At 64.1% G+C, this 54172-nt stretch carries 57 protein-coding genes and 1 tRNA gene (2 of these 58 cut by a window edge); 31 read left to right on the top strand and 27 right to left on the bottom strand.

The features are described 5' to 3' along the window. A protein-coding gene (locus tag ACUXH0_RS13070) for a monovalent cation:proton antiporter family protein (RefSeq protein WP_004633374.1) crosses the window boundary here: on the bottom strand, positions 1 to 1476 show its 5' portion. 504 nt of this gene lie to the left of the window's left edge; only the first 1476 of its 1980 coding nucleotides appear in the window; the start codon lies at positions 1474 to 1476; its stop codon lies beyond the left edge, outside the window. A 310-nt stretch (positions 1477 to 1786) separates the two neighbouring features. Between ACUXH0_RS13070 and ACUXH0_RS13065 the strand changes: the two genes are divergently transcribed. From ACUXH0_RS13065 to ACUXH0_RS13010, 12 genes are all read left to right on the top strand, one after another. Beyond that, on the top strand, positions 1787 to 2770 hold the full coding sequence (locus ACUXH0_RS13065) for a KpsF/GutQ family sugar-phosphate isomerase (RefSeq protein ID WP_009239180.1): 984 nt from the start codon (positions 1787 to 1789) through the stop codon (positions 2768 to 2770). A gap of 16 nt (positions 2771 to 2786) precedes the next feature. Beyond that, entirely contained in the window at positions 2787 to 3383 is a 597-nt protein-coding gene (locus ACUXH0_RS13060; RefSeq protein ID WP_004633379.1) for a KdsC family phosphatase, read from the top strand. A gap of 4 nt (positions 3384 to 3387) precedes the next feature. After that, the gene (lptC, locus tag ACUXH0_RS13055; RefSeq protein WP_137910761.1) at positions 3388 to 4020 is read left to right on the top strand and encodes an LPS export ABC transporter periplasmic protein LptC; all 633 of its coding nucleotides are present in this window, start codon (positions 3388 to 3390) and stop codon (positions 4018 to 4020) included. Positions 4021 to 4079: 59 nt separating this feature from the next. Beyond that, entirely contained in the window at positions 4080 to 4667 is a 588-nt protein-coding gene (gene lptA, locus ACUXH0_RS13050) for a lipopolysaccharide transport periplasmic protein LptA (protein WP_004633383.1), read from the top strand. A gap of 30 nt (positions 4668 to 4697) precedes the next feature. After that, positions 4698 to 5486, top strand: coding sequence for an LPS export ABC transporter ATP-binding protein (gene lptB, locus ACUXH0_RS13045; RefSeq protein ID WP_004633384.1), 789 nt, complete (start codon positions 4698 to 4700; stop codon positions 5484 to 5486). 96 nt (positions 5487 to 5582) lie between these two features. Beyond that, a complete protein-coding gene (locus tag ACUXH0_RS13040; protein ID WP_137910760.1) occupies positions 5583 to 7094 on the top strand; it encodes an RNA polymerase factor sigma-54 in 1512 nt (503 codons plus the stop codon). A gap of 50 nt (positions 7095 to 7144) precedes the next feature. Beyond that, positions 7145 to 7498, top strand: a complete 354-nt coding sequence (hpf, locus tag ACUXH0_RS13035; RefSeq protein WP_004633388.1) for a ribosome hibernation-promoting factor, HPF/YfiA family — start codon at positions 7145 to 7147, stop codon at positions 7496 to 7498. 346 nt (positions 7499 to 7844) lie between these two features. Beyond that, positions 7845 to 8300, top strand: coding sequence for a PTS IIA-like nitrogen regulatory protein PtsN (ptsN, locus tag ACUXH0_RS13030; protein ID WP_004633390.1), 456 nt, complete (start codon positions 7845 to 7847; stop codon positions 8298 to 8300). Positions 8301 to 8373: 73 nt separating this feature from the next. Then, positions 8374 to 9348 (top strand): HPr(Ser) kinase/phosphatase, encoded by a 975-nt coding sequence (gene hprK, locus ACUXH0_RS13025; RefSeq protein WP_004633393.1) that lies wholly within the window; start codon positions 8374 to 8376, stop codon positions 9346 to 9348. Positions 9349 to 9535: 187 nt separating this feature from the next. Further along, positions 9536 to 9877 carry a PsiF family protein gene (locus tag ACUXH0_RS13020; RefSeq protein WP_004633396.1) on the top strand — a complete coding sequence of 114 codons (342 nt, stop codon included), beginning with the start codon at positions 9536 to 9538 and terminating at the stop codon, positions 9875 to 9877. A gap of 93 nt (positions 9878 to 9970) precedes the next feature. Next, positions 9971 to 10864, top strand: a complete 894-nt coding sequence (gene rapZ / locus ACUXH0_RS13015) for an RNase adapter RapZ (protein WP_004633398.1) — start codon at positions 9971 to 9973, stop codon at positions 10862 to 10864. A gap of 102 nt (positions 10865 to 10966) precedes the next feature. After that, the gene (locus ACUXH0_RS13010; RefSeq protein WP_004633400.1) at positions 10967 to 11620 is read left to right on the top strand and encodes an LON peptidase substrate-binding domain-containing protein; all 654 of its coding nucleotides are present in this window, start codon (positions 10967 to 10969) and stop codon (positions 11618 to 11620) included. Between the two features lie 30 nt (positions 11621 to 11650). Here the strand turns inward: ACUXH0_RS13010 and mutY are convergent, their stop codons facing one another. The 3 genes from mutY to mutM all read right to left on the bottom strand — a co-directional run bounded on the left by mutY (position 11651) and on the right by mutM (position 16010). Further along, complete coding sequence (gene mutY / locus ACUXH0_RS13005; protein ID WP_137910759.1) at positions 11651 to 12799, bottom strand: A/G-specific adenine glycosylase; 1149 nt, start codon at positions 12797 to 12799, stop codon at positions 11651 to 11653. Between the two features lie 104 nt (positions 12800 to 12903). Continuing rightward, complete coding sequence (locus ACUXH0_RS13000; protein WP_004633404.1) at positions 12904 to 14847, bottom strand: dynamin-like GTPase family protein; 1944 nt, start codon at positions 14845 to 14847, stop codon at positions 12904 to 12906. A gap of 287 nt (positions 14848 to 15134) precedes the next feature. Further along, the gene (mutM, locus tag ACUXH0_RS12995; protein WP_004633406.1) at positions 15135 to 16010 is read right to left on the bottom strand and encodes a bifunctional DNA-formamidopyrimidine glycosylase/DNA-(apurinic or apyrimidinic site) lyase; all 876 of its coding nucleotides are present in this window, start codon (positions 16008 to 16010) and stop codon (positions 15135 to 15137) included. 101 nt (positions 16011 to 16111) lie between these two features. On the opposite strand from mutM, the gene ACUXH0_RS12990 reads away from it, so the two are divergent. The 8 genes from ACUXH0_RS12990 (at position 16112) to ACUXH0_RS12955 (ending at position 22925) form a co-directional block, all read left to right on the top strand. Continuing rightward, the gene (locus ACUXH0_RS12990) at positions 16112 to 18049 is read left to right on the top strand and encodes a tetratricopeptide repeat protein (RefSeq protein ID WP_024973689.1); all 1938 of its coding nucleotides are present in this window, start codon (positions 16112 to 16114) and stop codon (positions 18047 to 18049) included. Next, entirely contained in the window at positions 18049 to 18672 is a 624-nt protein-coding gene (gene lolB / locus ACUXH0_RS12985) for a lipoprotein insertase outer membrane protein LolB (RefSeq protein ID WP_004633409.1), read from the top strand. Before ACUXH0_RS12990 ends, lolB begins: the two co-directional genes overlap by 1 nt. Before the next feature lie 14 nt (positions 18673 to 18686). After that, positions 18687 to 19556, top strand: coding sequence for a 4-(cytidine 5'-diphospho)-2-C-methyl-D-erythritol kinase (gene ispE / locus ACUXH0_RS12980; protein WP_009239186.1), 870 nt, complete (start codon positions 18687 to 18689; stop codon positions 19554 to 19556). Positions 19557 to 19606: 50 nt separating this feature from the next. Then, positions 19607 to 19683 (top strand) — tRNA-Gln (locus ACUXH0_RS12975). Positions 19684 to 19763: 80 nt separating this feature from the next. Continuing rightward, positions 19764 to 20714, top strand: a complete 951-nt coding sequence (locus tag ACUXH0_RS12970; protein ID WP_004633415.1) for a ribose-phosphate pyrophosphokinase — start codon at positions 19764 to 19766, stop codon at positions 20712 to 20714. Between the two features lie 152 nt (positions 20715 to 20866). Further along, positions 20867 to 21493 (top strand): 50S ribosomal protein L25/general stress protein Ctc, encoded by a 627-nt coding sequence (locus ACUXH0_RS12965; protein WP_004633417.1) that lies wholly within the window; start codon positions 20867 to 20869, stop codon positions 21491 to 21493. Between the two features lie 169 nt (positions 21494 to 21662). Continuing rightward, positions 21663 to 22265 (top strand): aminoacyl-tRNA hydrolase, encoded by a 603-nt coding sequence (pth, locus tag ACUXH0_RS12960; RefSeq protein WP_137910757.1) that lies wholly within the window; start codon positions 21663 to 21665, stop codon positions 22263 to 22265. A gap of 24 nt (positions 22266 to 22289) precedes the next feature. Continuing rightward, positions 22290 to 22925 carry a DUF4124 domain-containing protein gene (locus ACUXH0_RS12955; protein ID WP_137910756.1) on the top strand — a complete coding sequence of 212 codons (636 nt, stop codon included), beginning with the start codon at positions 22290 to 22292 and terminating at the stop codon, positions 22923 to 22925. 68 nt (positions 22926 to 22993) lie between these two features. Here ACUXH0_RS12955 and ACUXH0_RS12950 read toward each other — a convergent pair whose 3' ends face one another. From ACUXH0_RS12950 to ACUXH0_RS12930, 5 genes are all read right to left on the bottom strand, one after another. Further along, positions 22994 to 23257 (bottom strand): YfhL family 4Fe-4S dicluster ferredoxin, encoded by a 264-nt coding sequence (locus ACUXH0_RS12950; protein ID WP_009239188.1) that lies wholly within the window; start codon positions 23255 to 23257, stop codon positions 22994 to 22996. Between the two features lie 50 nt (positions 23258 to 23307). Further along, entirely contained in the window at positions 23308 to 23811 is a 504-nt protein-coding gene (gene coaD / locus ACUXH0_RS12945; protein ID WP_004633426.1) for a pantetheine-phosphate adenylyltransferase, read from the bottom strand. A 197-nt stretch (positions 23812 to 24008) separates the two neighbouring features. Further along, entirely contained in the window at positions 24009 to 24665 is a 657-nt protein-coding gene (rsmD, locus tag ACUXH0_RS12940) for a 16S rRNA (guanine(966)-N(2))-methyltransferase RsmD (RefSeq protein ID WP_009239189.1), read from the bottom strand. A gap of 93 nt (positions 24666 to 24758) precedes the next feature. Then, positions 24759 to 26111, bottom strand: coding sequence for a M16 family metallopeptidase (locus tag ACUXH0_RS12935; protein WP_004633430.1), 1353 nt, complete (start codon positions 26109 to 26111; stop codon positions 24759 to 24761). Next, positions 26111 to 27607, bottom strand: a complete 1497-nt coding sequence (locus ACUXH0_RS12930; protein WP_171013290.1) for a M16 family metallopeptidase — start codon at positions 27605 to 27607, stop codon at positions 26111 to 26113. Before ACUXH0_RS12930 ends, ACUXH0_RS12935 begins: the two co-directional genes overlap by 1 nt. Before the next feature lie 60 nt (positions 27608 to 27667). Between ACUXH0_RS12930 and ftsY the strand changes: the two genes are divergently transcribed. Further along, a complete protein-coding gene (gene ftsY / locus ACUXH0_RS12925) occupies positions 27668 to 28852 on the top strand; it encodes a signal recognition particle-docking protein FtsY (protein WP_182594055.1) in 1185 nt (394 codons plus the stop codon). 80 nt (positions 28853 to 28932) lie between these two features. On the opposite strand, the gene maiA is transcribed toward ftsY, so the two are convergent. Next, the gene (maiA, locus tag ACUXH0_RS12920) at positions 28933 to 29583 is read right to left on the bottom strand and encodes a maleylacetoacetate isomerase (RefSeq protein ID WP_137911027.1); all 651 of its coding nucleotides are present in this window, start codon (positions 29581 to 29583) and stop codon (positions 28933 to 28935) included. A 26-nt stretch (positions 29584 to 29609) separates the two neighbouring features. Beyond that, the gene (locus ACUXH0_RS12915) at positions 29610 to 30311 is read right to left on the bottom strand and encodes a fumarylacetoacetate hydrolase family protein (RefSeq protein WP_009239193.1); all 702 of its coding nucleotides are present in this window, start codon (positions 30309 to 30311) and stop codon (positions 29610 to 29612) included. A 147-nt stretch (positions 30312 to 30458) separates the two neighbouring features. Here ACUXH0_RS12915 and ACUXH0_RS12910 point away from each other — a divergent pair, with 147 nt between their 5' ends. The 5 genes from ACUXH0_RS12910 (at position 30459) to ybiB (ending at position 35905) form a co-directional block, all read left to right on the top strand. Next, complete coding sequence (locus ACUXH0_RS12910; protein ID WP_009239194.1) at positions 30459 to 31097, top strand: ANTAR domain-containing response regulator; 639 nt, start codon at positions 30459 to 30461, stop codon at positions 31095 to 31097. Positions 31098 to 31710: 613 nt separating this feature from the next. Then, positions 31711 to 32991, top strand: a complete 1281-nt coding sequence (locus ACUXH0_RS12905) for a CmpA/NrtA family ABC transporter substrate-binding protein (RefSeq protein ID WP_009239195.1) — start codon at positions 31711 to 31713, stop codon at positions 32989 to 32991. A 55-nt stretch (positions 32992 to 33046) separates the two neighbouring features. Continuing rightward, positions 33047 to 33898: a nitrate ABC transporter permease gene (gene ntrB / locus ACUXH0_RS12900; RefSeq protein WP_024973697.1), complete on the top strand. Its 852-nt coding sequence runs from the start codon at positions 33047 to 33049 to the stop codon at positions 33896 to 33898. Between the two features lie 17 nt (positions 33899 to 33915). Next, positions 33916 to 34719 carry an ABC transporter ATP-binding protein gene (locus ACUXH0_RS12895; protein ID WP_137911028.1) on the top strand — a complete coding sequence of 268 codons (804 nt, stop codon included), beginning with the start codon at positions 33916 to 33918 and terminating at the stop codon, positions 34717 to 34719. Positions 34720 to 34894: 175 nt separating this feature from the next. Further along, positions 34895 to 35905: a DNA-binding protein YbiB gene (gene ybiB / locus ACUXH0_RS12890; protein WP_137911029.1), complete on the top strand. Its 1011-nt coding sequence runs from the start codon at positions 34895 to 34897 to the stop codon at positions 35903 to 35905. A gap of 14 nt (positions 35906 to 35919) precedes the next feature. Here ybiB and ACUXH0_RS12885 read toward each other — a convergent pair whose 3' ends face one another. Both ACUXH0_RS12885 and ACUXH0_RS12880 read right to left on the bottom strand, forming a co-directional pair. Beyond that, entirely contained in the window at positions 35920 to 36789 is an 870-nt protein-coding gene (locus ACUXH0_RS12885) for a pirin family protein (RefSeq protein ID WP_004633450.1), read from the bottom strand. Positions 36790 to 36802: 13 nt separating this feature from the next. Further along, positions 36803 to 37207 (bottom strand): OsmC family protein, encoded by a 405-nt coding sequence (locus ACUXH0_RS12880; protein WP_004633452.1) that lies wholly within the window; start codon positions 37205 to 37207, stop codon positions 36803 to 36805. Positions 37208 to 37448: 241 nt separating this feature from the next. On the opposite strand from ACUXH0_RS12880, the gene ACUXH0_RS12875 reads away from it, so the two are divergent. Together ACUXH0_RS12875 and rpoH are read left to right on the top strand one after the other, a co-directional pair. Further along, the gene (locus ACUXH0_RS12875; RefSeq protein ID WP_137911030.1) at positions 37449 to 40367 is read left to right on the top strand and encodes a diguanylate cyclase domain-containing protein; all 2919 of its coding nucleotides are present in this window, start codon (positions 37449 to 37451) and stop codon (positions 40365 to 40367) included. A 234-nt stretch (positions 40368 to 40601) separates the two neighbouring features. Beyond that, positions 40602 to 41495 (top strand): RNA polymerase sigma factor RpoH, encoded by an 894-nt coding sequence (gene rpoH / locus ACUXH0_RS12870; protein ID WP_374220491.1) that lies wholly within the window; start codon positions 40602 to 40604, stop codon positions 41493 to 41495. A gap of 66 nt (positions 41496 to 41561) precedes the next feature. On the opposite strand, the gene ACUXH0_RS12865 is transcribed toward rpoH, so the two are convergent. The 5 genes from ACUXH0_RS12865 to ACUXH0_RS12845 form a co-directional block, all read right to left on the bottom strand. Beyond that, positions 41562 to 42167, bottom strand: coding sequence for an SCO family protein (locus ACUXH0_RS12865; RefSeq protein ID WP_004633458.1), 606 nt, complete (start codon positions 42165 to 42167; stop codon positions 41562 to 41564). 69 nt (positions 42168 to 42236) lie between these two features. Beyond that, positions 42237 to 43178, bottom strand: coding sequence for a heme o synthase (gene cyoE, locus ACUXH0_RS12860; protein WP_009239200.1), 942 nt, complete (start codon positions 43176 to 43178; stop codon positions 42237 to 42239). A gap of 20 nt (positions 43179 to 43198) precedes the next feature. Continuing rightward, positions 43199 to 44290, bottom strand: coding sequence for a COX15/CtaA family protein (locus ACUXH0_RS12855; RefSeq protein WP_182594056.1), 1092 nt, complete (start codon positions 44288 to 44290; stop codon positions 43199 to 43201). 3 nt (positions 44291 to 44293) lie between these two features. Beyond that, positions 44294 to 44950 (bottom strand): SCO family protein, encoded by a 657-nt coding sequence (locus ACUXH0_RS12850; RefSeq protein ID WP_182594057.1) that lies wholly within the window; start codon positions 44948 to 44950, stop codon positions 44294 to 44296. Positions 44951 to 45002: 52 nt separating this feature from the next. Continuing rightward, the gene (locus tag ACUXH0_RS12845) at positions 45003 to 45773 is read right to left on the bottom strand and encodes an SURF1 family protein (protein WP_024973706.1); all 771 of its coding nucleotides are present in this window, start codon (positions 45771 to 45773) and stop codon (positions 45003 to 45005) included. A gap of 69 nt (positions 45774 to 45842) precedes the next feature. Here ACUXH0_RS12845 and ACUXH0_RS12840 point away from each other — a divergent pair, with 69 nt between their 5' ends. Continuing rightward, entirely contained in the window at positions 45843 to 46052 is a 210-nt protein-coding gene (locus ACUXH0_RS12840; protein ID WP_004633471.1) for a twin transmembrane helix small protein, read from the top strand. Between the two features lie 125 nt (positions 46053 to 46177). On the opposite strand, the gene ACUXH0_RS12835 is transcribed toward ACUXH0_RS12840, so the two are convergent. The 8 genes from ACUXH0_RS12835 to ACUXH0_RS12800 form a co-directional block, all read right to left on the bottom strand. Then, positions 46178 to 47038 (bottom strand): cytochrome c oxidase subunit 3, encoded by an 861-nt coding sequence (locus tag ACUXH0_RS12835; protein ID WP_004633473.1) that lies wholly within the window; start codon positions 47036 to 47038, stop codon positions 46178 to 46180. Positions 47039 to 47126: 88 nt separating this feature from the next. Further along, on the bottom strand, positions 47127 to 47339 hold the full coding sequence (locus ACUXH0_RS12830) for a DUF2970 domain-containing protein (RefSeq protein ID WP_004633475.1): 213 nt from the start codon (positions 47337 to 47339) through the stop codon (positions 47127 to 47129). Positions 47340 to 47343: 4 nt separating this feature from the next. After that, positions 47344 to 47952, bottom strand: coding sequence for a cytochrome c oxidase assembly protein (locus ACUXH0_RS12825; protein ID WP_004633477.1), 609 nt, complete (start codon positions 47950 to 47952; stop codon positions 47344 to 47346). Between the two features lie 49 nt (positions 47953 to 48001). Beyond that, complete coding sequence (locus ACUXH0_RS12820) at positions 48002 to 48133, bottom strand: cytochrome oxidase small assembly protein (RefSeq protein WP_009277177.1); 132 nt, start codon at positions 48131 to 48133, stop codon at positions 48002 to 48004. 53 nt (positions 48134 to 48186) lie between these two features. After that, entirely contained in the window at positions 48187 to 49791 is a 1605-nt protein-coding gene (gene ctaD, locus ACUXH0_RS12815) for a cytochrome c oxidase subunit I (RefSeq protein ID WP_004633481.1), read from the bottom strand. A gap of 40 nt (positions 49792 to 49831) precedes the next feature. Then, entirely contained in the window at positions 49832 to 51088 is a 1257-nt protein-coding gene (coxB, locus tag ACUXH0_RS12810) for a cytochrome c oxidase subunit II (RefSeq protein ID WP_182594058.1), read from the bottom strand. 248 nt (positions 51089 to 51336) lie between these two features. After that, complete coding sequence (locus tag ACUXH0_RS12805; protein WP_137911034.1) at positions 51337 to 51522, bottom strand: hypothetical protein; 186 nt, start codon at positions 51520 to 51522, stop codon at positions 51337 to 51339. A gap of 192 nt (positions 51523 to 51714) precedes the next feature. After that, positions 51715 to 52656 (bottom strand): methyltransferase domain-containing protein, encoded by a 942-nt coding sequence (locus tag ACUXH0_RS12800; protein ID WP_137911035.1) that lies wholly within the window; start codon positions 52654 to 52656, stop codon positions 51715 to 51717. A 108-nt stretch (positions 52657 to 52764) separates the two neighbouring features. Between ACUXH0_RS12800 and ACUXH0_RS12795 the strand changes: the two genes are divergently transcribed. After that, positions 52765 to 53487, top strand: a complete 723-nt coding sequence (locus ACUXH0_RS12795; RefSeq protein WP_009239207.1) for a ComF family protein — start codon at positions 52765 to 52767, stop codon at positions 53485 to 53487. Positions 53488 to 53598: 111 nt separating this feature from the next. Continuing rightward, positions 53599 to 54069 carry a tRNA (uridine(34)/cytosine(34)/5-carboxymethylaminomethyluridine(34)-2'-O)-methyltransferase TrmL gene (gene trmL, locus ACUXH0_RS12790; protein ID WP_137911036.1) on the top strand — a complete coding sequence of 157 codons (471 nt, stop codon included), beginning with the start codon at positions 53599 to 53601 and terminating at the stop codon, positions 54067 to 54069. Positions 54070 to 54098: 29 nt separating this feature from the next. Here trmL and ACUXH0_RS12785 read toward each other — a convergent pair whose 3' ends face one another. Continuing rightward, positions 54099 to 54172, bottom strand: the end of a protein-coding gene (locus ACUXH0_RS12785) for an NAD(P)H-dependent glycerol-3-phosphate dehydrogenase (protein ID WP_024973709.1). 943 nt of this gene lie beyond the right edge of the window; 74 of the gene's 1017 nt are visible here — the last part of the coding sequence; its start codon lies beyond the right edge, outside the window — the gene reads right to left on this strand; it ends in the stop codon at positions 54099 to 54101.

The following is a 54172-nucleotide window of genomic DNA, read 5'->3' as shown; positions in this document are numbered from 1 at the left end:
TAGCACCTTCAGCGCTGACGCCGTGTCGGCATAGGTAATGGCGACCGCCGCTGCGCGATGGATGCCGGCCGCCACCAGCGACTCGCGCCGCGCCGCGTCGCCATAGACGACATGCTCGCCGGCGGCCGCGGCGTCGCGCACGCGGTCGGGGTCCAGATCCAGCGCGACATAGCCGATGCCTTCCTGCTCCACCATGTGCGCCAGGTTCTGGCCACTGCGCCCGTAGCCGCAGATGATGACGTGGCGCTCGGTGGCAATGCTCTGCGCGGCGATCTTGGTCATTGCCAGCGATTGCATCAGCCAGTCCGTGCGCGACAGGCGCATGGCGATCACATCGCTGTACTGGATCAGGAACGGCGCCAGCAGCATCGACAGCAGCATGGCCGCCAGGATTGCCTGGCCGAGCAGCGGGTCGATCAGCCGCATGCCGTCAATCTGGTTGAGCAGCACAAAGCCGAACTCACCGGCCTGCGCCAGGCCCAGCGCCGTACGGATCGCCGCGCCGCCACCGGAACCGAAGACCCGCGCCAGCAGCGCAATCAGCACAAACTTGAACAGCACCGGCGCCATCACCAGCCCCAGGACGAGCGCCCAGTGCTCGAAGACCACGCGCGGGTCCAGCAGCATGCCGACCGTCACGAAGAACAGGCCCAGCAGCACGTCGCGAAACGGCTTGATGTCTTCTTCCACCTGCAGCTTGTAAGGCGTTTCCGACACCAGCATGCCGGCCAGGAAGGCGCCCAGCGCCATCGACAAGCCCAGCCGCTCCGTCAGCGCCGCCATGCCCAGCGTAACCAGCAGCAGGTTCAGCATGAACAGCTCCTGCGAGCGCCGCGCCGCCACCAGGTGGAACCAGCGCGACAGCAGCTTCTGCCCCAGAAACAGGATCAGCACCAGCGCAACGGTGATCTTGAGCGCGGCAATGGACAGCGCGAGCACGAGGTCGGTCGGGTTCTTGCCCAATGACGGCACCACGATCAGCAGCAGCACGACCGCCAGATCCTGGAACAGCAACACGCTGATGATGTTGCGGCCGTGCTCGGTCTCCAACTGCAGACGCTCGGCCAGCATTTTTGAGACGATGGCCGTGGACGACATGGCCAACGCGCCACCCAGCGCCAGTCCTGCTTGCCACGATAGCGGGTACCAGTGGGACAGCACCATCGAAACTGGAATCGTGAGCAGGATGGTCAGCCCCACCTGCGACGCCCCGAGCCCCAGCACCAGCCGCCGCATCGAACGCAGCTTGGAGAGGTTGAACTCCAGCCCGATCGAGAACATCAGGAACACCACCCCGAACTCGGCCAGATAGCGCGTCTGGGCCGAATCGGACTCCAGCCCCGTCGCCTTCGGCCCGATCAGCACGCCCACCACCAGGTAGGCCAGCATCGGCGGCAATTGCAGCATGCGGAACAGCACCACGCCGATCACGGCGGCGGCCAGCAACACGAGGGTGAGTTCCAGCGGCGAATGCATGCGACGCGAAAAAACCAATCGAAAGGGGTTGGACAGGAGGGCCGGCAACTACGCATCAAGACGGTGCGTGCGCAAACGAGCACGCAGGCGCTGCAAGACCGATGCCAAGGTATAAACGAAGAGCGCGATACGCGAGACGCCGCAGAGCAAAAAATGACGGCGTGGCGACGGGAAGAAAGAGATTTGGAAGCCGAATGCCGCGGCGCAGCAAAACGGAGCGCCCGCACGCTCCGCCCACTCCCCGCAAGTCAAGTCCCAACGCGCCGCCAGCGGCCGAGGACTGTGTCAATCGTTGTTATACTTCGCCGCCATGATAGCGAATTTCAATCCGGACCGAGCGCTTGCGCTGGCGCAGCAAACCTTCGACATCGAAGCGCGAGCCGTACTCGGTCTCAAGACCCAGGTGTCCGCCGACTTTGCGCGCGCGGTCGAAATGGTGCTCGGCTGCACCGGCCGCGTCGTCGTGTCCGGCATGGGCAAATCGGGCCACGTGGCGCGCAAGATTGCCGCCACGCTGGCCTCGACCGGCACGCCGGCCTTCTTCGTGCACCCGGCCGAGGCCAGCCATGGCGATCTCGGCATGGTCACCCGCGACGACGTTTTCATCGGCTTTTCCAATTCCGGCGAAGTGTCGGAGCTGAACGTCATCCTGCCGCTGGTCAAGCGGATGGGCGCCAAGCTGATCGCCGTCACGGGCAACCCGGGGTCCTCGCTCGGCAAGCATGCCGACGTGGTGCTCAACTCGCACGTCGACGTCGAAGCCTGTCCGCTGAACCTTGCCCCCACCGCCAGCACTACCGCGCAGATCGCGCTGGGCGATGCGCTGGCCGTGGCCGTGCTCGACGCACGCGGCTTCGGTGCAGAAGACTTCGCACGCTCGCATCCGGGCGGATCGCTCGGCCGCAAGCTGCTGACGCACGTGCGCGACGTCATGCGCGCCGGCGACGCCATCCCCCGCGTGGACCAAGACACGCCGCTGTCGCAGGCGCTGATGGAAATCACCCGCAAGGGCATGGCGATGACCGCCGTGGTCGATGCCCAAGGCCACGCCGTGGGCGTGTTCACCGACGGCGACCTGCGCCGCCTGCTCGAGACCCCGCGCGACTGGCGCACCGTGCCAATCAACGAGGTCATGCATCGCAACCCGCGCTCGATCGGCCCCGACCAGCTCGCCGTTGAAGCCGTCGAAGTCATGGAAACGCACCGCATCAACCAGTTGCTGGTGGTCGATGCCGCCGGCCTGCTGGTGGGCGCGCTGCACATCCACGACCTGACGCGGGCCAAGGTCATCTGACCAGCCCACGCCGCTGATGATCACCCTGGCCCCATTTCCCACCGACAGCGTCCACAGCAACATCGACGCGCGCTTTCCGCAAGCAATGGAACGCGCCGCGCGCGTGCGCCTGATGGTGTTCGATGTGGATGGCGTGCTGACCGACGGCCGCTTGCTCGTTGGACCGGAGGGTGAGATCAGCAAGGCGTTCGACACCCTCGACGGCCACGGCATCAAACTGCTGGCACAGGCCGGCGTCACGCCGGCCATCATTACCGGACGGCAATCCGAAATCGTGGCCTGGCGCGCCGGGGAACTCGGCATCGAACATCTGTACCAAGGCGTAGCCGACAAGCGCGAGGCGTTTGGCCACCTGCTGGCGGCAACGCAACTGCAAGCCGCCGACGCCGGCTACATGGGCGACGACTGGCCCGACCTGCCGGTGATGACGATGGCGGGCTTTACCGCCTGCCCTGCCCAGGCCCATGCCGAACTGCGCAGCCGTGCCCACTACGTCGCCCAGGCCACGGGCGGGCGCGGCGCGGTGCGCGAAGTGGCCGACCTGATCCTCAAGGCCCAAGGCGCCTACGACGCCCTGCTCGCGCAACTGCTGCAGGCCCCGCAACCTTTCTGACTCCATGGCCAGCGAACGCTCCCAACGCCTCGTCTCCTCCGTGCTGCAGATCATGCTGCGCGGGCTGCCGATCCTGCTGATGGCAATCGTCTGCGGCGTCACGTTCCTGCTCGTGCAGGTCAACACGCCGCAGACCGACGAAGCCGCCACGCAGCCCAAGCGCCACACCGCCGACTACACCATGGACGGCATCTCGGCCACCGCACTGGACGAGACCGGCACGACCAAATACCGCTTCACCGGCGTCCACATGAATCACTATGAGGACGACCTGACCTACGACGTCACGTATCCCGCACTGCGCGTTTATGCGCCCGATCGCCCGCAGGTCACCGCCCGTGCAGACCTCGGCAAGATGAACAGCGACGGCACCGTCGTCGATCTGTACAACAACGCCAAGGTCATCCGCGCGCAGGGCTCCGACGCCCGTCAGGACCCGCTGATGACGGCCGATTCGACCTACTTCCAGGTGCTGCTCAACGACGACATCGTGCGCACCGACAAGCCGGTCGAGCTGCATCGCGGGCCGTCGATCATGAACGCCAACGGCCTCACCTTCAACAACGTGACGCGCCAAGTACAATTGCTGGGCAATGTGCGGGGCCGAATCGAAGGGCTGGGGGCGCCGAAGCAGTAAACTCTGCCCCCGACACCTGACTACGCCCACCGACCGCGCCCATCTCCGACGTGATCCCCATGACTCTTTCCCTCCGTGCTGCCGGCCTCGCCATCGTCGCTGCGCTGCTGCTCCCGGCCCTGCCCGCGCATGCCGAGCGCGCCGACCGAGACAAGCCGCTCGTGCTCGAAGCCGACAACGCCAGCTACGACGATCTGAAGCAGGTCTATCACTTGACCGGCAACGTGGTGCTGACCAAGGGCACCATGGTGCTGCGCTCCGACCAGGCCGATCTGCGTACCGACCCCGAGGGCTACAACTACGCCGTCGCCACGTCCAAGCCCGGCAACCTCGCCTTCATTCGCCAGAAGCGCGACAACGTCGACGAATACATCCAGGGTTGGGGCGAGCGCATCGAATACGACGGCAAGCAAGAGATTTCCAAGCTGATCACCCGCGCACGCATGGAACGCCTCCAAGGCGCGACGCAGCTCGACGAGATCCGCGGCGCAGTAATCACGTACGACGGCCAGAAAGAGTTCTACACGGCCTCGGGCGGCGCAGAGAACGCCACTGCAGCCAACCCGTCGGGCCGCGTGCGCGCCGTTCTGGCACCGCGCACGAGCGCGCCTGCCGCGCCGGCATCTGCCCCGGCTGCCAAGCCCTGATCCGTACCGCCTGCCTTTTCAGCTTCGCTTATGTCCGCCACCACCCTCGCCCCCAAGACTGCAGCGCCGCAGGCCACGACTTCCAGCACGCTGGTCGTCCGCCATCTGAAGAAGCGCTACGGTACGCGCACGGTGGTCAAGGACGTGTCGCTTGACGTGAAAAGCGGCGAGGTGGTCGGCCTGCTCGGCCCCAACGGCGCGGGCAAGACGACCTCGTTCTACATGATCGTCGGCCTGGTGGCGCTGGACGCCGGCGACATCGTGCTCGACGGCGAGCACATCAGCCGCCTGCCGATCCACCAGCGTGCGCGCATGGGCCTGTCGTATTTGCCGCAGGAGGCCTCGGTGTTCCGCAAGCTCAATGTGCAGGAAAACATCCGCGCGGTGCTCGAATTGCAAGAGCAGAACGGCAAGAAGCTCTCGCAAGACGAAGTCAATCGCCGCCTCGACGGCCTGCTCGACGACTTGCAGATCGCTCACCTGCGCGACAACCCTGCGCTGTCCCTATCGGGTGGTGAACGCCGCCGCGTGGAGATTGCCCGCGCGCTGGCCTCATCGCCGCGCTTCATCCTGCTCGATGAACCGTTTGCCGGCGTCGATCCGATCGCGGTGGGCGAGATTCAACGCATCGTCAGCTTCCTGAAAGACCGCAATATCGGCGTGCTGATCACCGATCACAACGTGCGCGAAACGCTGGGCATCTGCGATCACGCCTACATCATCAGCGAAGGCACCGTGCTGGCTGCAGGCATGCCGGAGCAGATCATCGAAAACGAGGATGTACGCAAGGTCTATCTGGGCGATAACTTCCGGATGTAAGCCGCGCTGCACGCTTACGCCTTAAGGACGTGGCAAAGGCGCACCTTAAAGCAAAATCCGTTCCATCGGCGAAGTGTTGGGCATAGAATAGCCCGCATGAAACAGTCGCTCCAGCTCCGTCTCTCTCAGCATCTCGCGCTCACGCCGCAGTTGCAGCAATCGATCCGACTGCTGCAGTTGTCGACCATCGAACTGCAGCAGGAAGTTGAACAGGCCCTGACCGAAAACCCGCTGCTGGAGCGGGAAAACGAGTGGCTCGACACCTCCGCCCGCATTGGAGCGGACGGCTCCTTGAACGCGCTGCAAAGCAACAGCGCGACGCCCCTGCCCACCGAATCGCCTCCGCCCGCACCCAACGGCGGCGACAGCAGCGACAGCTCGGACAGCAGCTACGAAAACGGCCACGACAACGGTGCCGATTTCGACAGCGATTACGGCTCCGACCGCTCCGACTGGAGCCTCGACGACTTCGCCCGCAAGCCGCAATCCGACGAAGACGATCGCGCGCCACTGCAGTTGCGCGAAGCCGAGCAAAGCCTGCGCGAATTCCTCATGGAACAACTCGCGCCGCTCAAGCTCTCGATGCGCGACAAGGGCCTCGTCATCTTCCTGATCGAATCGCTCGACGACGAAGGTTATCTGTCGGGCACGCTCGACGAAATCCTCGCAGATCTGCCGGCCGAACTCGAAGTCGAACTCGACGAACTGCAAGCCGCGCTGCGCATGCTGCAGAGCTTTGATCCGCCCGGCATTGGCGCGCGCTCAGCGGCCGAATGCCTGTCGTTGCAATTGCATCGGCTCGATTCGCCAGCGAAAGGGCTGGCGCTCATCATCGTTAATCAGCATCTCGAACTGCTGGCCGCGCGCGACTACACGCGCTTGAAGAAGGCATTGTGCGTCGACGAACCCACACTGAAAGCTGCGCATGAGCTGATTCGTTCACTGGCACCGTTTCCGGGTCATGCATTCGGCCGCGCCGAAGCGGATTTCGTGGTGCCCGACGTGATTGTGCGCAAGACAAGCGCAGGCTGGATGGCGCAACTGAACCCCGACGTCATGCCGCGGCTGCGCATCAACGACATGTACGCGCAGATCCTGCGCAGCAGCCGCGGTGAATCGGGCGCTGCCAATCTGCAGCAGAAGCTGCAGGAAGCACGTTGGCTGATCAAGAACATCCAGCAGCGCTTCGATACGATCCTGCGTGTCTCGCAAGCGATTGTCGAGCGTCAAAAGAGCTTCTTCACGCACGGCGAAATCGCCATGCGCCCCTTGGTTTTGCGGGAAATAGCCGATACACTGGGTCTACACGAGTCCACGATCTCCCGTGTGACAACGAACAAATACATGGCGACCCCGATGGGGACGTTCGAGTTGAAGTACTTCTTCGGCAGCCATGTATCGACGGAAACCGGCGGGGCCGCGTCGTCCACTGCGATACGCGCGCTCATCAAGCAACTTGTAGGAGCCGAAGACCCGAAGAATCCTCTGTCCGATAGCAGAATTGCCGAGCTGTTAGGCGAACAAGGATTCGTGGTGGCCCGTCGGACGGTGGCCAAATACCGCGAAGCCCTCAAGATCCCTGCAGTGAATTTGCGCAAGTCTTTATAGCCGCATCGCGGGCAGTTCCGGTGCGGCCCATCTTGAGAAGGAGAACCGCTATGAACTTCAAACTCAGTGGACACCACCTGGACATCACGCCTGCTTTGCGTGAGTACGTGGAAACGAAACTGGAGCGTGTGATCAGGCACTTCGATCAGGTGATTGGCGTCAGCGTGTTGCTATCGGTCGATAACCACAAGGAGAAGGATCGGCGTCAGTACGCGGAAATCAACCTGCACCTCAAGGGTAAGGACGTCTTCGTCGAATCACACCATGAAGATCTTTATGCGGCCATCGACCTACTCGTCGATAAGCTCGACCGGCAAGTGATCAAATACAAGGACCGCGTGCAAGGGCACGATCGTGACAGCATGAAGCACCAGGCCTTTCAAGCCGTGCAGATGCAGCAATAGCAAGACCGCACCACAGAAACCGCGCCCCGAGGTGGCGCGGTTTTTTTATGCCGTGGTGCATTCGTGACGAATCCGATTGCAACGGATTTAAGTCGGGCTAAAATCTGACGAAAGTATGAACGCTGGCGTGGCGCGGCTTTTGGCGCGATGCTGGCAAAAACAGGGTCGATGCCGCGCGCACATTGCCGGCACCGGCTGATCGCAGCCCCGGGGGATTCGCTTCTCTGCCCTGCGCGGTGCACCACTGGTGCGCCGCACAAAGCCGCGCGACACGTGGTCTATAATGACCCCATTGTCCGCGCGCCATCTTGGTGCAGAAAGACGCCGCTCATTTCACGCATTGCACATGAATCGCTTGGCCAAACTGCTGCCGCCCGGGAACATTGCCCTCGACGTCAGCGTAACCAGCAAAAAGCGGGTATTTGAACAGGCCGGCCTGCTGTTCGAGAACAACCACGGCGTGGCCCGCGCAGTGGTCACCGACAACCTCTTTGCACGCGAGTCGCTGGGCTCCACGGGCTTGGGCGCTGGCGTGGCCATCCCGCACGGCCGGATCAAGGGGCTCAAGCAACCGCTGGCTGCATTCATGCGCCTCTCTGAACCGGTGCCTTTTGAGTCACCCGACGGCAAACCTGTCTCGCTGCTGATCTTTCTGCTGGTGCCTGAGCAGGCCACCCAGCAGCATCTGGAAATCCTCTCTGAAATCGCCCAACTGCTGTCCGACCGGGACATGCGCGAAGGCCTCGCCACCCTGCCGTCGCCCGAGGCGATTCACCAGCTACTGACCGACTGGCGGCCCTGATCGCGGCGCAATCGGGGGCAAGCGCAACCGATTGCGAACGCGCTATGCCCCGTCGGCATCACTGTGCCCTGCTATGGAACTGACCGGCGTCATCGCCCAATCGATCTTTGACGACAACGCAGCTGATCTGAAGCTCTCGTGGGTCGCCGGCCTGGAGGGCGCGGACCGCGCGTTCGACGTGGACTTCGCCAAGGAGGCGACGTCTGCAGCCGACCTGGTCGGGCACTTGAACCTCATCCACCCGAACCGCATCCAGGTGCTCGGCAAGCCCGAGATCACCTACTACCAACGCTTGTCGGAAGAAAACCGCAAGCGCCAGATGGGCGAGTTGATCCTGCTGGAGCCGCCCTTCCTGGTGGTGGCCGATGGCGTCGATCCGCCGCCCGATCTGGAACTGCGCTGCACGCGCTCGTCCACACCGCTGTTCACGTCACCGATTTCCTCGGCTGCCGTCATTGATCATCTGCGCCTGTATCTGTCGCGCATCTCGGCGCCGCGCGTGACGATGCACGGGGTGTTTCTCGACATCCTCGGCATGGGCGTGCTGATCATGGGCGATTCGGGTCTGGGCAAGAGCGAGTTGGGCCTGGAACTGATCTCGCGCGGCCACGGCCTTGTTGCCGACGACGCAGTCGACTTCGTGCGGTTGGGGCCGGACTTTATCGAAGGCCGCTGCCCGCCGCTGCTGCAGAATCTGCTGGAAGTGCGCGGCCTGGGCCTGCTCGACATCAAGACGATCTTCGGTGAAACGGCGGTGCGCCGGAAGATGAAGATCAAGCTGATCGTGCAACTCGTGCGCCGCAACGATGGCGAATTCGAGCGCCTGCCGCTCGATTCGCAGTACCTCGATGTGCTCGGTCTGCCAATCCACATGGTGAAGATTCAGGTGGCTGCTGGCCGCAACTTGGCCGTGCTGGTCGAAGCCGCCGTGCGCAACACCATCCTGCGCCTGCGCGGCATTGATACGTTGCGCGACTTCATGGACCGCCAGCGAGCCGCCATGCAGGCTGAAGCCGCTTCCCACTCGCCCCAGGGCCGTCTGCTTTAACAAAGCCGCTACAAAGTTTCGTCTCCAGGTCGGTTTTACCCTAGTTTTCGCTGCGAAACGTCAACCCGACATGCTGCCTCTCCGTTGTGGGAGGGAATGCGCCGAGCACGCACGCGGCGGCGTTCATCGCGAGCGTGGCGGTTTGTCTCCGCCCGCTCTTCTGTCGGTACCCAAGGAGAACACGACGATGAAACAACTGATTGCCGCTTGCGCCCTGGCGCTCCCGTTCCTGGCTGGCCAGGCATTCGCCCAAGGCAGCGCACCCGCAGCCGCGCCGGCCGCACCTGCTGCCGCCCCGGCAGCCAAGAATTCGCAGCAAGACAAGATGAAGCAATGCAACATGGACGCCGCCGGCAAGAAAGGCGACGAGCGCAAGGCTTTCATGAAAGGCTGCCTGTCGGACAAGCCGGCAGCTGCCGCCAAGCCGATGACGCAGCAGGAAAAGATGGCAGCCTGCTCCAAAGCCAACAAGGGCAAGAAGGGCGACGAGTACAAGAACGCCCAGAAAGCGTGCCTCTCGAACGGCTGAGCGCCCGTTAGCCTCGCTTCAAAAAGGCGGCCGCATCGGTCGCCTTTTTTTGTTGGCCGCTGCTTTGCAACACAGGGATGCTATCCTCGCGGCATGCGGATCATTCTCATCACCGGTATGTCGGGTTCAGGGAAATCGGTCGCCCTGAACGTGCTCGAAGACGCAGGTTACTACTGCGTCGACAACCTGCCCGCGCAGTTCATCCCCGAACTGGCGCGCTACCTGGCGGACCAGGGTTATACGCATCTGGGCGTGGCCACTGACATCCGCAGCCGTGAATCGCTGCGCAAGGTGCCCGAGACGGTCACCGTGCTGCGCAAGGAACACGACGTTCGCATGCTGTTTTTGACGGCGAGCACGACCGCGCTGGTGCAGCGCTATTCCGAGACGCGCCGCCGGCATCCGCTATCGATCCGTAACGGCCGCCCGGATACCGCGGCCAATGTGCAGGCGGCTGCCAAGGGCCTCGACACCTCGCTCATCGAAGCGATCGAGATGGAGCGCGAGCTGCTCAGCCCGCTGGCCGATCCAGCGCACCGCATCGACACCAGCACGCTGCGCACGAACGCCCTGCGCGCGTACATCAAAGAATTCATCAGCGACGAGCCGCACGACATCACGTTGATGTTCGAATCGTTCGGCTTCAAGCATGGCGTGCCGACCGACGCCGATCTTGTCTTCGACGTGCGTTCACTGCCCAACCCGTACTACGACACGCAATTGCGCCCACTCACAGGGCGCGACCAGCCTGTCATCGACTTCCTGCAAAGTCAGCCGATGGTGCTTGCGATGGCAGAAGACATTCGCGCCTACGTGGAAAAGTGGCTGCCGAGCTTCATCGCCGACAACCGCAGCTACCTGACCGTCGCGATCGGCTGCACCGGTGGCCAGCATCGTTCCGTGTACATCGCGGAACGGCTTGCCACGTACTTCCGCGCGCATGGTAATGTGTTGGTCCGCCACCGCGAATTGGCCGTAGACGGCTGAACTGCGCCCGACATACCCCGCGCGCGGACCAGTCTCATTTGGATGCGGCTTCTTGCGCGGCGCCACGCGAAAGTCTTGCCGCCGTCTGCTGAATGCCCGTCCATGCAAGAAGACATCGCTCTCTCTCCGTTCTCGCCGCTGCCGCCGCTGCCCACCGAGCTGCCGCTGTTTCCGTTGCATACGGTGCTGTTTCCGGGTGGCCTTCTCCCGCTGCGCATTTTCGAAGCCCGCTACATGGACATGGTGCGCACATGCCTGCGCGACAAGACGCCGTTCGGCGTCTGCCTGATCGAGCGCGGCAATGAAGTCGCCACGACAGACGGCACAACCGTGCCGGTTGACGTGGGCTGCATCGCCCACATCGTCGAATGCGATATGGAGCAGCTCGGCCTGCTGATGATCAAGGTGCGTGGCACGCAGCGCTTCAAGGTGCTGTCGTTCGAGACGACGCCAGACGGCCTCATGCGCGGCACGGTTGAGCCCATCGGCGCCGACGTGGAAGACTGCAAGGGCGAACTCTTCGACGATTGCGTGGGCGCCCTTCGCCGCATCATCACCACGCTCGGCTCGCGCGAAGACGGCAACGTTCCGATGGTCGAACCGTACGAGTGGAACAGCCCGAGCTGGGTCGCGAATCGGCTGTGCGAACTGCTGCCGGTGCCGCTCAAGGCCAAGCAGAAGTTGATGGAACTGATGGACGCCGGCATGCGCATCGAGATCGTCCATCGCTACATGAAGCAACACCACATTCTGTGATGCCGTATCCGCCTGGCCAGACCGGGCTGGCTAGATCAGGCTTGGCTGCACCAGCGTCTCCAGCGCCAACTTCACCGGCGCAGGCAATCCCACTGAATTGAGTTGTGCAAGCGGTATCCAGCGCCAGTCGTCGCCAAGCGCAGCGGGCGCGGCAATCTCCGCGCGCAGCAGATGCATCTGCAGGCGGAAGTGTGTGAAGGTGTGCGTGAGCGCGCCGGCCATCTCCAAGGTTGAGACCGCGCCATATGCCTGCGCGGCACGACGCACGGTGTCGACATCCAGCGGATGCGCGTCCAGCGCGTTGTCCATCTCGCCCACCAGCGGCAAAGACCACAACCCACCCCAGATACCGCGTTGCGGACGACGCTGCAGCAACACCGCGTCGGCGTGCAGCGCGATGACGAGTGTCGCTGCGCGCTCGGGTATCGCCTTGCGCGGGCGCGGCACGGGTAGCTCCATCACGCGACCGGTGCTGCGCGCTTCGCATAGCGATTCGAGCGGACAGGCGCGTTCGCCGGTCAGGCATGCCGGCTTGCCGCGCGTGCAGACGGTGGCTCCCAGGTCCATCAAACCCTGGGTGTACGGTTGAATGCCTTCGGCCGGCGGCAGCACGGTTTCGGCGATGCGCCACATGGTGTCTTCGACGCGTTTGTCGCCGGGAAAGCCATCGATGCCGAACGCACGTGCAAACACGCGCTTGACGTTGCCATCGAGAATGGCCGCGCGCACGCCGTATGAGAACGCGGCGATGGCCGCGGCGGTCGAGCGGCCGATGCCGGGCAGCGCGACCAACACGTCGGGATCGCGCGGGAAGATGCCGCCGTGTTCTGCCACCACGATTTGCGCGCAGCGATGCAGGTTGCGCGCACGCGTGTAGTAGCCGAGACCGGCCCACGCTGCCATCACGTCGTCTGCCGGCGCAGCGGCCAGCGCCTGCACAGTCGGGAAGCGCTCGATGAAGCGTGCGTAGTAGCCCAGCACCGCGCTCACTTGCGTCTGCTGCAGCATGATCTCGGAGAGCCACGTGCGATACGCATCGCCCGTGTTCTGCCACGGCAGATGGTGACGGCCATGACGCTGCTGCCAGGCGATGACACGCACCGCGAAATCGTCGGGAAGCGAAGGCAAAACGGCAGCAGGTTGCGCGGCGCGGCGCGTGCGGCGAGGGGTGGCGGTCATGCGTGTGATGAAAGAAGCGGCGCGCAGCAGATGCGCGCTGGCGGCGATCCTACCAGAACGAAAAAAGCGCCCGCAGGCGCCCTCTCCGTGAACAACGGTTTGCGTCAGGCCGCGAACGACTGCCGCTCCAGGATCGTTCCAGCCGCGAGAATGCGATCGGTGTACTGCGCGATCGTGCCGCTGCGCTCGTCGAGCGTGTTGAGCAGCGCTTCCAGTTCGGTGATGCGCGCTTCGAGCGTATCGGTGGCCTCGTGAATGCGCTCGATCGAATCGACACGCTTACGCAGTTGTTTCTGGTGATCGCGCACCTGCGCTTCGAGCGGTGTCATGACCGACTTCAGCCAGATCTCGATGTCGCGGTTCATGTCCTGGAAGGTATCCAGCACGCGGCTGGCCACCGTCGAGAACGCGCCGTGCACGAGTTGCGGCTTCGGGCGGGTCAGGAAGCTAAACGCGCCAAAGTGGTTGTGCGCCAGCATCAGCGTTTCTTTCAGATCAGCGTCGTAGCGCGTGCCCAAAAAGCGCAGCGGCGGCGACAGCGTGAAGCCGTGCTCGGCGTTGAACTTCTTGTACATGCCATCAACCATCTGGTGCAGTTGGTCAATGCGATTCGCTGCATCGCGCACCAGGCCGGTCAGGTGGCCGAACAGCTTGTCCATGTCGTCGCGCAGGCCGCGCGAGAACACGCGCTCCTTCATCTTCTCGCGCGCCTCGCGCATGGTCGAGCGGATCTGCTTGAGCTGTACGCTCTTGATGATCTCTGCGCTGTGGCGGCCGAACACCGTGCGCAGCGCTTGGAACTTGGCGATGCTCTGCTCGAACTCCTCCTTCTCGCCCTGCACGCGCATCAGCATGTGCTTGACCATCGTGTGGTTCTTGCCGCGCAGGCCGCGCAGCTCGAACAACTGCTCGACGATATCGCGGCGGCGCATCTGCAGCAGTTGCTGCGCACCGGTGGCCATATCCTTCACCGCCAGTTGCACTTGCTCGGTGACGATCTCGCGACGCTGCGGAATCAGCTGATCCGACAGCACCGACTCCAGCTCCAGCAGCCGGCTCTTGGCCAGCAGCTCATGGTCATGGCTGACCTTGGCCACCAGGCCCTTCTGCGCCGACACCGGATACACGCGCTCGACATCGATATCGAGCACCTGCGCCGTCGTCATGATCTGACGACTGACTTCGTTCTCGACTTCCTCTTCGGACTTGAGCGGATCCCACAGGCCATCGACCTTGTTGAGCACCGCGATGCAGCCCTTGCGTTGGCCACCACCGACGTGCGAGCGCCACAACTCCAGGTCGCTCTTGGTCACGCCGGCGTCCGCTGCCAGCACGAACACCACGACATGTGCATCTGGAATCAGCCGCAGTGTCAGTTCCGGCTCGGTGCCGATGGCGTTCAAGCCCGGCGTATCCAGGATCACCAGCCCCTGCTTGAGCATCGGGTGCGGGAAATTGATGATCGCGTGACGCCACTTCGACACTTCGACCGTGCCGGCGGCATCCACCGAGAACGCGGCGTCGGGATCGGCGTCGTTATAGAGCCCCAGTTGTTCGGCTTCTTCCTTGGGCACGCGCACGGTTTCCACCACGTGGCGGAACGCTTCGAGCATGCCCTCGGGCGACGACGGGTCGAGAGGGACCGACAGCCAGTGGCTGCCCGCATCGCGAAAATCGGCCGTCGATGCGTCGTGCAGACGCGTCTCGATCGGCAGCAGGCGGATCGACGGCGGATAGCTTTCGTCGTACATCAGCTCAGTCGGACACATCGTGGTCCGGCCCGCCGACGATGGCAGGATGCGCCGGCCGAAATCCGCAAAGAAGATCGCGTTGATCAGTTCACTCTTGCCGCGCGAGAACTCGGCAATGAAGGCGACCTTGAGCTTGTCGCTGCGCAGGACGCCGCGGATTCGCTGCGCGCGCATGTCAGCTTGCGCGTCGTACAGCTCCTGGGCTTGCAGCCAGTCCTGGAATTCCCCCACCGATTGCAGTACCGAAGCGCGCCAGGCGCTGTACTGCTCGAACTGTGTGCTCAGTGTGTTGTTCATCATTCTGTCTTATTGTGTGCGCGACCCGACCGCGAAAAATGCGCGCGCCCCTCGACATCGCTGTTACCGCCCAATTACGGCACAGAAATGCACAAATTTAGGTGGAACGATACAGTGAACCGCCACCTTCCGGGCGAACTTTCCGCAAGGTTCCCCAGCCCCGGCGGGTAAGTGTTGCGGGATGCCATCGGCGGCCCCACACCCCACTTCAAAAACCTTGCGAAATGGCGGCCAGATCGCTCCAGCGCCACGTTCCCAGGCGGCTTTCGATGCCTTTCGCAGGCCGATCAGCGCTGGCAGGTCGGGCAATAGAACGTGGAGCGCTGGCCCTGCACGATCTGGCGGATCGGAGTGCCGCACGCGCGGCACGGCAGACCGGCGCGGTCGTACACGAAGGCTTCAAGCTGGAAGTAGCCGCTTTGTCCGTCCGAGCCGACAAAGTCGCGCAGCGTGCTGCCCCCACGCGCGATGGCATCGGCCAAGGTGGCACGAATGGCATCGGCCAACGCCGCATAGCGTGGCCGGCTGATGCGGCCCGCCGCCGTAGTCGGCCGGATACCGGCGCGAAACAGGCTCTCCGAACAATAGATATTGCCCACGCCGACCACGATGTCGCCCGCCAGCAGCGCCGACTTGATGGCCACCCGGCGCCCGCGCGTGCGGGCAAACATCCAGTCGCCGTCGAATCGCGCGTCGAACGGCTCGATGCCGAGGTTGCGCAGCAGCGGGTGTTCGGCCAAGCCGGCTTCATCGCCTGCATGCCAAAGCACGGCACCAAACCGGCGCGGGTCGCGATAGCGCAGTGTGACGTGTACGCCAGTTGCGCCGGCGAGTTCGATATCGACGTGATCGTGCAGGCCTGGCGGCACGGGCGTTTCCAGCACGCGCAAGGTGCCCGTCATACCAAGATGGATGAGCAGCCAGCCCCCCACAGTATCGGCGGCGCGGCCGGACTGCTCCACCTCGGGCACGCATTCGATGAGCAGGTATTTGCCCCGGCGCAGCAGACGCGTAACGGTCAGGCCAGCGAGCAACTCCGGCAGCGCCGGATCGACGGGCCAGCGCAAGCCGTGATGGCGCACCACGGCGCGCACGATACGTCGCCCAGTAATATGCGGTAGCAAGCCCAGGCGAGTGACCTCGACCTCCGGCAACTCAGGCATCGAACCTCCATCCCATGTGCTGCTCCAACTTTTTTTACGATGCGGACGATTGTAGCGGTCAGGCTACAATGCTCTGACCCCCTATCCGGAGCTTCGAGACCATGCCTCACGCCCTCTCCCGTTCGCCTGCGACGCAACGCCCGCGGCGATTCCTGCGCAGCCGAACGGCCCTGCTGGCCGCGCTGGTGGCGGGAGGGCTGACGAGCTTGCCGGCGTGGTCGTCGCAGTCGGTGGCTGGCGCCCCGCTCATTGCCCAGGCTGCGCAGGAAGGCGGCACGGGCGGCCGCGCAGCCATCCAGATTGAACGCTCGCGCCCACGCCCCGGCCTGCTGAGGTCCGAGCGCACCGATTTGCCGCGCGTCGCGCTCACTGAAGACATCATGTACCGCGTGCTGGCCTCGGAAGTGTCGCTGCAGCGCGGGCTGGTCGAACCGGCATACCGAACCTACCTCGGGCTCGCGCAAGACACACGCGACCCCCGCTTTGCCCAGCGCGCCACCGAGATCGCGTTTCTTACGCGCTCCCCCGCGCAAGCGCTGGCCGCCACGCGCCTGTGGGTAGAACTGTCGCCGACGTCCATGCCGGCACGCCAAGTGCAGCAGCTCCTGCTGGTGGCAACGGGCCAGTGGTCGGAAGTCGAACCGATGCTGCAGGCGCAGTTGAACAAGGTCTCGCCTGGCCAGCGTGCCGATGCCCTGCTGCAATTGCAGCAGCAGATGTCCAAGAGCAGCGATCCGGCGGGTGCCGTAGGCGCACTGCAGCGCATCGCCTCGCACGACATGCAGCGCCCCGAAACGCACCTGGCCTTGGCCCGCGCGAAGGTCGCCGCCAAGGACACCGCCGGCGCACTGACGGAACTGGACACCGCGCTCAAGCTGCGTCCCGGGTATGAAGACGCCGCCATCCTCGCCGCCGAACTGCGTGCCGACAGCGACCCCGATGCCGCCATCACTGGCCTGCGCAGCTTCCTGAAAGCCGCGCCAGCGTCCATCGACGGCCACTTGGCGCTCGCCCGCATGTACCTCGTGCGCAATCAGCAGGACAAGGCGCGCGCTGAATTCGAAACGCTCAAGAAGATCGCGCCCAACGATGCGCGCATCACGCTTGCCCTGGGCCTGCTGAATTTGCAGCAGCGCCAGTACGACGACGCCGAGCGTTACCTGAAGGAATACGTCACGGCCACCGCCAAGTCGCCCACCCTGAGCCCAGAACCCGGCTACCAGGGCCTCGCCCAGTTGGCCGAGGAGAAGCGAGACTACGCCGGCGCGCTCGGCTGGGTCGACAAGATCACCGGTTCGGCCAATGGCGACACCGATGGCCAGACCGCGCTGGCAGCCGGCATCAAGCGCGGCCAGTTGCTCGGCAAGCTGCGCCGTATCGACGAGGCGCAACAGACCTTCGATGAACTCGTCGCCGATTCCGAAGACGTGCCCGATGGCCCGCGCCGCCAGGCCCTGATGGACGGCATCCGCCAGGCCGAAATCGGCATGCTGATGGACGCCAAGGCCTACGGCCGCGCCCGCGCCCGCGTCAATGAGCTGCTCAAGAACGATCCGGATAACGTCGAGTATTCGTACCAACTGGCGATGCTCGAAGAGCACGACGGCCACTACGACAACATGGAGACGCTGCTGCGCAAGGTGATCGACCTGCGTCCCGGCCAGGCCATCGGCTACAACGCGCTCGGCTACTCGCTGGCCGATCGCAGCGTGCGCCTGCAGGAGGCGCAGGAGCTACTGGAGAAAGCCGTGTCGCTGGCGCCGGACGATCCCTACATCGCCGACAGCCTCGGCTGGGTCAAGTACCGTCGCGGCGATCTGCCCGCCGCCACTGACATCCTGCGCAAGGCGTGGGCTACCGCCCCGCAAGCCGAAATCGGTGCGCACCTGGGCGAAGTGCTGTGGCAATCGGGCAAGCAGGACGACGCACGCCAGATCTGGACCGAAGCGTCCAAGCTCGACGTAAACGACACCACGCTGCGCGACACGCTGCGCCGCTTCGGCCAGCCGGTGCCCAATGTTCCCGTGAGTACAAATTGATGGCAATGCGGTTCGCGCACGCGCTTGGCGCGCTGATGCTCGGCGCTGGCTGCGCGCTGTTCAGCGGCTGCGCAAGCTTGCGGCCAGCCAACGATCTCTTCGCTGGCACACAAGACGCCGATACCAACATCACGCGTTATCAAGGTCGCTTCTCGGCCCGTTACACGCAAAACAACGCCGAGCAAAGCGCCGTCGGCAGCTTCCTGTGGCGCGAGCGCGGACCCGACGTGCAGCTTGAGTTGATGTCGCCGCTGGGCCAGACGCTTGCCATCGTCAGCCAAAGCAACCAGGGCGCCACGCTCGAACTGCCGAACCAGCCGCCTCGCCGCGCCCCCGAGGTCGACACGCTGATGCAGGATGCGCTCGGCTTTTCGCTGCCGGTCTCCGGCTTGCGCGACTGGCTGCGCGCCCGCCCCGCGCCCGGCACACCGGCACGCGTGGCACGCGATGCGCAATCGCGCCCCGAAACCATCGAGCAGAACGGCTGGACTGTCCACTACGTCGCCTGGACTGACGACGGCAACAACACCGATGGTGCCAAGGTCGGCATCCGCCGGCTCGATCTTGATCGCCCGCAGGGCACCAACGGCCCGCTCTCGGTGCGGCTCGTGCTCGACCAGTAACGCCTCGCTTCGCCATGTCTTCCGCCCCCGTCGAGCTGCGTGATTGCCCCGCGCCTGCCAAGCTCAATCTCTTCCTGCATGTAGTCGGCCGCCGGCCCGATGGCTACCACCTGCTGCAAACCGTCTTCCAGTTGATCGACTGGAGCGACACGCTGCATTTCGCGCGCCGCCCCGACCGCCGCCTCGTGCGCACCACCGACATCCTCGGCGTGCCCGCCGATGACGACCTTGTGATCCGCGCCGCGCGCCTGCTGCAAGCGGAAACCGGCTGCACCTACGGCGTCGACATCGCCATCGAGAAACGCCTGCCGATGGGCGGAGGCCTTGGTGGTGGCTCGTCTGATGCCGCCACCACGCTGCTCGCGCTCAATCGCCTTTGGGGCCTTGATCTGCCGCGCGCGCAACTGATGAAGATCGGCCTCAAGCTCGGCGCCGACGTGCCCTTCTTTGTATTCGGCCAGAACGCCTTCGCCGAGGGGATCGGCGAAAAACTCACGCCCATCACGCTGCCGCCGGCTGCGTTCGTGGTGATTCACCCACGCGTGCATGTGCCCACCCCTGCAATTTTTTCAGATGAAGGGTTGACACGCGATACGCCACTCACCATAATTACGGACTTTCCTGACCAACAAATTGTTTTCGCTTACGGTCGCAACGATCTACAAGCGGTGGCGGAAAGGAAATACGGCGAAATCGCCCGAGCACTTGTCTGGCTGCGTCAGTTCAGCCCTCTGGCAAGAATGACCGGATCCGGCGCCTGCGTATTTGCTCCGTTCGACAACGTTGAGCATGCGCAAGCGGTGGCGGATCAGGTGCCTTCCGAATGGGAAGGTCGGTGTGCGGCAGGTCTGACGCATCACCCGCTCGCAAGATTTGCTGTGTAAAGTTTGCTGTTATCGCTTCTGCAATGGAGGCGGTAACCGATAGGTTGTGTAGGGGCGTCGCCAAGCTGGTTAAGGCACCGGATTTTGATTCCGGCATGCGTAGGTTCGAATCCTTCCGCCCCTGCCATTTTCTTCCTCATATTTCCAGCAATAGCCCGGTTGGTGTTAACTGACCGGCGCGTCTGAAGTCGAAAAACAGGTGCCCCGATGAGCAGCGAAGGCTTGATGGTTTTTACCGGCAACGCCAACCCGAAACTCGCCGAAGCTGTCGTCAAGCACCTAGGCATTCCGCTAGGCAAGGCCCTCGTCGGCCGATTCTCCGATGGTGAAGTCCAGGTCGAGATCCAGGAAAACGTGCGCGGCAAGCACGTATTCATCCTGCAATCCACCTGCGCCCCGACCAACGACAACCTGATGGAATTGATGGTGATGGTCGATGCGCTCAAGCGTGCGTCTGCCCGCCGCATCACGGCCGCCATCCCCTACTTCGGCTATGCCCGACAGGACCGTCGCCCGCGTTCGGCGCGTGTGGCGATCACGGCCAAGGTCGTGGCCAACATGCTAGAGGTCGCCGGCGTCGAACGCGTGCTGACAATGGACCTCCACGCCGACCAGATCCAAGGCTTCTTCGATATCCCGGTCGACAACATCTACGCGTCGCCGATCCTGCTCGAAGACCTGCGCAAGAAGAACTACGAAGACCTGCTGGTGGTATCGCCCGACGTCGGCGGTGTCGTGCGTGCACGTGCACTGGCCAAGCAACTCGGCGTGGATCTGGCGATCATCGACAAGCGTCGCCCGAAAGCCAACGTCGCCGAGGTGATGAACATCATCGGTGAAGTCGACGGCCGCAACTGCGTGATCATGGACGACATGATCGACACCGGCGGCACGCTGTGCAAAGCCGCGCAGGTACTCAAGGAACGCGGTGCCAAGCAAGTGTTCTCGTATTGCACGCACCCGGTGCTGTCGGGTGGTGCGGCCGCCCGCATTGCAGACTCGGCGCTCGACGAAGTGGTCGTGACCGATACCATCCCGCTGCGCGAAGACGCCATCAAGTGCGGCAAGATCCGCCAACTCTCGACCGCGCCGCTGCTGGCCGAGACCTTCACCCGCATCGTGCGCGGTGATTCGATCATGTCGCTGTTTGCTGAATAATTCGGCACCCGAGCGGCTTACTGTTATAATTCAAGGCTTTACTGCAGAAAACGTCGGTTAGACGGCTCTTCTGCGGTGTCTGCGGGGCGCAATATGGCGCTCCGTTCACCAGACGGCTTGGTCGCGAGTCGTCTTTTTCGTTTGGAGCAATCATGAAAGTTGTCGCTTTCGAGCGTAGCGTTCAGGGCACTGGTGCGAGCCGCCGCCTGCGCAATTCCGGCAAGACCCCGGCCATCATTTACGGCGCTGGCGCCGAGCCGAAGCTGATCGAACTCGATCACAACGCGCTGTACCACGCGCTGAAGAAGGAAGCCTTCCACTCGTCGATCCTCGACATCGAAGTGGCTGGCAAGGTTGAAAAGGCGCTGCTGCGTGACTTCCAACTGCACCCGTTCAAGCAACTGGTTCTGCACGTCGACTTCCAACGCGTGTCGGCCAAGGAAAAGATCCACGTCAAGGTGCCGCTGCACTTCCTGAACCAGGAAACCGCACCGGGCGTGAAGCTGGGCCACGGCATCGTGAACCACATCCTGAACGACGTCGAAGTGTCGTGCCTGCCGGCCGACCTGCCGGAGTTCATCGAAGTGGATCTGGGTACGCTGGAAATCGGCCAGACCCTGCACATCGCTGACCTCAAGCTGCCGAAGGGCGTGACCATCCTCACCCACGGTGGCGATGAGAACCCGGCTGTTGCCAACATCAGCGTGCCGGCTGGCGAGAAGTCCGCTGCCGCCGAAGAAGGCGCTGCAGCTGCAGGCGAAGACAAGCCGGCAGCCTAAGTTGCCGCACCTCGCACTTCGGTGCGAGCGAAAAAAGCCCGCCGAGCCTGTCTCGCCGGGCTTTTTTTCTGCCTGAGCGGCCCGAGCCGCCCCGTCTCCAGGCTGTAGAAAGCAGCTATGCTTGTACGATCAAGGGGCGCTTCCTGCACCTGACACTGATACGAATCGCATGATCAAACTCATCGTCGGCCTCGGCAATCCGGGCGCCGAATATGCGGCGACACGACACAACGCCGGCTTCTGGCTGGTCGACCAACTCGCGCGCATGGGCAACGTGACGCTGCGCAACGAGACGCGCTTCCACGGCTATGCAGCCCGCGCCAACCTTTGGGGCAACGAGGTGTGGCTGCTCCAGCCGCAAACCTTCATGAACCGCTCCGGCTTGGCCACCGTGGCGCTGGCACGCTTCTACAAGGTGATGCCCGATGAAATCCTGGTCGTGCATGACGAATTGGATTTGCCGCCCGGCACCGTCAAGCTCAAGCTCGGTGGCGGATCCGGTGGCCACAACGGCCTGAAGGACATTGCCGCACATCTGACCACGCAACAGTTCTGGCGGCTGCGCCTTGGCATCGGCCATCCGCGCAACCTGTTGCCGCCGGGCACGGCAGCGTCCGGTCAGCATGACGTCGCCAACTTCGTGCTCAAAGCGCCTCGCAAGGAAGAACAGGACCTCATCGACCGCGCCATCGACCAGAGCCTCGATGCGCTGCCTGAGCTGATTGCCGGCAATGCCGAGAAAGCGATGATGCGCCTGCACACCGCACGCTGATCCGCCAACACTGAGGACACCGCCATGACACCGTTCGCCATACTGACCTCACGCCCCGCCGTGCTGGCGGGTCTGGCGCTCGGACTTGCAGCCAGCCTGCCGGTGCACGCACAGGTGTATCGCTGCAGCGAGAACGGCCAGACGACCTATTCCGACCATCCGTGCGGTACGCGTGCGAAGCCCGTGCCGCTGATCGACAACACGCCCAGCGCCGCCGACCAGAAGGCTGCCCGCGAACGCGCCAGCGCCGAAGCCGCCGAAGTGCAGCAGATGGAAACCGCGCGCCGCAAAGCGCAGGCTGCGGAAGACGCCCGCCAGGCCCAGATGGCCGCGCAGGCTGCCGAACAGGCGCGCCGCGAGCAACGGCAGAAAGTGGTGGTTGCGCAGGAGGGCGTTCGCTACTGCCATCGCGTCTACGTTGGGCCGCTGCCCTACCCGCAACCTTATCCGACACCGATGCCGGTGATCCGCCAGCCTCCCGCGCCGGCTGCTGGCGCACTTCGCCAACCCGGCAATGGCCCGAAGCCGTTCGCGCAAGCACCTGTGGCGCCCACACCGATCGTGCCGCGCCCCCCGCATCCGCATTACCCGTACTACCGCATCGTCTGCGAGCCCGGCTATGCCTACGAAGGGCCGGAAGATCTGCTGCCGATCCAGTAGGCGCACCGCCAACAAGACGGTAGGCACCAATGAAAAGAGACGGCCAGAGCCGTCTCTTTTTTGTGTGCTCACGCCGCGCGTGGTGGTGCGGAGGTGAGCTGGGTGTACTTCTGCATCAACTGATCGTGCGTTTCCTCATGGGCCGGGTCCTTGGGGATGCAGTCCACCGGACAGACCTGCTGGCACTGAGGCTCGTCAAAGTGGCCGACGCATTCGGTACATTTGCCCGGGTCGATCACGTAGATTTCCGGGCCCATCGAAATCGCGCCGTTGGGGCACTCTGGCTCGCATACGTCGCAATTGATGCACTCATCGGTAATCATGAGCGCCATGATGCCTTCCTTGAAATGGCCGGCGAGCCAGCGCTCGCCAAAGCGTCATTTTATTCCGATTTGCCCGACCCTTCCGTCTTGCCGGTCTTTTCCTTGAGCCATTTTTCGACCGACGGGAACACGAACTTGCTGACGTCACCGCCGAGCACGGCGATTTCGCGGACGAACGTACCGGAGATGAACTGGTACTGATCCGACGGCGTGAGGAACATGGTTTCCACATCCGGCAGCAGGTAGCGGTTCATGCCGGCCATCTGGAATTCGTACTCGAAGTCCGACACGGCACGCAGGCCCCGCACAATGACGCGCGCGCCGTTTTTGCGCACGAAATCTTTCAAGAGACCGGAAAACCCTTCGACCCGCACGTTGGGGTAATGGCCGAGCACTTCACGGGCGATCTCGATGCGCTCTTCCAGCGCGAAGAACGGCCGCTTGTTGGGGCTCTGCGCCACCCCGACGATCAGCTCGTCGAAGATGTTGGACGCACGCCGCACGAGGTCTTCGTGGCCGCGCGTGAACGGATCGAAAGTGCCGGGATAAACCGCGATCACCATGGTTCCTCCACCAAGGGGAAAAGAGCATCCGTAAGCGTCGGCGTGGGACATGGCCGCGCCGGTACTGCATTCGGACACCGTTGCGTTATCGAGCGCGGCAGGTCCCGAGCCTGCCGCCTGTGCCGCCGATATCGATCGAGCGCACCCGCATTGCAGGTGCCGCCCGATGCTCATGCATCGGCTGCGAGCGGCGTAGTTTAACCGTTTTTGCGGAGCAGCAAATGTGCATGCACCGCACCGGCGCGCAGGTGTTTGTGGAGCACCAGGTCAGCCGGTAGCCCGATGCCGGCGGCCGGCTCGCCACCATGTGAATCAGCACTCACATCCGCCAGCTGCTGCGCCGCTTCAACGTAGATCACGCCGCCGGGCTTGACCACCCGGGCCGCGGCTTCCAGCGCGCGTAACGTCCAGTCCTGTGCAAACGGCGGATCGATGAACACGGCATCGAGCGCCGCATCGGGCTGGCGAGCGAGCCAGGCAAAGGCGTCGCCCGATACGATGTCGACCATGCGTGCGCCCAGCTTGTCGCGGATGGCGTGCAACGCGCGCACAGCCTGGGCGTGGTTTTCCACGAGCGTCACGTGCGCGGCGCCGCGCGAAGCCGCCTCAAAGCCGAGCGCCCCGGTGCCGGCAAAGATGTCGGCGCAGCGCCAGCCGGTCAGGTCATGACCAAGCCAGTTGAAGACGGTTTCGCGGACGCGGTCGCTGGTCGGGCGCAGGCCGTCGGCGTCGATCACCGGGAGCGGCGTGCGCTTGTATTGCCCGCCGATGATGCGCACCTGCTGAGGTGCGCGCGCATGCGACGTGGCGGTCTTGGCCTTGGGGCCTTTGGAGCTGGGGGTACGAGGTGCCATGGGCGCGATTTTAGGGGCTGTTGCCCCATAAAACGAGCGCAAACAAAAACCGGCGGGAAATGCCGCCGGTTTTTCGGATAAAGACCCCGTGCGTCAATTCGCGGCGGCCTTCTCCGGACCGCCCACAACGATCGTCGCCATGGTCTGCGGCTGCAGCGCGCGCTGGAATGCCGTACGCACCTGGTCACGCGTGACAGCCGCGATGCGCTGCGTCCAGGTATCCAGGTAGTCGAGCGGCAGGTTGTACCAGCCGATGTTGGCCACGTTGTCCAGCAGCTTGCGGTTGCTGTCCAGGCGCAGCGGGAAGCCGTTGACGAGGTTGTCCTTGGCCGCCTTTAGCTCCACGTCGGTCGGGCCATCGGCGACGAACTTGGCAACGGTGTCACGCACCACGCCCAGCGCCTCCTCGGTCTGGTCCTTGCGCGTCTGCAGTGCCAGTTCGAACGGACCGGGCTGCGCGGCGGGCGCGAAGTAGCTGCCGATGCTGTACGTCAGGCCGCGCTTCTCGCGCACTTCGTTCGTCAGCCGCGCACTGAAACCGCCTCCACCGAGCACGTAGTTGCCGACCAGCAGCGGGAAGTAATCCTTGTCGCCACGCGCGATGCCCGGTTGCCCGAGGATGATGGTCGCCTGCTGCGCCGGATGCGGAATGCGGATCGTCTCCGCCTTGGCCAGCGGCATCTTCACGTCAGGCAGCGCCGGCGGCGTGGCGCCATCAGCTGGCAGGCCGCGCGTGATCTGCTCGGCGATGGCCTCGGCTTCCTGGCGGCTGATCGCGCCGATCAGCGTCACCACGGCACGCTTAGCCGTGTAGTTGGCCTGGTAGTAGCGCACGATGTCGTCGCGCGTGATGCTCTCCACCGTTTCCGGCGCAGCGGTCTGCCCGTACGGATGCGTGCCGTAGATGGCCTTGCCGAATGCGCGCTCGGCGAGCACCGACGGTTTGGTCAACGATTCGCGGATCGCAGCCACCAGGCGCTGCTTGTCGCGCGCGAGGACGGCGTCCGGAAAGGTCGGCGCTGAAATGATCTGCGTCATCAGCGCGATGGCCGGGCCGCGCTCAACGGGGTCGGACAGCGTGCGCAGGCGCAGGCTCGTGCGGTCACCACCGGCACCGCCGCCAAAGCTCGCGCCCACATCGGCGAACGCGTCGGCAATCGCCGCTTCATCGCGGGCGGGCGCGTTGCCCTGCGCCGCGACGCCCTTGTCGAGCATGCCCGCTGTGAGGGAGGCCAGGCCCACCTTGGCAGCCGGCTCATAGCGCGAACCCGCATCCACGTCGAGGTTGATGTCCAGCATCGGAATCGACGGGCTTGGTACGAAGTACACGCGCGCGCCAGTGGTCGCCGTCCAGTGTTCGATGGGCAGCGCGGCCAGGGCACTCTGGGCCGCCGCTGCAACAATGGCGACCAGCGCCGTCTTGAGGGTCAGAGACATGGCGCGCATCAACGCAGCCCTCCTTCATCGCGCATGCCGGGAACGGGCTTGCGCGCCGGTTTGTTGGGATCGATCGGTTGCGGCAGCAGCGTGGCGACGACGAGGTTGTCTTCGCTGAAGTACGTCTGCGCCACGTGCTGGATCTGCGCCGACGTCACGCCCTTGATCTTCTCAAGCTGGCGATCGATGGAGCGCCACGACAGGCCGCTCATCTCGTTCATGCCGATCTCCATGCCCTGCCCGAAAACCGAGTCGCGCTTGTAGATCTGCGCGGCCACAACCTGTGCCTTCACGCGCTTCAGTTCGGCATCGGTCACGCCTTCCTTGGCGATGCGCTCGATCTGCCCGCGCAGCGCCTGTTCGATCTCGGCGGTGGTGTGGCCGTCGGCGGGCGTACCGTCCATCAGGAAAATCGACGGACCGCGGTTCAGACCGTCGTAGCCGGCGTTGACATCGTCGGCGATGCGCTTTTCGCCCTTGACGAGCTGGCTCGGCAGGCGCGCGTTGTCATAGCCATCGAGCACGGCCGACAGGACTTCCAGCGCATACGGATCGACGTCTTTTTCCACATCGCTCAGGCGCGGCACCTTGTAGGCCAGCACAACGTACGGATTCTCGGCCGGCGCCTTCACCCAGATGCGCTTCACGCCGATCTGCTTGGGCTCCTCCTGCGCATAGCGGCGCGGCAGTGCATGCGGCTTGAGCTTGCCGTAGGTGCGCTGCGCGAGGCGGAAGACTTCGTCGGGTTTCACATCGCCCGCGACGATCACGGTGACGTTGTTGGGCGTGTACCAGGCGTGGTACCAGTTCTGGGCGTCCTGCACCGTCATCGTGTCGAGGTCTCCCGGCCAGCCGATGGTCGGGTTGCGGTACGGCGCGGCATTGAACAGCGTGGCGAGCATCTGCTCATAGACAGTGGAACGGGCGGAGTCGTCGATGCGCATGCGGCGCTCTTCCTTCACCACGTTCATCTCCGGCTTGAACTCCTTGTCGGTCAGCTGGAGATGGGCCATGCGATCGGCTTCAAGCCCCATCAGATCGGCCAGGTGCGATTTTTCGATCTGCTGGAAGTACATCGTGAAGTCGCGCGTGGTCATGGCGTTTTCACGGCCACCCAAGGCAGCCACGCGGCGGGAGAACTCGCCCGGGCCAACTGCCTTGGTGCCCTTGAACATCATGTGCTCAAGCATGTGGGCGACACCCGTGGTGCCGTTGTGCTCGTCGATGCTGCCGGCGTGATACCAGACCATGTGCGCCACGGTGGGGGCGCGGTGGTCTTCCTTGACGATCAACTGCAGCCCGTTGGGCAGCTTGTATTCGTGCGTGTCGGACTGGCTGGCACCTACTTTGGCACTGCTGGCTGTGGCCACCGGACGGCCCGGTGCAGCGGCCAGCTCCTGCGCGCCAACATGGCCGGCCAGCAGGCCCGCCGCCAAGGCCATCGCGGCCAATTGCCAGACGCGCGACCGGGCCCGGTTTGAAACGATTCGCATGGAAGAGCGCATAAGGGCTGTCTGATAAAATTCGACGCTTGATTCTAACGGCGAAATAGACTGCCTTTTACGATGTTTAGTTTCTGGAAAAAGCGCAAGGCAGAGCCGCAACCGGCCGCCGAACCCACGCCCGCAGCGGCGCCCGAAGCCGCGCAGGCGCCTGCCCCGGCTGCCATCCCCGGCCCCGCTCCCGTTCCCGCCCCGGTTGTCGCACCCCAGCCCGTCGCTGCACCTGCTCCCGGACCTGTCGCTGCGCCGGTCCACATTGCCGTGCCGGACGCGCCTGCCGTGCAGCCTCCACTCGACATGCAAGCCGACGATATCGAAACCGTGCCGACGCCTGCTGTGATCGAGCAGGCGCGCAAGGGCTGGATGTCACGCCTGCGCTCCGGCCTGTCGAAGACGAGCAAGGGCCTGACCACGCTGTTCGTGGGCGTGAAGGTGGACGAAGCGCTGTTCGAAGAGCTGGAGACCGCCCTGCTCATGGCCGACGCCGGAGTCGACGCCACCGAATACCTGCTCGGCGAACTGCGCCGCCGCATCAAGGCACAGCGCATCGAAACCGCCGAAGGCGTGAAGACCGCCCTGCGTGACCTGCTGGTCGAGCTGCTGCACCCCTTGGAAAAAACCATGGTGCTCGGCCGCGAGCAGCCGATGGTGATCATGATCGCGGGCGTGAACGGCGCCGGCAAGACGACCAGCATCGGCAAGCTGTGCAAGCACTTCCAGACCTACGGCCAATCGGTGCTGCTGGCCGCAGGCGACACGTTCCGTGCCGCCGCGCGCGAGCAACTCGTGATCTGGGGACAGCGCAACAACGTCACGGTCGTGGCGCAGGAATCGGGCGACCCCGCCGCCGTGATCTTCGATGCAGTAAATGCCGCACGCGCACGCGGCATCGACATCGTCATGGCCGACACCGCTGGCCGCCTGCCGACGCAGCTGCACCTGATGGAAGAGCTGAAGAAGGTGCGCCGCGTGACCGCCAAGGCGATGGCCACGGCGCCGCACGAAACGCTGCTGGTGATCGACGGCAACACGGGGCAGAACGCCCTCGCGCAAGTCAAAGCCTTTGACGAAGCGCTGGGCCTCACGGGCCTGATCGTCACCAAGCTGGACGGCACCGCCAAGGGCGGCATCCTGGCCGCCATCGCGCGGCAGCGGCCGGTGCCGGTGTACTTCATCGGCGTGGGAGAGCAGGTGGAGGATTTGCAGCCGTTTTCTGCGCGCGAATTTGCGGATGCGTTGTTGGGTTGACCACCCTCGCGCGCAACGCTCCAACGTAGAAACGCCCTGACTTGATCAGGGCGTTTTGTTTTGCGCAGTACCGCTACAAATTACGCGGAAACCGCATCCGGCTGCGCCGCAGGCGCAGCCCGCTGAAACGCCTCCTGCGCCATACAGTGCGCAAAGATGCGCGCAAGCGTCGGGTAATCTTCCACCGCCACATCGAACCGCTTGCCGTTGAACACCTGCGGCACGAGGCACACGTCGGCCAGCGTTGGCGTGTCGCCAACACAGTAGGCGCCGGTCAGCGGCGACTGTGACAGCCGCGTTTCCAGCGCCGCAAACCCCAGCTTCACCCAGTGGCGATACCACTCGTTGCGCGCTTCTTCTTCCACGTTGAACGAGTGCTTCAGATACTTCAGCACGCGCGGGTTGTTGAGCGGATGGATCTCGCATGCGATCGCCAGCGCAATCGCGCGGATATGCGCGCGATTACTCGCCGAACCCGGCAGCAGCGTGGGCTCGGGATGCGTCTCTTCCAGATACTCGACGATGGCCAAAGACTGGTTCAGCACGTCGTTGCCATCGCACAGCACGGGCACCAGCGCATCGGGGTTCAGCTTGACGAAGTCGGGGGCCAGTTGCTCGCCCTTGAGCAGGTGGACCGGCGCGTAGTCGTACGGCAGGCCCTTGACCTCCAGGGCAATACGCACGCGGAATGACGCCGAACTGCGGAAATAGTTGTACAGCTTGATCGACATGGCTTCTGACTCTTCTAGCGGGTCTATCAAATCACCTTCACGTGCAGCTCTCCCACGCCGTCGATCTTGCCGACCATCAGGTCGCCGACGACGACCGGGCCGACGCCTTCGGGCGTGCCGGTGTAGATCAGATCGCCCGGGCGCAGCTCGAACAGGCGCGACAGATACGCAATGGTTTCCGGCACCGACCAGATCAGGTCCGACAGATCACCGCGCTGGTGTTCGCGGCCGTTGACCGACAGCGTCACGGCGCCCTTGTCCGGGTGGGCCACATCCTTGGCCGGCACGATCGGGCCGATGGGGGCCGAGCCGTCGAAGGCCTTGCCGGTCTCCCACGGGCGGCCGCCCTTCTTGGCAGCGTTCTGCAGGTCGCGGCGCGTCATGTCCAGGCCGATGGCGTAACCGTAGACATGGTGGGCTGCCGTTTCCACGGCGATGTCGCGCCCGCCCGTGCCGATGGCAACCACGAGTTCGATCTCGTAGTGGCAATCCTTGGTTTCAGTCGGGTAGACGAACTGGCCGGTCTCGCCGTCGGCAACGTAGCGCACAGCGTCGGCCGGCTTGCAGAAGAAGAACGGCGGTTCGCGGTCGGGGTCGGAACCCATCTCGCGCGCATGGGCGGCGTAGTTGCGGCCGACGCAGTACACACGGCGCACCGGAAACTGGCCATGCCCGCCACGCACGGGAATGCCATTGACGGCGGGCGGGGTGACGACGAAATCGGTCATGCGGGTCTCCTCGGACTAAGCTGGATTGGAACAGGTGGGAAACTGCGGCCACCGCCCCCCGGCGACCGACGAGTTTGCGAGGATACACCCGCACCGCCCCGGCGCGGTTCTTGCATAAGCGACGTGCACCCTGCCCCACTTTGCACCATGCAAGCGAAACCGCCCACCCCATCCGCCCCGCCCGCTGCCAACCACCCGGCCGCGCCGATGCGCGTGCTGCTGGTGCGCGATCCGCTCGACGCCGAACAGATCAATTTGGAGCTGATCCGCGCCGGGCTGGCCGAGGCCGGCTTCGTGGACGTCGGCTTGGCGGATGCCGACCTGACGCTGCCCGAGCGCATCGCCGAGACCCAGCCCGACATGGTGATCGTCGCCTCCGAATCGGCCGCGCGCGACACCATCGAGCACGTCTGCGTGGCCACGCAGCATGCTCCGCGCCCCATCGTGCTGTTCACCGACAACGACGACGCCACGCGCATCAAGACGGCGTTTGCCGCCGGCATCACCGCCTACATCGTCGACGGCATCAAGCCCACGCGTGTGAAGGCCGTGCTGGACGTTGCCTATGCCCGCTTCGAACACGAGCGTGAGTTGCGTGCCGAGCTGGACACCGCCAAGACGCAACTCGCCGAGCGCAAGGTCCTGGAGCGCGCCAAGGGCATGCTCATGAAGCAGATGAACCTGTCGGAAGACGACGCCTTCAAGCGCCTGCGCAAGATGGCGATGGATCGCAACATCAAGCTGGTGGAAGCCGCACAACGCGTGATCGATGTGATGGCTGGCTGAGCGGTCGGGCCGCCGCCCAGTTTTGGTGCGCCGCACAACTCCGGCGCTGGAAACGCACCAGTCGCGCGCGGCGTCCCGAACCTCGCACGCCGAGTTCCGAACCCCAACCGCCGAGCTAAAAGCCTCGCACGCCGAGTTCCGAACCCCAACCGCCGAGCTAAAAGCCTCGCGCGCCGAGTTCTGAACCTCAACCGCCGAGCTAAAAGCCTCGCGCGCCGAGTTCTGAACCTCAACCGCCAAGCTAAAAGCCTCGCACGCCGAGTTCCGATCCTCGATCGCCGAGCTAAAAGACTCGCGCGCCGAGCTCCGAGCCTCAACCGCCGAGCTAAAAGCCTCGCGCGCCGAGTTCTGAACCTCAACCGCCAAGCTAAAAGCCTCGCACGCCGAGCTCCGAGCTCGGAACGCCGAGAAAAAAGCTCGGCGCGTGGAGATCGGAACGCGGAACGCCAGCATGCATCGCTCAACGTTGGCATACCCCTTGCAAGTGTCGCTGCGAAGCCGGTGCCAACGTGGGTACCGGCACGGGACAACGGCGTCCCGATGCACGGCAGCGCGCCCCTCTTTCGGATGGGCGGCGGTCGCGCGTCGGGACGCTTTTTCTTTGGAGCCATGGATGGCCGCGCCAGACAAGACCGACGCTCTCGTCAACCCGATCAACCCGAAGCGCCGCAGCATCATGAAAGCCGCGGCGACGATTGCAGGAGGCAGTGCCGTGGCATTGATCGATCCGCTGGTGCGTGCCGGGGCCTGGGCCGCCGGCTCCGATGCGCCCGAGAAGACGGAACTGAAGGTGGGTTTCATCCCGCTCACGGACTGTGCTTCGGTGGTCATGGCATCCACGCTCGGCCTCGACAAGAAGTACGGCATCAAGATCACGCCGTCGAAAGAAGCCTCGTGGGCCGGCGTACGCGACAAGCTCGTGTCGGGCGATCTGGATGCGGCGCACGTGCTGTATGGCCTGATCTACGGCGTGCAGCTCGGCATTGGCGGCCCCAAGAAAGACATGGCCGTGCTGATGACGCTCAACAACAACGGCCAGGCGATCACGCTGTCGTCCAAGCTCAAGGAAGCGGGCGTCAAGGATGGGGCGTCGTTGAAGGCCGTCATGGCGAAAGACAAGCGCGAATATGTGTTCGCGCAGACCTTCCCGACCGGCACGCATGCGATGTGGCTGTACTACTGGCTGGCCGCGCACGGCATCCACCCGCTGCAGGACGCGAAGGCGATCACCGTGCCCCCGCCGCAGATGGTCGCGAACATGCGGGTGGGCAACATGGATGGCTACTGCGTGGGCGAGCCGTGGGGTGCCCGCGCGATTGCAGACAACATCGGCTTTACCGCCGAGACCACACAGGCCATCTGGAAAGACCACCCCGAGAAGGTGCTCGGCACCACGGCGGAGTTCGTGCAGAAGTATCCGAACACCGCGCGTGCGCTCACGGCAGCGGTGCTGGAGGCAAGCAAGTTCATCGATGCATCCGCATCGAACCGCCGCAAGACGGCCGAGACCATTGCCGCCAAGTCCTACGTCAACACCGACATGGACATCATTCTCGACCGCATGCTCGGCCGCTATACGAATGGTCTGGGCAAGACGTGGGACGACCCGGACCCGATGCGCTTCTATCACGACGGCGCGGTCAACTTTCCGTACCTGTCGGACGGCATGTGGTTCCTCACGCAGCACAAGCGCTGGGGCCTGCTGAAGGCGCATCCGGATTACCTGGCCGTGGCCAAGCAGGTCAACCGCGTGGACATCTTCAAGCAGGCGGCAACCGCCACCGGCACGCCGCTGCCCAAGAGCGACATGCGCACGGCCAAGTTGATCGACGGCGTGGTGTGGGATGCGAAGAACCCTGCCGCGTATGCGGACGGCTTCAAGCTGAAAGCCTGACGCCGCCGGCCTTCCGAATTTCTGATTGCGGTCCCTCACATCGATGGAGCCCGACATGAACACGCTCGTCAAAACGTTGTCCGGCGTGCAGTCCGATGCCGCCCCTGAACGTCGCCGGTTTATTGCGCGCGACTGGTTTGTCGCCGCCGTTGTGCGCGGCTTTCCGCCCGTGCTGGGCTTGGTGCTGTTCGTGCTGGCGTGGCAGGGCATTGCCACGGCCATCCCCGCATTGCCGACACCAGCGGTGACGTGGAAAGCAGCGGTCGCGTTGTTTGCCGATCCGTTCTACCGCAATGGCCCGAATGACCAGGGCGTGGGCTGGAACGTGCTCGCTTCGCTGGCGCGCGTGGGTGCGGGCTTCGGCATGGCTGCAGTCATCGGCATTCCGGCGGGCTTCCTCATCGGGCGTTTTGCGTTTCTCAACGCGATGGCCTCGCCCATCATCAGCCTGCTGCGGCCCGTGTCGCCGCTGGCGTGGCTGCCGATTGGCCTCTTGCTGTTCAAGTCGGCCAACCCGGCGGCCATCTGGGCGATCTTCATCTGCTCGATCTGGCCGATGGTGATCAACACCGCCGTGGGCGTGACGCGCGTGCCGCAGGACTACCTGAACGTGGCGCGCGTGCTGAACCTTTCTGAATGGAAAGTGTTCACGCGCGTGCTGTTTCCTGCAGTGCTGCCGTACATGTTGACGGGCGTGCGGCTGTCCATCGGCACGGCGTGGCTGGTGATCGTGGCAGCGGAAATGCTGACCGGCGGTGTCGGCATCGGCTTCTGGCTGTGGGATGAGTGGAACAACCTGAAGGTCGAACACATCGTCATCGCGATCTTCGTGATTGGCGTGGTGGGCTTGCTGCTCGAGCACGCGCTGTTGGCGATTGCGCGGCGCTTCTCGTACGACGCGGTTTGAGCGAAATGGGGATCGCCATGACAGACAAAATCCTGCGCATTGAAAACGTTGGGCAGACGTTCAAGACCAAGCGCGGCCCGTTCGTCGCCCTGCGCGACATCAACCTGACGGTTGCGCGCGGTGAGTGCATCGCGCTCATCGGGCACTCGGGCTGCGGTAAATCGACGTTGCTCAATCTCATCGCCGGGCTGACGCGGCCCACCATCGGCGGACTGATCCTGGCCGAGCGCGAGATTGCCGGGCCGGGGCCGGATCGGGCGGTGGTGTTTCAGAACCATTCGCTGCTGCCGTGGCTCACGTGCTTTGACAATGTGTATCTCGCCGTCGAGCGCGTCTTCGGCAAGAGCGAGACCAAAGCGCAGTTGCGTGATCGCACGCATGCGGCGCTGGCACTGGTCGGCTTGTCGCATGCCGAGCAGAAGCATCCGCATGAAATCTCGGGCGGGATGAAGCAGCGTGTCGGGATCGCTCGCGCATTGTCCATGGAGCCGAAGGTGCTGCTGATGGATGAGCCCTTTGGCGCGCTGGATGCACTCACGCGGGCGCATCTGCAGGATGAGCTGCTGAAGATCGTGGCCGCGACCGGCAGCACGGTGGTGATGGTCACGCACGATGTGGATGAAGCGGTGCTGCTGGCGGACCGCATCGTGATGATGACGAATGGGCCGGCTGCGACGATTGGTGAGGTGTTGACGGTGGATTTGCCGCGGCCTCGGGATCGGATGGCGTTGGCGGAGGATGCGACTTATCACGCTTGCCGGACGGCGGTGTTGGATTTTCTGTATCGGAAGCAGAGGCATCCGGTGGCGGAGGCGGCTTGATTCACTGTGGGGATGGCTTTGTTGTTTTACCTTGGTGGTCCATCTCCTGTTTCATGCCCCGGCAGGGGATGAAACAAGGGATGCACCACCAGGGCAAAAAACACCGCGACATGGCGCCAGCGCGCAACCCACAGCGCTATGATCACCCCCGAGCCCATCACCCGCGCCATGAACAATGCCTGCCCCTCCCATCCTCCCCGACACCGCCGCTGAAGACGCCCTCGCGAACGCCCCCTTCCCCGCTGCCCGCTTCATCAAGGAAATTGGCCGCGGCGCAGACGGCGCCCGCGCGCTAGTCAAGCACGATGCCCGTGCGCTCTTCACGGCCATGCTGGAAAGCCGCATCTCCGACGTGCAGCTCGGCGCCATCCTCATGGCCTACCGCATCAAAGGCGAGACCCCGGAAGAACTCGACGGCATGCTCGAAGCCACGCATGCGCATTGCCGGCCGCTGCCGGCGCCGGACACGCCCGAGCATGCGTTGCCAGTTGTCATCCCCAGCTACAACGGCGCCCGCCGCCAGCCGAACCTGGTGCCGCTGCTGGCCAAGCTGCTGGCGCGCGAAGGTGTGCCGGTGCTGGTGCATGGCATCCGCCGCTTCGACGGCCGCGTCACCACGGCTGCGCTGTTCGAAGCGCTCGGCTGGCCGGTCTGCGAACACATGGACGACGCCCGCGAGCGCCTGGAGCGTGATCGCCTGGCCTATGTGCCGATCGACGTGCTCTCTCCCGAACTGACGGCACTGCTGGATAAGCGCGAGATCGTCGGCCTGCGCAATTCCGCCCACACGGTGGTGAAGATGCTGCAGCCCGTCGGCGGGCACGCGCCGCACGAGGCGCTACGGCTGGTCAGCTACACGCACCCGGAATACCGCGACACGCTCACCGATTACTTCCTGCGTCATCCGGCCAACGTGCTGCTGGCGCGCGGCACCGAAGGCGAGGCAGTGGCCGATGCGCGGCGCGGCAGCGCGGTGGAGTGGCTGCACGACGGCGCGCACGAAACGGTGATCGAAGCGGTGGAAGGTTCAAGCGACGCACCGCCTGAGCTGCCCGTGGGGACAGACGTGGCGGCAACGGCGCGGTGGATTGAAGCGGTGCTCGACGGCAAGCAGCCGGTGCCGGAGCCGATCGCCAAGCAGGTCCGCGCGATCGTGCGCTGTGCACGACCGGCGCAGGCTGCCTGATCGATCGCCCGGTCTTACTTGGACGGCAGCGGAATGCGCTCCGTTTCGCCGGGCACGTGAGCGAAGGCGTCGCTCTCCCAGCGCTGCTTGGCGTCTTCAATGTCGGCCTTGTCGCTGGCGACGAAGTTCCAGTAGATGTGACGGTGGCCATCGGTCGGGGCACCGCCCAGCAGCATCACGCGTGACGATGCCTGCGCGGTGAGCGTCACGTCGCCGCCGGGCTCCAGCACGGCCAGGTGCTGCGGGTCGAGCGCCTCGCCGTCGATGGTGACGGCGCCGTCGACCAGATACAGGCCACGGTCTGCATGCTCAGGCGGAATCACCAGCGATGCGCCGGCCGCGAGTTCCAGCGCCACATACAGCGTGCGCGAACTCACCTTCACCGGCGACGTCAGCCCGAACGCATCTCCCGCGATGACCACGCCCTGCACGCCTGGGCACTCCAGCTTGGGCAGCGTCTCGGCCGCATGGTGCGCGAAGCTGGCGTTGACCTTTTCCTGGTCCTTCGGCAGCGCCACCCAGGTCTGGATGCCGTGCATGCGCGCGCCCTTTTCGCGCCCTTCCGGCGAGGAACGCTCGGAGTGGACGATGCCGTTGCCGGCCGTCATCCAGTTCACGTCGCCGGGGGTGATGGTCTGCACGCTGCCGAGGCTGTCTCGGTGGACCATACTGCCGTCAAACAGGTACGTGACGGTGGCCAGCCCGATGTGCGGGTGCGGGCGCACGTCGATGCCCTCGCCGGGGGCGAAATCCACCGGGCCCATGTGATCGAAGAAGATGAACGGCCCCACCGTCTGACGCGCTGCCGAGGGCAGCACGCGCTTGACCGAGAAACCGCCGAGGTCCCGCACGTGCGGGCCAATGATGTGCTGGATGGAAGTCATGACGGAAGCCTCCTCAGGCGTGCTCGGCGAGTTCGGTGTCGACGCTGATCTCGACCTCGGTCATCAGCTTGTGAACGGGGCATTTGCCGGCCACGCGCAGCAGGTCGGCGCGTTGCTCGTCGGTCAGGTTGCCGTGCAGGGTCAGCACGGTGCGCAGCTTGTAGCGGCCCTGGCGTTCCTGGGTGCCGTCGTGCTCCACAGCCACGTCAATCGAATCGAGCGGGTACTTGCGCTGGCGCGCATACAGCGTGACGGTCAGCGCCTTGCAGCTGGCCAGGGCCGCGTCAAAGTAGGCGTGCGGGTCGGGCGCACTGCCCTCGCCAGTCGGCTTGGGCACATCGGTGTAGGTCACGCCTTCGGGAAAGGTGACCTTGTGGCGAAAAAGGCCTTCGGTGTCCTTGCTGACGACGATGCTCATTGACGGCTCCTGTAGCGATTTCTGCGATGTCCGGGCAGTGTAGCCAACTTGCGTGACGGCACGGGAGAAGACCCGACGTGCGTCGCGCATCGCTTTCACGGGCGCTTCGATCACTCGACATTGCAGACATGGCATTTCGGCCCACCCATTGGGGTGGAAACGCTCAAGCGGCGCGGTTTTCGGCCGATCTTCCGGTTAGAAGACATCCGCCCAGAAACCGCCCCGCTTACGTGTCACCTGCATGGTTCCTCGCCGGCCGCTTGTCGCCATTGCCGGCGGCATCGGCTTCCTCCTCGTCCTTGTTGGGCTGACCGTGATGGTCGGCTGGCTGCGGCATTGGCCGTGGGCAGTGAAGCTCGGCAGCGATCGGCTGCTGATCGTGTTCGCCACCGGCGTCAACCTGACCCTGCTTGGCGCGGGGCTGGCTGCGCTGCTCGTCGGGACGGTACGGCCGAATGTGCGCTGGGCAGATCCGGTGGCCCGCGGGCTGGGCGGCGTGGTGGCGGTGCTGTCCACGCTGCGGCTGGCCGAGATGATCACGGGATGGCCGATCGGGCTCGACTTTCCGGGCATGCACACATGGCTGGACCGCCAATGGGTGACCGGATGGATTGGCGGCATGCACCCCAGCCACGCGCTGGCGATGGCCGCATCGGCGACGGCCCTGAGCCTTGTGCCGACGTTGCGCAAACCGCACCGCGCGCGGTGGTTCTGGGGCTTGGTCGGCCTGGCGATGCTGCTCTGCGCGGGCGACCTGCTTGGCCGCGCCATGGCGCTCGAATATCTGTACCCGGCGTGGTTGGTGTGGCGCGCCTCGGACGTAGCGGCCATCTGCACGCTGCTGGTGGTCATGGGCGTGCTGTGCGTTGCGGTGGTCCGGCAGCCGGGCATGTTGCGCCTGCGCTTGTCGCCGGAAGACACCATCGTGTGGATCAGCGGCGGCTGCGTGGTACTTGCAGGCCTGGGAGCGACCATCACGGCGTTCATCATCCAGGTGGACAGCGTCAGCCTGACATTCGGCACCGCGCGGGCGCGGGCCCTATCCAGCTACGCTGAAGAGCTTGACCAACTGCTGGCCATGCGCGCGGAAAACCCGCGCCTGGTGGCCGCCGCCACGTACATCCAGGAAGTGCTGCGCCATCCCACCGACAATGCGGCGCGCCTGCGCAGCGAGAGCGCGCTGCAGGCGTATCGCCAGCAAGGGTACTCGTACCTGCAACTGCGTACGCTGGCGGACGAGGGCATCGTCAGTCTCGGCACGCAAACGCTTGAGCCCGAGCTGTCGATTCGGCTGCACGCCGGCCTCGCGCCCGAGCGCATCACGCTGCAATGGGTACACGGATTTGCCATGCGCACAGAAACGCCTGTCATGGCAGACGGCATGCAGATCGGCTGGCTGGTCGCAGAGCAACCGCTCGCCCACATGACCGGCCGCTACGCCAGTGAACGCGGCATCGGAAAGACCGAAACGCTGGCGATGTCGGGCTTTGATGCGCGTGGGCGTGCAATGTCGTTTCCGCAGCGCTTCGATGCGTACGTGTTCGAATTGCCGGCTCTTACGGTCGACCGCCGGCCGCTGCCGTCGCGCTTGGCGCTAGCGGGCGAGGCAGGCTACGGCCAGTGGCAGGACATCCACGGCATGCCGACATCGTTCAGCTACACGCCCATCGGCCACACGGGCCTGGCGCTGATCAGCAAGATCGCGAGCGCCGAGCTGTACGCCCCGATGCGCGTGCAGTTCGAGCGGCTCGGCGCCTTCATGCTGTGCCTGATGATCGCCAGCGTGCTGGTCATCCGCCTGACGGTGCGGCCGTTTGCCAACCGGCTGGCCGCGTCCGAACGCGCGCTGCGTACCGCAAACGAAAGCCTGGAACGCCGCCGTGATGCCTTGCGCGCGAGCCGCGAACAACTGCGCCTGGTGGCCGACAACGTCCCCGCGCAGCTCAGCTACGTCGACTCCGACGGCATCGTCCGCTTTGCGAGCCGCACCCTGCTCGAAGCCTTCGGCCGCAGTGAAGGCGAGATGCTCGACCGCCACGTGCGCGACATCTACGCCCCTGAGGACTACCGCACGCTGCTGCCCTACATGACCGAAGTGCTGGCCGGCTACCCCGTGCAGTTCGAGATCACGTCCATGCGCACGGGCGTGCCCCGCTACCTGAGCGGCCACTACTTTCCTGACTACGATGATCGCGGCACGCTGCGCGGCTATTTCTCGGTGCTGCAGGATCTGACGGCGCGCACCGCCGCCGAGCTGGCCCTGGCGCGCAGCGAACGCGCGCTCAAGCTCGTGCTCGACAACGCGCCGCTGCTGGTGTCGCACATCAACCCCGACGGCGTCTTCACCTTCTGCAACGTCACGCATGCGCGCTGGTTGCAGCGCACGCCCGAGGAGGTATGCGGCCAGATGCCGGAACGGGTGTTCACGCCAGGCACGTACGCCTTGCTGGCACCGTATATGGTGCGCGCCCAACGCGGAGAATCGGTCGAATTCGAGATCACCGCGCCCTGGTACGAAAAGCCGCACGCCGCCGGCCCGCGCAACCGCACTCGACATTTCCGCGGCCAGCTCGTCCCCGACTCCGCAGAAGCACATGACGGCCGCTGTGGCTTTTACGCCTTCGTGCAGGACGTGACCGCAGCCAAGCGCAGCGAGATGGAACTGTCACGGATGGCGCACTTTGATGCCCTCACCGGCCTGCCGAACCGCTACGAACTCTACGAGCGCCTGCGCGCCGCACTGGAGCGTCGTCAGCGCCTGCCGGCACCGCTTGGCGTGCTGTACCTGGACGTCGACCACTTCAAGCACATCAACGATACCTACGGCCACGCCGCCGGCGATACGGTGCTGGTGGAGGTCGCACACCGGCTGCAACGTGCCGTGCGCCGCACCGACACCGTCGCCCGCCTCGCAGGTGACGAATTCATCATCCTGCTCGACCCCATCGACGCCCCGGATGATGCGCTGCACACCGCGCAGAAGATCGTCAGCGCGATCCGCCCGCCGATCCACCTGTCGGATGGCACCGTCCTGCACGTCACCACGAGCGTTGGCGTGGCCTGCCCGGGCCCGGAGGTACGTGATCCAGACGCCGCCCTGCGTGAAGCCGATCGCGCACTTTACTGGGCAAAGTCACGCGGCCGTAACACGGCGGCATAGGCGAGAACCGAACCCTTCCATCACGGTCTATGACTGGGTGCGGCGCCTTTTTGTTGCGCCGCAAACATCTCACTATTAGAAGACAAATCCTGATTTACAGGAACTATCAACCGGACAAAAATGTCCTATTAGCACTCATCCGGTTGGAGTGCTAAGATGCCTTTCCAAATCTCCACTGGATTTCGACAGGAGTCCTGAGTGAACGCAGTCATCCCCGTGAATACCGTTTCCGCAATCGCCACCCAGCCGTCCGGCAACGCCGGTAATGGATGGGCGCTGGCGTTCCCCGGCAACCTGGGCAACATCGACGCCTATATCCAGAGCGTCAACCGTGTGCCGATGTTGTCGGCCGAAGAAGAACAGCGTCTGGCCCGCGAATACCGCGACAACGACAACCTCGATGCCGCTCGCCGACTGGTGCTCTCGCACCTGCGTCTGGTGGTGTCGATCGCCCGCGGCTACCTCGGCTATGGCCTGCCGCATGCCGACCTCATCCAGGAAGGCAACATCGGCCTGATGAAGGCCGTCAAGCGCTTCGACCCGGATCAGGGCGTGCGTCTCGTCTCATACGCGATGCACTGGATCAAGGCCGAGATGCACGAGTACATCCTGAAGAACTGGCGCATGGTCAAGGTGGCCACCACCAAGGCCCAGCGCAAGCTGTTCTTCAACCTGCGCAGTCACAAGCAGGATGCGCAGGCGACCTTCACGTCGGACGAGATCGACGCCGTGGCGGCCGAACTCAACGTCAAGGGCACGGAAGTGCGCGAGATGGAAACGCGCCTGTCCGGCGGCGACATTGCGCTGGAAGGCCAGATGGACGACGGTGAGGAGTCGTTCGCTCCCATCGCCTACCTGGCCGATACGCACAACGAGCCGACCCGCGTGATCGAAGCGCGTAGCAACGACCGCATGCAAAGCGAGGGCATCGAAGCCGCCCTCGCCAAGCTGGACGATCGCAGCCGCCGCATCATCGAAGCACGCTGGCTGAACGTGAACGACGACGGATCGGGCGGCTCGACGCTGCACGAGTTGGCCGACGAGTTTGGCGTGTCGGCTGAGCGCATTCGCCAGATCGAATCGGCCGCGATGAAGAAGATGAAGGGTGCGCTGCAGGCTTTCGCCTAAGCTGCCCGCCCTGCAATGAAAAGCCCGCCAAATTGGCGGGCTTTTTCTTTGGGCGGTGGCGGAAGATCAGTCGGCCAGCAGTTGCTTGATGTCGTGCGCGATCGGCTCCGGGCCCTGGCCGTGCTTGATGAACAGGCGCAGGTTGCCCTTCGGATCGAACATGTAGCTGCCGGCGGTGTGATCCATGGTGTAGTTGTCGGGCGAGCTGCCCGGCACCTTGCTGTAGAACACCTTGAAGTCGGACGCGACCTTCTTCAGTTCAGTCTCGTTGGCCGGACGCAGGCCGATGAAGCGCGGATCGAACGCGGGCACGTACTTGGCCAGCAGGTCTTGCGTATCGCGCTCCGGGTCGACGGTGACGAACAGGACCTGGACGCGGTCGGCGTCTTTGCCGAGGGTATCCATCACGGCGCGCAGCTCAGCCAGCGTGGTCGGGCAGACATCGGGGCAATGCGTGTAACCGAAGAACATGACGACGACCTTGCCGCGGAAATCTTCGAGCGTGCGGCGCTTGCCGGTGTGATCGGTCAACGAGAAATCGGTGCCGAAGCTCTTGGATCCGGTGATGTCGAGGTTCTTGAAGGCCGGCTTGTCGCTGCACGCCGCGAGCGCCAGCACGGCGACGGCCAGCATGGCGAACAGCGCGGCGCGGAAGTATCGGAAAGAGAGCATGGTCATTGTGTTGGAAGCAGACCGCCTAGCGTACCGCCAACAGCACATGCTCGCTGGCGCCCCTGTGCGTCACAGCGCCGCGCTTTGCGTGAGCGCCGGCCCGAACTTGAAGTAGTGGTCCACCAGTAGCGCGGCAAACAAAATCGACAGATAGATGATCGAGTAGCGGAAAGTCTTCTGCGCCAGTGCGTCGGAATACTTGCGGTACATGCGCCACGCATACGAGAGGAAGCCGAAGCCCAGCACCAGCGCGGTCACCAGGTAGATGTAGCCGCTCATGCCGTAGACGAACGGCAGGATGGTCGCGGCGATCATGATGAGCGTGTACAAGAGGATATGCAGCAGCGTGTATTTCTCGCCGTGCGTGATCGGCAGCATCGGTAGACCCGACTTGGCGTAGTCTGCGCGGCGGTACAGCGCGAGTGCCCAGAAGTGCGGCGGCGTCCAGGTAAAGATAATCAGCACCAGGATCCACGCCTCGGCCGGCACGCTGTTGGCGACGGCCGCCCAGCCCAGCGCCGGCGGCATCGCCCCCGAGAGACCGCCGATCACGATGTTCTGCGGTGTGGCCGGCTTGAGCAGCAGCGTGTAGATGATCGCGTAGCCGATGAAGGTGGCGAACGTCAGCCACATCGTCAGGTCGTTGGCGAATACGTGCAGCGTCCACATGCCCGCGCCGCCCAGCACCAACGAGAACACCAGGATCTGCCGCGTGCCCAGTTCACCGCTTGCCGACGGGCGCCAGGCCGTGCGGCGCATCATTGCATCGATCTTGCGCTCGACCAGGCAGTTGATGGCGAAGGCGGCGCCGGCGAACAGCCAGATGCCGACCGCGCCGCCGATCAGCACCGACCACGGGACCATGCCCGGCGTGGCCAGGAACATGCCGATCACGGCGCAGAACACGGCGAGCTGCGTGACGCGCGGCTTGGTCAGCGCCGCATACTGCGATGCGGTCGTTCGCCAGCCAGGAAGTTGAGTGGAAGTTGTTGGGGTTGCCACGGTATTCATAAAAAACGGTCAGACGGCATTCAGACGACGGCAGCCGCCACAGGCATCGGCGCCCGCGCCTGCGCGAGCCCGATCAGGTAATGCAGACGCACCATCAGCAACAGCAGCACGGCCGCGCCGCCGTTGTGCGCCACGGCGGCCAGCAGCGGCCACCCCAGCACGATGTTCGAAAGCCCGGTCGCCAATTGCACGGCCAGCACAACGAGCAGCACCGTCGCGACACGGCCGAGGCCGCCAATGCGACGTGCGCGCGCACCGAGCCACGCCAGGTAGCTCAGCACAACGACTGCAAACACCCGGTGCGTCCAATGGATGGCGACCAGCGCATCGTGCGAGATGAAATCGCCGCCGGCGGTCTTGCCGAGCTGGCGCCAGAATGTGAAGCCGTGTGCAAAGTCCATCGGCGGAACCCACTGGCCGTTGCACAGCGGAAAATCGGTACAGGCCAGCACAGCGTAGTTCGTGCTGACCCAGCCACCCAGGGCAATCTGCACAACGAGCAGCACGAGCCCGATGGCCGCCGCCATGCGCAACGAGGCGCCGCGCTCATCGACCGCACGCGGCGCGTCGTTCTTGCTGCCGAGCCAGATCAGCGCGGCGAGCAACGACATGCCGAGCAGCAAGTGCGTCACTACGATGGCCGGCTGCAGCTTGAGCGTGACCGTCCACGCGCCAAAGGCGCCTTGCACACACACCAGCGCCAGCACCGCCGTTGCATACCAGGGAGACTGCTTCAGCTCCTTGCGCTTGACCCACGCCAGCACCACCAGCGTGATGATCAGCACGCCCAGCGCGAGCGCGAAGTAGCGGTGCGTCATCTCGATCCACGCCTTCATCCACGTGACGGGGCCGCTCGGCAAGGCGGCCTGTGCGGCATGGATGTCGTCACGGGCGTGGAACGGGTTGGAGGTGCCGTAGCAGCCCGGCCAATCCGGGCAACCGAGGCCTGAATCCGTCAGACGCGTGAAGCTGCCGAACATGATCAGGTCGAGCGTGAGGAACGCGGTGATCCACACGAGCTTGCGGTACTTGTTGCGATCCCCCTTGACTAGCACGTAGCACAGCGGGATCAGCGCGATCAGGATGCCAATGGAAGCAAGTTGCAGCAGCATGGCTTATCCGATGCGCGAATACTTCAAGAGCCGCGTCATGTCTGCGCGCACCTTCTTCGGATCCGGATCTTTCGGGAACTGCATCATCAGGTTGCCGAGCGGATCGACCAGGAAGAGGTGGTCTGTGGGCGGCGTCTTGCCGCCGGCAAGCCAGTTCTTAGGCAGATCGGGCGCGCGCAGGAAGCGCACGGCACCGTAATCGTCGTTGTAAGCCTTGATGAGGCGCGGGTCGATCTCCCCCCGGTCGGTCACTAGCCAGACAGGGACGATACGGTCGCGGTCCGGGCCCTGGCCGATGCGCAGCTGGCGCATGGTGAACAGCTTGCGCGCGCAGTTGTCGTCGCAGGCGCTGCCATCTACGGACACCATCAGCCATTTGCCCTTGAGGCTGGCGAGCGGCACTTCAGCGCCGTGCTCGTCCTGCACCATCAGACCGGTCGGAATGGGGCGCTGCGGATCGACCAGCGCGCCGTACGCCGCCTTGCCGCCGGCGGGGGTGAAGACGTAATACGCAAGGTACGACGCGATTACCGGAGAGGCGCACACCAGCAGCAGGAACAGCATCATCAAGCGGCCGCGGCGTGTGCGCGCGTCGATGCGCGGGTCTTCGGACGACCCGAGTGTGCCCGGCGCGCCGGGTGCAGATTCCTGATTCACCATGTGATTCCCAATACATTCAGCTGCGGCACTAAGCCGCAACGCGAGTTCGTATTCAGGCAGGCTCGGAGGTGCCTGCCAAGCGGCGATAACGCCGCACGCTGTAGAAGACCATCAGCCCAAGCACTGCCGCCGCCATCGCAAACCATTGGAATGCGTAGCCGTAATTGCGCTCAGCGCCCAAGTCTGCGCGCGGCCAATCGCGCAACAGGCCGTCCTCCACGTCGGACTGCTGCTGCACCACGAAGGGTTGGAGCGGCACGCCGATTTCGCGCGAGAAAGCGTCGAGGTCGATATTCTGCCTAAGTCGCTGGCCAACTTCATCAGCGCCGTCCTTGCTGCCCAGACTGAAGACCCGGCTGGCATGCGGCACCGCCATCCCTTCGACCTGCACTTCGCCCGCCGGCGTGGTGTATGGCGCGATGCGCGTGCGATCGGCGGGATCGCGCGGCAACCAGCCCCGGTCGACCAACACGGCGCGCCCGCCCGCACCTTCCAGCATCAGCGGGATGAGCACCTCGAAACCCGGGCGCGATACGTCGTTGGTGACGTGCGGGCGGTTCTCGAGCAGCACCGTGTGCGCCACGTCGAACGTTCCACGCAGCAGCACCGGCCTGTACATTACTGAATCTGCTGTCACCGGCTGAGCTGTGATGCGCTGGGCGGGCGCATTTTCCAGCGCCATAATGCGGGCTTGGCGCTCGATGCGCTCGTGCGCACGCGAAAGCTGCCAACGCCCCAGCAAGCTCGTGAGCGCGATCAGTGCCACACCTGCCAACATCGGCACAGGCGCAAACCAGCGTCGCATCGGTACGCGCTCGGTCATTGCGCGGCCTCGGTGAGATAATGCCCGGCAGCCATTTCCAACCCGTCATTGCCCAACCGGCAACCCTCCATGCGCATCGTCGTTGCCATTGCGTTTCTGCTGATCCTCGGCAGCCTTGCCTCCGCGCTGTTCTTCCTCATGCGCGACAAGGGCCACAGCAACCGGACCGTTCGATCCTTGATGTTCCGCGTCGGTTTCTCGATCGCGCTGTTCATCTTCATCCTGGTCGCCAATCGGTTGGGGTGGATCCACAGCACCGGCATCCAATTCGGCCAGTAGCCACGGCAAATCCCTCACGCCAGAAAAACGAAAACGCCGCAGCGGTGTCCCGTCTGCGGCATTGTCTTCACCTGTCGTGGGCCGGGCTACGGGGCGGCGCTGCGCTGCCCCATTCCCATGCTGTCTTACAGCCAGTACACCACCACGTACAGGCCCAGCCACACCACGTCCACAAAGTGCCAGTACCACGCGGCGCCTTCGAATGCGAAGTGATGCTCCGGCGTGAAGTGGCCCTTGATCACACGCCCCAGCACCACCGACAGCATGATGGCGCCCATGGTCACGTGGAAGCCATGGAAGCCCGTCAGCAGGAAGAACGTCGAACCGTAGATGCCCGAGGTCAGCTTCAGGTTCAGTTCGTGATAGGCGTGGATGTATTCGAACGCCTGGAAGCCCATGAACGTAAAGCCCAGGAGGATCGTCAGCAGCAGACCCTGGATGACCTGCGCGCGCTTGCCTTCACGCAGCGCATGATGTGCCCACGTGAGCGTCACACCGGAGGTCAGCAGCAGCGCCGTGTTGATGGTCGGGATCGGCCACGGGCCCATCGTCGTGAACGGTGATACCGTGCCGGCGGGGCCAGCGTTCGGCCATAGCGCGTTAAAGTCCGGCCACAGCAGCTTGTTGTTCAGATCGCCCAGCCACGGCATGGCGATCGTGCGGGCATAGAACAGCGCGCCGAAGAACGCCGCGAAGAACATCACTTCCGAGAAGATGAACCAGCTCATCGACCAGCGGAACGAGGCATCCACGCGGTCGCCGTACTTGCCGGTCTCGGATTCGGAGATGGCGTCGGCAAACCACGCGCGCAGCACAAAGAGGAACCACAGCAGCCCGACCAGGAACGTCCACGGGGCCCACGGCTGGGCATTCACCCATGCAGCGGAGCTCAACAGCACGATCAGCAGGCCGAGGCTTGCCGTAATCGGATGCCGCGAGGGCCCGGGCACGAAGTAGTACGGAGCGTTTGCTCGATTCGCACTCATCTCTTTTTCTCCAGCTCTATTTTTTTAAGAATCCACTCGATATTGCCCGGCCCATGCTGCGGGGCCGTCTCCTCAACCTGCTCAATCCTCAACCGACCACGGCTCGCACGATCAGCAACAACACAACCACAAAGATCACCGCCGCCAGAATGCCCGCCACGATCACGTGCACCGGATTCAACTGCGCCATGTCACGGTCGTGGTCGCGGCCTTTGCGCACCCCGAAGAAGGACCAGAACACCGCCTTCATCGTCTGTGCGAATGATGCGCGCCGCTTGGTCGCTTCCTTCAGGTCGTCCATGTCCTCACGTTCCCTTGTTCGGCATCGCCGGCGCAATGACCGACGGCGCGTGGATTTCAAAGAAAGTGTAGGACAGAGTGATCGTCTTCACGTCCTTGGGAAGATCCGGATCAATCACAAACACCACCGGCATCTCGCGTGATTCGTTGGCCGTCAGCGTCTGCTGCTTGAAACAGAAACACTCGATCTTCTTGAAGAACTCGGTTGCCTGCTTGGGCGCGTAACTCGGGATGGCCTGCGCCTCCACCGTACGCCCCTCCTTGTTCACCACCTCGTAGACGATCTGGCTGATCTCGCCGGGGTGCACATCCATGCTGTTCTTGACCGGGCGGAAGCGGAACGGCCCCTGGCTGTTCGAATCGAATTCCACCGTGATCGTGCGCGTCTTATCGACCTGGGAGTTGCGCAGCGCGCCGCCATCCTCATCACGCGTGTTCAGCACGTTGATGTTCGTGATCTCGCAGATCTTCTTGTACAACGGCACCATCGCGTAGCCGAAGCCGAACATGATCGCGACCACGACGGCCAGCTTGCCGAGCATGGAACGGTTCAGGCCGCGCTCGAGAGCTTTGTCGTTTTGGGTCGGGTCCGGCTGCGCCGGTGTCTGGCTCATAGGGGTCTCGCGAAATCTCGGTTCAGCGACCAGCGCGTCGCTTGCCCGGCTAGCCGCCGAACACCACGCGCTTGAAAATCACACCCAGAAAGAAAACCAGCGCGATCGTGCCGAGGATCAACCCCAGGCGACGGTTGGCAGCGCGTTGCTCGGGCGTTGGGCTTTTTTCTGGATTCGACATCGTTTGTCCGGAGGATCGCGGAGCCGGCACTCGCCAGCCCCGCAACACCTGCATTACTTCACGTGCGGCGGTTCTTCAAAGGTGTGGAACGGCGCCGGCGACGGCACGGTCCACTCCAGGCCTTCCGCGCCATCCCAAGGCTTGTCGGCAGCCTTCTCGCCACCGCGGTACGACGGCAGCACCACGAAGAAGAAGAAATACACTTGCATCAGACCGAAGCCCAGAGCTCCGATCGACGCGATCGCATTGAAATCGGCAAACTGCTGCGGGTAGTCCGCATAGCGGCGCGGCATGCCTGCCAGGCCCAGGAAGTGCATCGGGAAGAACGTGAGGTTGAACGTGATCATCGAACCCCAGAAGTGGATCTTGCCGCGCGTCTCGCTGTACATGTAGCCCGACCACTTCGGGCCCCAGTAGTAGAAGCCCGCGAACAGCGCGAACAGCGAACCAGCCACCAGCACGTAGTGGAAGTGCGCCACCACGTAGTAGGTGTCCTGCAGCTGGATGTCGATCGGGGCCACGGCCAGGATCAGGCCCGTGAAGCCGCCCACCGTGAACACGAAGATGAAGCCGATCGCAAACAGCATCGGCGTCTCGAACGTCATCGAGCCGCGCCACATCGTGGCCACCCAGTTGAAGATCTTCACGCCGGTCGGCACCGCAATCAGCATCGTCGCGTACATGAAGAACAGCTGTCCGGTGACGGGCATACCGGTCGTGAACATGTGGTGTGCCCACACGATGAACGACAGGATGGCGATCGACGCCGTGGCATACACCATCGAGCTGTAGCCGAACAGCGGCTTGCGCGCAAAGGCCGGCACGATCTGGCTGACGATACCGAACGCCGGCAAGATCATGATGTACACCTCGGGGTGCCCGAAGAACCAGAAGATGTGCTGGTACATCACCGGGTCACCGCCGCCGGCTGCCGAGAAGAAGCTCGTCCCGAAGTGGCGGTCGGTCAGCACCATGGTGATCGCGCCTGCCAGCACCGGCATCACGGCGATCAGCAGGTACGCCGTGATCAGCCACGTCCAACAGAACATCGGCATCTTCATCAGCGTCATGCCCGGCGCGCGCATGTTCAGGATGGTCACGATGATGTTGATCGCGCCCATGATCGACGATGCGCCCATGATGTGGATCGCGAAGATCGCCATGTCCATGCCCGGGCCCATCTGCACCGACAGCGGCGCGTAGAGCGTCCAGCCGGCAGCGGTGGCCCCGCCCGGGGCAAAGAACGAGCCCACCAGCAGCAGTGCCGCGGGCGGCAACAGCCAGAAGCTGAAGTTGTTCATCCGCGCAAACGCCATGTCGGAGGCACCCACCTGCAGCGGGATCATCCAGTTCGCGAAGCCCACGAAGGCCGGCATGATGGCGCCGAACACCATGATCAGGCCATGCAGGGTGGTGAACTGGTTGAACAGCTCCGGATGGAAGAACTGCAGGCCGGGCTGGAACAGCTCAAGGCGGATCAGCAGGGCCAGCGTGCCGCCTGAAAGCAGCATCATGAAAGAGAACAGCAGGTACAGCGTACCGATGTCCTTGTGGTTGGTCGCGAACAGCCAACGGCGCCAGCCGTGCGGATGGTCGTGCGCGTGGTCGTCTCCATGACCGTGCGCGTGATCTTGCGGGTGCGTAACAGCGGTGCTCATCGAGGAACTCCTAGGTTCGGTTCGTCACGCAGACGATCAATCAGCCAGCGTTGCGGTCTTCGGCCGCATTCGCTTGTTTGGATGCCACCTTACCGGCGGATTCAGTTGCAGCGGTCTTGGCAGCCCCACCTTCGGGCATCTTGCCGCCGCGCGCATCCTTCACTTGCGTCGGCTGCAGCAGGTCACCGGTATGGTTACCCCAGTTGTTGCGCTCGTAAGTGACGACGGCAGCGATTTCGACATCGTTCAGCGCCGAAGCCCAGGGCGGCATCGCGCCCTTGCCGTGCAGCACGATGCCAACGTGGTCGGCCAGCGGGCCATTGGCGATCTTCGAGCCATCGAGCGCCGGGAACGGACCACCGCCCTTGCCGTTCGGCTGGTGGCAGACCGCACAGTTGGCGGTGTAGATCTTCTCGCCGCGCGACTTCAGCTCTTCCAGCGTGTAAGTCTTGTTCGGGTCATCGGCCTTAGCGGCCATTTCCTTCCTCTTGCCGTCGACCCACTTGGTGTAGTCGTCCTGCGAGAGCACGCGCACGACGATCGGCATGAAGGCGTGTTCCTTGCCGCAAAGCTCGGCGCACTGGCCGCGATAGACGCCGACCTTCTCTGCCTTGAACCATGCGTCGCGCACGAAGCCCGGAATCGCATCCTGCTTCACGCCGAACGCCGGGATCATCCACGAGTGGATCACGTCGTTGGCGGTCGTGACGATGCGCACCTTGCGGTTGACCGGCACGACCAGCTCGTTGTCGACCTCGATCAGGTACGTGTTCGACTTGGGCGCCTGGTTGTTGATCTGGTCGCGCGGCGTGGTGAGCGTGGAGAGGAACGAGATGCCCTCGCCTTCGCCCTTCAGGTAGTCGTAACCCCACTTCCACTGGTAGCCGGTGGCCTTGATGGTGAGGTCGGAGTTGGTGGTGTCCTTCATGGCGACCACGGCCTTGGTGGCCGGCAGCGCCATCCCGATCACGATCAGGAACGGCACGATGGTCCAGATGATTTCGACCGTGGTGCTTTCATGGAACGTCGCCGGTTTGTGACCGACCGACTTACGGTGCTTGAAAATGGAGTAGAACATCACCCCGAAAACACCGATGAAGATCACGATACAGATGATCAGCATCATCCAGTGCAGCCAATGGATCTCGGCGGCGATCTTGGTGACCGGAGGCGCGAGATTAAGCTGCCGCACTGCGGGGCCGCCTGGCATGTCTTCCACTGCCAGGGCCGTTTGACTGAGGGCGAGGAGGGAGCCTGCCGCCAGCAAACTTGCCAATGTCTTATTCAACATTTTCATTTTTTATCTACCCAATTGACAGATTCCACTCTGCCCCGGTGCGCGGCTCATGAGACCTGGGTTGGTTGCCCGTGTCCCAAACACCGGGAAAGCTCGTCCGCAAGCTTGCGCCGCCTGGCGCTCACCTGCTGGATCACGCGCGCGCCATCTTCCGGCCAGACGTGCCCGTAATCGGAGGCGTGGCGGGCATAGTACAGCAATGCCCATCCGAGAATCGCGACCTCCAGCCCCGCATCAGGCAACACCAATCACGCGACTTGCCAGGCAGAAAACCAAGCGATTACGAACGGGGGAATGACGACCAAGGGGGTGGACCAGCCAATCTGGCGGGTTGAAAGCGAGCAGTTTCGCTTCATGAGCCAGTTCTTGCGCGGCGATTCCGAGATGGTGGAGGCGCCGCATGCTGGGTGGAGCGCGGTTTCAATGTCGTGCATTGAACCACTCCTGCCTCGGATGCATACCCGAACGGTTCGCCCGTGGCAAAAAACGGGATAGGCCTTTGGGGGACTGCTGCGACAAACTGGCGCATTATATGGCCGCGATTGACCCCGAACAAGGTAAAGCGCCTTTATGCAAGTCCCGGCTTGACAAGGCCGAGCCAATGCCGTTCCCGCACTAAAAGCGCTTCAGGCGCGCGGTTTGCGACCGACCTGATCGATCGGGATCATCGCCCTTCCCTGCTCGTCCAGCGCCTGCCGCTGGGTGGGCGCAAGCTTCCAGGCGTGGCCGTAGACGATTTCGAAGGTCAGCGGAATCAGCCCATCGGGATTGCGTTGCGCGTCGAGTGCGTCGAATAGTCGCTGGCGCCAGCGGGGCGTGTGCAGGCCGGCGCCCGAGAGACTGTGGCCGGCTTCGTCCGTCAAGCCGGCCATGCCGCCCAGCAAATGCACATCGGCCAGCAACGCCTGCGGCGTTTCGTAGGTGATCGTGATCTGCTCCATGTCCATGACGGGTGTAGACCAGCGGCTGTGCACCAGCATGTCGCCAATGTCGTGCATGTCGACAAAGCGCAGCGTATGGACGCCCGCGTCGATGCCGGCCAGGGCGCTGCGCAGCTCGCGCAGGGTATCCGGACCGAACAGGCTGAACATCAGCAGGCCGCCTTCCGTGGTGATGCGGTGCCACTCTGGAAAGATCGCGTGCGGCGCCGGGTCCCAGTGCAGCGCCAGGTTCGACCACAGCAGGTCGAACGACGCGCCAGCAAAGGGCAAAGCGCGAAAGTCCGCCTGGGCAAAGTCAAAGACCGGCCGCTTCTTCAGCAGCCTGCCGAGCCATCCGGCGTCAGTGCGCTGCGGGTCGAGTTTCTGCGCTTGCGCCAGCATGGCGGACGACCAGTCCACCCCGCAGATCTGCGCATCCGGATATTGCGCACGCAGCACCGCCAAGCCTTGTCCCAGACCGCAACCCAAATCCAGCGCGCGGACAGGCGTGGCCTTGATGTAGGACAGCCGGTCCTGCATGCGACTGCCCACTTCGCGCAGCAAAAAGTCCACGTCGGCGAAACGCGCGGCGCGGCGATCGAAGGCGCGCCGCAAGGCGGCAGGGCGAGCAAGGACGGGATCAGACATCGACAAGGCGGGACGGAACACTGCGGTCGCCAAGTATACCGGCCCGCAGTTTGAGGCGCCGTCTGATAGCGCAGAAGCCGCAAATCGGCTTGGATAGCGGCTTTTTGCATGCATAAACACGCGTTATCGGCATGGTTTCGGGCAGGACTGCGCCATTTGTTGCCATGCGCCTGCGCGCTTTGCGGCGCGGTTCAGGGCGACCTGGTGTGCAACGGCTGCACGGGCGACCTGGCCTCGCATCTGCACAGGCGGCGCTGCATCCAATGCGCCATTGCACTGGATGCCCGGCACGCCGCCCGGCATTGCCGCACATGTTTGGCCGGCGCGCCCGACTTTGACGCGACCGTTGTCATCGCCGACTACGCCTGGCCGCTCGACCACCTTGTCACTGGATTGAAATTTCGGGCGCAATTGCCATTGGCAGATTGGCTGGCAGCCCAATTGGGCAACGCACTCGCGGCGGCGCCGGGCGACCTGCCGGACATGCTGCTGCCAGTGCCGCTTTCGCCGGCCCGCCTGCGCTCGCGCGGCTACAACCAGGCATGGGAGGTTGCCCGCCGGATCGCCCGCCGATTGGACATTCCGGCCCACGCCGGCGCCCTGCAGCGTGTGCGCGACAACGTCGCGCAGGCCACGCTGGATCGCGCCGAGCGGCTGGCCAACCTCCACGGCGCATTTGTCGTTGCCGAGCCGGCGCGCATCGCGGGGCGTCACATCGGCGTCGTTGACGATGTGATGACCACCGGCACGACCCTTGGCGAGATCGCCACGCAGCTCAAACGCGCCGGCGCGACCCGCGTCACCAACGTTGTCGCCTTGCGTACGCCTTGATCACGTGCTTGTGCGACATTGTGTCGCGCTGTTTGTGCCAAGCTGTGGCGGGGTGACAACCCTTCCCAATGTGGATAAGCTCGCCGCCGAAATTCCTCCTGCCGCCCGGTCATGTTCAACGTCGTCCTTGTCGAACCCGAAATTCCGCCCAATACGGGCAATGTGATCCGCCTGTGCGCCAATACGGGCGCGCAACTGCATCTGATCGAACCGTTGGGTTTTCCGCTCGAAGATGCCCGCATGCGCCGCGCCGGCCTCGATTACCACGAGTACGCGACGATGCGCGTGCATGCCGATTGGGACGCCTTCCTGCGCGATGCGCAGCCCGATCTCACGCGCATGTTTGCGCTCACCACGCGCGGCTCGACGCCGTTTGCCAGCGTGGTGTTCCAGCCGGGCGACTGGTTTGTCTTCGGGTCGGAAACACGCGGGTTGTCGGAGGAGCGGCGCGAGTGGTTTCCCGCTTCTCAGCGGATTCGCCTGCCAATGCGGCCGGACAACCGCAGCCTGAATCTATCGAACACCGTGGCAGTGGTGGTGTTCGAAGCGTGGCGGCAGAACGGGTTCGCGGGCGGCGCCTGAGCCTGACGCGCCCCTTGATTGCGGCGTGACTAGCGTGCCGATTCGGATTTGGCGTCGCGCTGCAGCAGACGCTCGACCGCCTTCGCAGCAGGAAGCCCTTCGA

Source organism: Ralstonia sp. 110700041-2, from assembly GCF_056280165.1.
This window is presented reverse-complemented; position numbering and strand designations above follow the sequence as displayed.

What these genes read in the sequence shown, in the direction of transcription:
- ACUXH0_RS13065 (WP_009239180.1), top strand. Translation starts at nt 1,787, where the DNA reads ATGATAGCGAATTTCAATCCGGACCGAGCGCTTGCGCTGGCGCAGCAA.
- ACUXH0_RS13060 (WP_004633379.1), top strand. Translation starts at nt 2,787, where the DNA reads ATGATCACCCTGGCCCCATTTCCCACCGACAGCGTCCACAGCAACATC.
- lptC (WP_137910761.1), top strand. Translation starts at nt 3,388, where the DNA reads ATGGCCAGCGAACGCTCCCAACGCCTCGTCTCCTCCGTGCTGCAGATC.
- lptA (WP_004633383.1), top strand. Translation starts at nt 4,080, where the DNA reads ATGACTCTTTCCCTCCGTGCTGCCGGCCTCGCCATCGTCGCTGCGCTG.
- lptB (WP_004633384.1), top strand. Translation starts at nt 4,698, where the DNA reads ATGTCCGCCACCACCCTCGCCCCCAAGACTGCAGCGCCGCAGGCCACG.
- ACUXH0_RS13040 (WP_137910760.1), top strand. Translation starts at nt 5,583, where the DNA reads ATGAAACAGTCGCTCCAGCTCCGTCTCTCTCAGCATCTCGCGCTCACG.
- hpf (WP_004633388.1), top strand. Translation starts at nt 7,145, where the DNA reads ATGAACTTCAAACTCAGTGGACACCACCTGGACATCACGCCTGCTTTG.
- ptsN (WP_004633390.1), top strand. Translation starts at nt 7,845, where the DNA reads ATGAATCGCTTGGCCAAACTGCTGCCGCCCGGGAACATTGCCCTCGAC.
- hprK (WP_004633393.1), top strand. Translation starts at nt 8,374, where the DNA reads ATGGAACTGACCGGCGTCATCGCCCAATCGATCTTTGACGACAACGCA.
- ACUXH0_RS13020 (WP_004633396.1), top strand. Translation starts at nt 9,536, where the DNA reads ATGAAACAACTGATTGCCGCTTGCGCCCTGGCGCTCCCGTTCCTGGCT.
- rapZ (WP_004633398.1), top strand. Translation starts at nt 9,971, where the DNA reads ATGCGGATCATTCTCATCACCGGTATGTCGGGTTCAGGGAAATCGGTC.
- ACUXH0_RS13010 (WP_004633400.1), top strand. Translation starts at nt 10,967, where the DNA reads ATGCAAGAAGACATCGCTCTCTCTCCGTTCTCGCCGCTGCCGCCGCTG.
- mutY (WP_137910759.1), bottom strand. Translation starts at nt 12,799, where the DNA reads ATGACCGCCACCCCTCGCCGCACGCGCCGCGCCGCGCAACCTGCTGCC.
- ACUXH0_RS13000 (WP_004633404.1), bottom strand. Translation starts at nt 14,847, where the DNA reads ATGAACAACACACTGAGCACACAGTTCGAGCAGTACAGCGCCTGGCGC.
- mutM (WP_004633406.1), bottom strand. Translation starts at nt 16,010, where the DNA reads ATGCCTGAGTTGCCGGAGGTCGAGGTCACTCGCCTGGGCTTGCTACCG.
- ACUXH0_RS12990 (WP_024973689.1), top strand. Translation starts at nt 16,112, where the DNA reads ATGCCTCACGCCCTCTCCCGTTCGCCTGCGACGCAACGCCCGCGGCGA.
- lolB (WP_004633409.1), top strand. Translation starts at nt 18,049, where the DNA reads ATGGCAATGCGGTTCGCGCACGCGCTTGGCGCGCTGATGCTCGGCGCT.
- ispE (WP_009239186.1), top strand. Translation starts at nt 18,687, where the DNA reads ATGTCTTCCGCCCCCGTCGAGCTGCGTGATTGCCCCGCGCCTGCCAAG.
- ACUXH0_RS12970 (WP_004633415.1), top strand. Translation starts at nt 19,764, where the DNA reads ATGAGCAGCGAAGGCTTGATGGTTTTTACCGGCAACGCCAACCCGAAA.
- ACUXH0_RS12965 (WP_004633417.1), top strand. Translation starts at nt 20,867, where the DNA reads ATGAAAGTTGTCGCTTTCGAGCGTAGCGTTCAGGGCACTGGTGCGAGC.
- pth (WP_137910757.1), top strand. Translation starts at nt 21,663, where the DNA reads ATGATCAAACTCATCGTCGGCCTCGGCAATCCGGGCGCCGAATATGCG.
- ACUXH0_RS12955 (WP_137910756.1), top strand. Translation starts at nt 22,290, where the DNA reads ATGACACCGTTCGCCATACTGACCTCACGCCCCGCCGTGCTGGCGGGT.
- ACUXH0_RS12950 (WP_009239188.1), bottom strand. Translation starts at nt 23,257, where the DNA reads ATGGCGCTCATGATTACCGATGAGTGCATCAATTGCGACGTATGCGAG.
- coaD (WP_004633426.1), bottom strand. Translation starts at nt 23,811, where the DNA reads ATGGTGATCGCGGTTTATCCCGGCACTTTCGATCCGTTCACGCGCGGC.
- rsmD (WP_009239189.1), bottom strand. Translation starts at nt 24,665, where the DNA reads ATGGCACCTCGTACCCCCAGCTCCAAAGGCCCCAAGGCCAAGACCGCC.
- ACUXH0_RS12935 (WP_004633430.1), bottom strand. Translation starts at nt 26,111, where the DNA reads ATGCGCGCCATGTCTCTGACCCTCAAGACGGCGCTGGTCGCCATTGTT.
- ACUXH0_RS12930 (WP_171013290.1), bottom strand. Translation starts at nt 27,607, where the DNA reads ATGCGCTCTTCCATGCGAATCGTTTCAAACCGGGCCCGGTCGCGCGTC.
- ftsY (WP_182594055.1), top strand. Translation starts at nt 27,668, where the DNA reads ATGTTTAGTTTCTGGAAAAAGCGCAAGGCAGAGCCGCAACCGGCCGCC.
- maiA (WP_137911027.1), bottom strand. Translation starts at nt 29,583, where the DNA reads ATGTCGATCAAGCTGTACAACTATTTCCGCAGTTCGGCGTCATTCCGC.
- ACUXH0_RS12915 (WP_009239193.1), bottom strand. Translation starts at nt 30,311, where the DNA reads ATGACCGATTTCGTCGTCACCCCGCCCGCCGTCAATGGCATTCCCGTG.
- ACUXH0_RS12910 (WP_009239194.1), top strand. Translation starts at nt 30,459, where the DNA reads ATGCAAGCGAAACCGCCCACCCCATCCGCCCCGCCCGCTGCCAACCAC.
- ACUXH0_RS12905 (WP_009239195.1), top strand. Translation starts at nt 31,711, where the DNA reads ATGGCCGCGCCAGACAAGACCGACGCTCTCGTCAACCCGATCAACCCG.
- ntrB (WP_024973697.1), top strand. Translation starts at nt 33,047, where the DNA reads ATGAACACGCTCGTCAAAACGTTGTCCGGCGTGCAGTCCGATGCCGCC.
- ACUXH0_RS12895 (WP_137911028.1), top strand. Translation starts at nt 33,916, where the DNA reads ATGACAGACAAAATCCTGCGCATTGAAAACGTTGGGCAGACGTTCAAG.
- ybiB (WP_137911029.1), top strand. Translation starts at nt 34,895, where the DNA reads ATGCCTGCCCCTCCCATCCTCCCCGACACCGCCGCTGAAGACGCCCTC.
- ACUXH0_RS12885 (WP_004633450.1), bottom strand. Translation starts at nt 36,789, where the DNA reads ATGACTTCCATCCAGCACATCATTGGCCCGCACGTGCGGGACCTCGGC.
- ACUXH0_RS12880 (WP_004633452.1), bottom strand. Translation starts at nt 37,207, where the DNA reads ATGAGCATCGTCGTCAGCAAGGACACCGAAGGCCTTTTTCGCCACAAG.
- ACUXH0_RS12875 (WP_137911030.1), top strand. Translation starts at nt 37,449, where the DNA reads ATGGTTCCTCGCCGGCCGCTTGTCGCCATTGCCGGCGGCATCGGCTTC.
- ACUXH0_RS12865 (WP_004633458.1), bottom strand. Translation starts at nt 42,167, where the DNA reads ATGCTCTCTTTCCGATACTTCCGCGCCGCGCTGTTCGCCATGCTGGCC.
- cyoE (WP_009239200.1), bottom strand. Translation starts at nt 43,178, where the DNA reads ATGAATACCGTGGCAACCCCAACAACTTCCACTCAACTTCCTGGCTGG.
- ACUXH0_RS12855 (WP_182594056.1), bottom strand. Translation starts at nt 44,290, where the DNA reads ATGCTGCTGCAACTTGCTTCCATTGGCATCCTGATCGCGCTGATCCCG.
- ACUXH0_RS12850 (WP_182594057.1), bottom strand. Translation starts at nt 44,950, where the DNA reads ATGGTGAATCAGGAATCTGCACCCGGCGCGCCGGGCACACTCGGGTCG.
- ACUXH0_RS12845 (WP_024973706.1), bottom strand. Translation starts at nt 45,773, where the DNA reads ATGACCGAGCGCGTACCGATGCGACGCTGGTTTGCGCCTGTGCCGATG.
- ACUXH0_RS12840 (WP_004633471.1), top strand. Translation starts at nt 45,843, where the DNA reads ATGCGCATCGTCGTTGCCATTGCGTTTCTGCTGATCCTCGGCAGCCTT.
- ACUXH0_RS12835 (WP_004633473.1), bottom strand. Translation starts at nt 47,038, where the DNA reads ATGAGTGCGAATCGAGCAAACGCTCCGTACTACTTCGTGCCCGGGCCC.
- ACUXH0_RS12830 (WP_004633475.1), bottom strand. Translation starts at nt 47,339, where the DNA reads ATGGACGACCTGAAGGAAGCGACCAAGCGGCGCGCATCATTCGCACAG.
- ACUXH0_RS12825 (WP_004633477.1), bottom strand. Translation starts at nt 47,952, where the DNA reads ATGAGCCAGACACCGGCGCAGCCGGACCCGACCCAAAACGACAAAGCT.
- ACUXH0_RS12820 (WP_009277177.1), bottom strand. Translation starts at nt 48,133, where the DNA reads ATGTCGAATCCAGAAAAAAGCCCAACGCCCGAGCAACGCGCTGCCAAC.
- ctaD (WP_004633481.1), bottom strand. Translation starts at nt 49,791, where the DNA reads ATGAGCACCGCTGTTACGCACCCGCAAGATCACGCGCACGGTCATGGA.
- coxB (WP_182594058.1), bottom strand. Translation starts at nt 51,088, where the DNA reads ATGAAAATGTTGAATAAGACATTGGCAAGTTTGCTGGCGGCAGGCTCC.
- ACUXH0_RS12805 (WP_137911034.1), bottom strand. Translation starts at nt 51,522, where the DNA reads ATGCACGACATTGAAACCGCGCTCCACCCAGCATGCGGCGCCTCCACC.
- ACUXH0_RS12800 (WP_137911035.1), bottom strand. Translation starts at nt 52,656, where the DNA reads ATGTCTGATCCCGTCCTTGCTCGCCCTGCCGCCTTGCGGCGCGCCTTC.
- ACUXH0_RS12795 (WP_009239207.1), top strand. Translation starts at nt 52,765, where the DNA reads ATGCATAAACACGCGTTATCGGCATGGTTTCGGGCAGGACTGCGCCAT.
- trmL (WP_137911036.1), top strand. Translation starts at nt 53,599, where the DNA reads ATGTTCAACGTCGTCCTTGTCGAACCCGAAATTCCGCCCAATACGGGC.